49 protein-coding genes (1 of these 49 running past the window's edge) are annotated in these 57,671 nt (G+C 56.3%); 30 read left to right on the top strand and 19 right to left on the bottom strand.

Going from position 1 to position 57,671, the window contains the following annotated elements:
- On the top strand, positions 1-149 hold the 3' portion of the coding sequence (rpoB, locus tag KOE80_RS15490; RefSeq protein ID WP_226349467.1) for a DNA-directed RNA polymerase subunit beta. 3,964 nt of this gene lie to the left of the window's left edge; the window shows 149 of its 4,113 coding nt (coding positions 3,965-4,113); its start codon lies beyond the left edge, outside the window; it ends in the stop codon at positions 147-149.
- A complete protein-coding gene (gene rpoC / locus KOE80_RS15485; protein ID WP_035269553.1) occupies positions 149-4,411 on the top strand; it encodes a DNA-directed RNA polymerase subunit beta' in 4,263 nt (1,420 codons plus the stop codon). Before rpoB ends, rpoC begins: the two co-directional genes overlap by 1 nt.
- A 156-nt stretch (positions 4,412-4,567) precedes the next feature.
- Here the strand turns inward: rpoC and azu are convergent, their stop codons facing one another.
- The 6 genes from azu to KOE80_RS15455 form a co-directional block, all read right to left on the bottom strand.
- Positions 4,568-5,014 carry an azurin gene (gene azu / locus KOE80_RS15480; protein WP_035269554.1) on the bottom strand — a complete coding sequence of 149 codons (447 nt, stop codon included), beginning with the start codon at positions 5,012-5,014 and terminating at the stop codon, positions 4,568-4,570.
- Between the two features lie 256 nt (positions 5,015-5,270).
- Positions 5,271-5,906: a LysE family translocator gene (locus KOE80_RS15475; protein WP_083055333.1), complete on the bottom strand. Its 636-nt coding sequence runs from the start codon at positions 5,904-5,906 to the stop codon at positions 5,271-5,273.
- A 74-nt stretch (positions 5,907-5,980) separates the two neighbouring features.
- Entirely contained in the window at positions 5,981-6,775 is a 795-nt protein-coding gene (locus KOE80_RS15470; protein WP_035269558.1) for an AraC family transcriptional regulator, read from the bottom strand.
- Positions 6,765-8,732 (bottom strand): CHASE2 and HATPase_c domain-containing protein, encoded by a 1,968-nt coding sequence (locus KOE80_RS15465; RefSeq protein WP_226349466.1) that lies wholly within the window; start codon positions 8,730-8,732, stop codon positions 6,765-6,767. Before KOE80_RS15465 ends, KOE80_RS15470 begins: the two co-directional genes overlap by 11 nt.
- Positions 8,733-8,748: 16 nt before the next feature.
- Positions 8,749-9,843: a FecR domain-containing protein gene (locus KOE80_RS15460; protein ID WP_035269560.1), complete on the bottom strand. Its 1,095-nt coding sequence runs from the start codon at positions 9,841-9,843 to the stop codon at positions 8,749-8,751.
- A 5-nt stretch (positions 9,844-9,848) separates the two neighbouring features.
- The gene (locus KOE80_RS15455; RefSeq protein ID WP_009464199.1) at positions 9,849-10,553 is read right to left on the bottom strand and encodes a response regulator transcription factor; all 705 of its coding nucleotides are present in this window, start codon (positions 10,551-10,553) and stop codon (positions 9,849-9,851) included.
- 420 nt (positions 10,554-10,973) lie between these two features.
- Here KOE80_RS15455 and rpsL point away from each other — a divergent pair, with 420 nt between their 5' ends.
- From rpsL to rpsQ, 17 genes are all read left to right on the top strand, one after another.
- On the top strand, positions 10,974-11,345 hold the full coding sequence (gene rpsL / locus KOE80_RS15450; protein ID WP_003800872.1) for a 30S ribosomal protein S12: 372 nt from the start codon (positions 10,974-10,976) through the stop codon (positions 11,343-11,345).
- Positions 11,346-11,484: 139 nt separating this feature from the next.
- Positions 11,485-11,955, top strand: coding sequence for a 30S ribosomal protein S7 (gene rpsG / locus KOE80_RS15445; protein ID WP_035269562.1), 471 nt, complete (start codon positions 11,485-11,487; stop codon positions 11,953-11,955).
- Positions 11,956-11,972: 17 nt separating this feature from the next.
- Complete coding sequence (fusA, locus tag KOE80_RS15440; RefSeq protein ID WP_035269563.1) at positions 11,973-14,075, top strand: elongation factor G; 2,103 nt, start codon at positions 11,973-11,975, stop codon at positions 14,073-14,075.
- 77 nt (positions 14,076-14,152) lie between these two features.
- Positions 14,153-15,343, top strand: a complete 1,191-nt coding sequence (gene tuf / locus KOE80_RS15435; protein WP_009462422.1) for an elongation factor Tu — start codon at positions 14,153-14,155, stop codon at positions 15,341-15,343.
- Between the two features lie 146 nt (positions 15,344-15,489).
- Complete coding sequence (gene rpsJ, locus KOE80_RS15430) at positions 15,490-15,801, top strand: 30S ribosomal protein S10 (protein ID WP_003803053.1); 312 nt, start codon at positions 15,490-15,492, stop codon at positions 15,799-15,801.
- A 275-nt stretch (positions 15,802-16,076) separates the two neighbouring features.
- Entirely contained in the window at positions 16,077-18,011 is a 1,935-nt protein-coding gene (locus tag KOE80_RS20565; protein WP_226349465.1) for a glycine betaine ABC transporter substrate-binding protein, read from the top strand.
- Entirely contained in the window at positions 18,008-18,850 is an 843-nt protein-coding gene (locus tag KOE80_RS15420; RefSeq protein WP_042489264.1) for an ATP-binding cassette domain-containing protein, read from the top strand. The genes KOE80_RS20565 and KOE80_RS15420 overlap by 4 nt, the downstream gene beginning before the upstream one ends.
- Before the next feature lie 240 nt (positions 18,851-19,090).
- Complete coding sequence (rplC, locus tag KOE80_RS15415; RefSeq protein WP_003803046.1) at positions 19,091-19,765, top strand: 50S ribosomal protein L3; 675 nt, start codon at positions 19,091-19,093, stop codon at positions 19,763-19,765.
- Positions 19,766-19,768: 3 nt separating this feature from the next.
- Complete coding sequence (gene rplD, locus KOE80_RS15410) at positions 19,769-20,389, top strand: 50S ribosomal protein L4 (protein WP_009462425.1); 621 nt, start codon at positions 19,769-19,771, stop codon at positions 20,387-20,389.
- On the top strand, positions 20,386-20,682 hold the full coding sequence (rplW, locus tag KOE80_RS15405; protein WP_003803043.1) for a 50S ribosomal protein L23: 297 nt from the start codon (positions 20,386-20,388) through the stop codon (positions 20,680-20,682). Before rplD ends, rplW begins: the two co-directional genes overlap by 4 nt.
- A 1-nt stretch (position 20,683) precedes the next feature.
- Entirely contained in the window at positions 20,684-21,511 is an 828-nt protein-coding gene (rplB, locus tag KOE80_RS15400; protein ID WP_003803041.1) for a 50S ribosomal protein L2, read from the top strand.
- A 12-nt stretch (positions 21,512-21,523) separates the two neighbouring features.
- Positions 21,524-21,799, top strand: a complete 276-nt coding sequence (rpsS, locus tag KOE80_RS15395; protein ID WP_003803039.1) for a 30S ribosomal protein S19 — start codon at positions 21,524-21,526, stop codon at positions 21,797-21,799.
- A 3-nt stretch (positions 21,800-21,802) separates the two neighbouring features.
- Complete coding sequence (gene rplV / locus KOE80_RS15390; RefSeq protein WP_009462426.1) at positions 21,803-22,132, top strand: 50S ribosomal protein L22; 330 nt, start codon at positions 21,803-21,805, stop codon at positions 22,130-22,132.
- Between the two features lie 9 nt (positions 22,133-22,141).
- On the top strand, positions 22,142-22,915 hold the full coding sequence (rpsC, locus tag KOE80_RS15385) for a 30S ribosomal protein S3 (RefSeq protein WP_003803035.1): 774 nt from the start codon (positions 22,142-22,144) through the stop codon (positions 22,913-22,915).
- A gap of 3 nt (positions 22,916-22,918) precedes the next feature.
- A complete protein-coding gene (rplP, locus tag KOE80_RS15380) occupies positions 22,919-23,335 on the top strand; it encodes a 50S ribosomal protein L16 (RefSeq protein WP_003803033.1) in 417 nt (138 codons plus the stop codon).
- A gap of 9 nt (positions 23,336-23,344) precedes the next feature.
- Positions 23,345-23,536: a 50S ribosomal protein L29 gene (gene rpmC / locus KOE80_RS15375; RefSeq protein ID WP_003803032.1), complete on the top strand. Its 192-nt coding sequence runs from the start codon at positions 23,345-23,347 to the stop codon at positions 23,534-23,536.
- Position 23,537: 1 nt separating this feature from the next.
- Complete coding sequence (rpsQ, locus tag KOE80_RS15370; RefSeq protein WP_009462428.1) at positions 23,538-23,813, top strand: 30S ribosomal protein S17; 276 nt, start codon at positions 23,538-23,540, stop codon at positions 23,811-23,813.
- A gap of 361 nt (positions 23,814-24,174) precedes the next feature.
- Here rpsQ and KOE80_RS15365 read toward each other — a convergent pair whose 3' ends face one another.
- Complete coding sequence (locus KOE80_RS15365) at positions 24,175-25,143, bottom strand: AraC family transcriptional regulator (RefSeq protein ID WP_052159265.1); 969 nt, start codon at positions 25,141-25,143, stop codon at positions 24,175-24,177.
- 129 nt (positions 25,144-25,272) lie between these two features.
- Here KOE80_RS15365 and KOE80_RS15360 point away from each other — a divergent pair, with 129 nt between their 5' ends.
- The 5 genes from KOE80_RS15360 (at position 25,273) to KOE80_RS15340 (ending at position 29,749) form a co-directional block, all read left to right on the top strand.
- A complete protein-coding gene (locus tag KOE80_RS15360; RefSeq protein WP_226349464.1) occupies positions 25,273-25,833 on the top strand; it encodes a carboxymuconolactone decarboxylase family protein in 561 nt (186 codons plus the stop codon).
- On the top strand, positions 25,818-26,909 hold the full coding sequence (locus tag KOE80_RS15355; protein ID WP_088451690.1) for an acyl-CoA dehydrogenase family protein: 1,092 nt from the start codon (positions 25,818-25,820) through the stop codon (positions 26,907-26,909). The genes KOE80_RS15360 and KOE80_RS15355 overlap by 16 nt, the downstream gene beginning before the upstream one ends.
- A complete protein-coding gene (locus KOE80_RS15350; RefSeq protein ID WP_226349463.1) occupies positions 26,906-27,715 on the top strand; it encodes an ABC transporter ATP-binding protein in 810 nt (269 codons plus the stop codon). The genes KOE80_RS15355 and KOE80_RS15350 overlap by 4 nt, the downstream gene beginning before the upstream one ends.
- A 10-nt stretch (positions 27,716-27,725) precedes the next feature.
- The gene (locus KOE80_RS15345; RefSeq protein WP_115634628.1) at positions 27,726-28,922 is read left to right on the top strand and encodes an ABC transporter substrate-binding protein; all 1,197 of its coding nucleotides are present in this window, start codon (positions 27,726-27,728) and stop codon (positions 28,920-28,922) included.
- A gap of 77 nt (positions 28,923-28,999) precedes the next feature.
- Positions 29,000-29,749: an ABC transporter permease gene (locus KOE80_RS15340; protein ID WP_203145820.1), complete on the top strand. Its 750-nt coding sequence runs from the start codon at positions 29,000-29,002 to the stop codon at positions 29,747-29,749.
- Between the two features lie 322 nt (positions 29,750-30,071).
- On the opposite strand, the gene cysG is transcribed toward KOE80_RS15340, so the two are convergent.
- From cysG to KOE80_RS15280, 12 genes are all read right to left on the bottom strand, one after another.
- A complete protein-coding gene (gene cysG, locus KOE80_RS15335) occupies positions 30,072-31,526 on the bottom strand; it encodes a siroheme synthase CysG (RefSeq protein WP_226349462.1) in 1,455 nt (484 codons plus the stop codon).
- A 1-nt stretch (position 31,527) separates the two neighbouring features.
- Positions 31,528-33,237: an assimilatory sulfite reductase (NADPH) hemoprotein subunit gene (cysI, locus tag KOE80_RS15330; protein ID WP_226349461.1), complete on the bottom strand. Its 1,710-nt coding sequence runs from the start codon at positions 33,235-33,237 to the stop codon at positions 31,528-31,530.
- An 11-nt stretch (positions 33,238-33,248) separates the two neighbouring features.
- Positions 33,249-35,081 carry an assimilatory sulfite reductase (NADPH) flavoprotein subunit gene (locus KOE80_RS15325; protein WP_088451698.1) on the bottom strand — a complete coding sequence of 611 codons (1,833 nt, stop codon included), beginning with the start codon at positions 35,079-35,081 and terminating at the stop codon, positions 33,249-33,251.
- A 154-nt stretch (positions 35,082-35,235) separates the two neighbouring features.
- On the bottom strand, positions 35,236-36,900 hold the full coding sequence (locus KOE80_RS15320; protein WP_088451700.1) for an AMP-binding protein: 1,665 nt from the start codon (positions 36,898-36,900) through the stop codon (positions 35,236-35,238).
- A 23-nt stretch (positions 36,901-36,923) separates the two neighbouring features.
- On the bottom strand, positions 36,924-37,496 hold the full coding sequence (locus KOE80_RS15315) for a chalcone isomerase family protein (protein WP_226349460.1): 573 nt from the start codon (positions 37,494-37,496) through the stop codon (positions 36,924-36,926).
- 19 nt (positions 37,497-37,515) lie between these two features.
- Positions 37,516-38,034: a DUF4442 domain-containing protein gene (locus tag KOE80_RS15310; RefSeq protein WP_026484839.1), complete on the bottom strand. Its 519-nt coding sequence runs from the start codon at positions 38,032-38,034 to the stop codon at positions 37,516-37,518.
- Between the two features lie 9 nt (positions 38,035-38,043).
- A complete protein-coding gene (locus KOE80_RS15305; RefSeq protein ID WP_035269579.1) occupies positions 38,044-39,369 on the bottom strand; it encodes an OmpP1/FadL family transporter in 1,326 nt (441 codons plus the stop codon).
- A 125-nt stretch (positions 39,370-39,494) separates the two neighbouring features.
- Entirely contained in the window at positions 39,495-41,438 is a 1,944-nt protein-coding gene (locus KOE80_RS15300; protein WP_226349459.1) for a 3-hydroxyacyl-CoA dehydrogenase NAD-binding domain-containing protein, read from the bottom strand.
- A complete protein-coding gene (locus tag KOE80_RS15295; RefSeq protein ID WP_083055324.1) occupies positions 41,435-42,730 on the bottom strand; it encodes an acetyl-CoA C-acetyltransferase in 1,296 nt (431 codons plus the stop codon). The genes KOE80_RS15300 and KOE80_RS15295 overlap by 4 nt, the downstream gene beginning before the upstream one ends.
- Positions 42,727-45,072, bottom strand: a complete 2,346-nt coding sequence (locus tag KOE80_RS15290) for an acyl-CoA dehydrogenase (protein ID WP_226349458.1) — start codon at positions 45,070-45,072, stop codon at positions 42,727-42,729. Before KOE80_RS15290 ends, KOE80_RS15295 begins: the two co-directional genes overlap by 4 nt.
- Before the next feature lie 211 nt (positions 45,073-45,283).
- A complete protein-coding gene (locus tag KOE80_RS15285) occupies positions 45,284-45,937 on the bottom strand; it encodes a TetR/AcrR family transcriptional regulator (RefSeq protein WP_009462459.1) in 654 nt (217 codons plus the stop codon).
- A gap of 106 nt (positions 45,938-46,043) precedes the next feature.
- On the bottom strand, positions 46,044-47,471 hold the full coding sequence (locus KOE80_RS15280; protein ID WP_226349457.1) for an NAD-dependent succinate-semialdehyde dehydrogenase: 1,428 nt from the start codon (positions 47,469-47,471) through the stop codon (positions 46,044-46,046).
- An 849-nt stretch (positions 47,472-48,320) separates the two neighbouring features.
- Between KOE80_RS15280 and KOE80_RS15275 the strand changes: the two genes are divergently transcribed.
- The 6 genes from KOE80_RS15275 to KOE80_RS15250 all read left to right on the top strand — a co-directional run.
- Positions 48,321-49,838 (top strand): TolC family outer membrane protein, encoded by a 1,518-nt coding sequence (locus tag KOE80_RS15275; RefSeq protein WP_080747981.1) that lies wholly within the window; start codon positions 48,321-48,323, stop codon positions 49,836-49,838.
- A 43-nt stretch (positions 49,839-49,881) separates the two neighbouring features.
- Positions 49,882-50,103 (top strand): hypothetical protein, encoded by a 222-nt coding sequence (locus KOE80_RS15270; RefSeq protein WP_022983326.1) that lies wholly within the window; start codon positions 49,882-49,884, stop codon positions 50,101-50,103.
- Positions 50,087-52,270, top strand: coding sequence for a type I secretion system permease/ATPase (locus KOE80_RS15265; RefSeq protein ID WP_413228942.1), 2,184 nt, complete (start codon positions 50,087-50,089; stop codon positions 52,268-52,270). Before KOE80_RS15270 ends, KOE80_RS15265 begins: the two co-directional genes overlap by 17 nt.
- Before the next feature lie 71 nt (positions 52,271-52,341).
- Entirely contained in the window at positions 52,342-53,628 is a 1,287-nt protein-coding gene (locus KOE80_RS15260; protein WP_226349475.1) for an HlyD family type I secretion periplasmic adaptor subunit, read from the top strand.
- A gap of 109 nt (positions 53,629-53,737) precedes the next feature.
- On the top strand, positions 53,738-54,352 hold the full coding sequence (locus tag KOE80_RS15255) for a response regulator transcription factor (protein WP_042489187.1): 615 nt from the start codon (positions 53,738-53,740) through the stop codon (positions 54,350-54,352).
- Positions 54,353-54,527: 175 nt separating this feature from the next.
- A partial coding sequence (locus KOE80_RS15250; RefSeq protein WP_226349455.1) for a retention module-containing protein occupies positions 54,528-57,671 on the top strand: 3,144 nt, incomplete at its 3' end.

Here is a 57,671-nt window from a genome sequence, read left to right as displayed (position 1 = left end):
AATCCGACGACATCGCTGGCCGTACCAAGGTCTACGAGAACATTGTCAAGGGTGACCACGTGATCGACGCCGGTATGCCGGAGTCCTTTAACGTTCTGGTCAAGGAAATCCGTTCCTTGTCCCTGGACATGGATTTGGAGCGTAAATAATGAAAGCGCTACTCGATCTCTTTAAACAAGTCACTCAGGACGAGCAGTTCGATGCCATCAAGATCGGCATCGCCTCGCCCGAGAAGATCCGGTCCTGGTCTTTCGGAGAAGTCCGCAAGCCAGAGACCATCAACTATCGCACGTTCAAACCCGAGCGCGATGGCCTGTTTTGCGCCAAGATTTTTGGTCCCATCAAGGACTACGAATGTCTGTGCGGCAAGTACAAGCGCCTGAAACATCGTGGCGTCATCTGCGAGAAGTGTGGCGTTGAAGTCACCGTCTCCAAGGTGCGTCGCGAGCGCATGGGTCACATTGAACTGGCCTGCCCGGTTGCTCACATCTGGTTCCTGAAGAGCCTGCCATCCCGTCTGGGCATGGTGCTGGACATGACCCTGCGTGACATCGAGCGTGTGCTGTACTTTGAAGCCTGGTGCGTGATCGAACCTGGCATGACTCCGCTCAAGCGCGGTCAGATCATGTCCGACGACGATTTCCTGGCCAAGACCGAAGAATACGGTGACGACTTCCACGCCCTGATGGGTGCGGAAGCCGTGCGCGAACTGTTGCGCACGATTGACATCGATCGCGAAGTCGAGCGCCTGCGTGCCGAACTGAAAGCCACAGGTTCGGATGCCAAGATCAAGAAGATCTCCAAGCGTCTGAAAGTACTGGAAGGCTTCCAGAAATCCGGCATCAAGCCAGACTGGATGATCATGGAAGTGCTGCCCGTGCTGCCACCGGACCTGCGTCCGCTGGTACCGCTGGACGGCGGCCGCTTTGCGACTTCCGACCTGAACGATCTGTACCGCCGCGTTATCAACCGTAATAACCGTTTGAAGCGTCTGCTGGAACTGAAGGCACCGGACATCATCTTGCGCAACGAAAAACGTATGCTGCAAGAGTCCGTGGACTCCTTGCTGGATAACGGTCGTCGCGGTAAAGCCATGACCGGCGCCAACAAGCGTCAACTGAAGTCCCTGGCCGACATGATCAAGGGCAAGAGCGGTCGTTTCCGTCAGAACCTGCTGGGCAAGCGCGTGGACTACTCCGGTCGTTCCGTGATTGTGGTGGGTCCTCAGTTGAAGCTGCACCAGTGCGGTCTGCCCAAGCTGATGGCGTTGGAGCTGTTCAAGCCTTTCATCTTCAACCGTCTGGAATTGATGGGTCTGGCTACGACCATCAAGGCAGCCAAGAAGTTGGTGGAAAGCCAGGAACCGGTGGTGTGGGACATCCTCGAAGAGGTGATCCGCGAGCATCCCGTGATGCTGAACCGTGCGCCTACGCTGCACCGTTTGGGTATTCAGGCTTTTGAACCGGTCCTGATCGAAGGTAAAGCGATTCAGCTGCACCCCCTGGTGTGTGCCGCCTTTAACGCTGACTTTGACGGTGACCAGATGGCCGTTCACGTGCCGCTGTCGCTGGAAGCCCAGCTGGAAGCGCGTACTTTGATGCTGGCCTCCAACAACGTGCTGTTCCCCGCCAACGGCGAACCATCCATCGTTCCTTCCCAGGATATCGTGTTGGGTCTGTACTATGCGACCCGCGAACTGGTAAACGGCAAGGGCGAAGGCTTGTTCATGGCCGACGTGGCTGAAGTTCAGCGCGCCTACGACAACAAGGAAGTCGAGCTGCAAACTCGTCTGACCGTCCGTATCGAAGAATTCGAGAAGGGCGAAGACGGTGAGTGGGTCAAGACCATCAAGCGTTACGAAACGACTGCTGGCCGTGCCTTGCTGTCCGAAATTCTGCCCAAGGGCATGCCTTTCACCGCACTGAACCGTGCGTTGAAGAAGAAAGAAATTTCGCGTCTGATCAACCAGTCCTTCCGTCGCTGCGGCCTGCGTGCCACCGTGATTTTTGCCGACAAGTTGATGCAGTCCGGTTTCCGTCTGGCAACTCGTGGTGGTATTTCCATCGCCATGAATGACATGGTTGTGCCTGTCGTCAAGGAAAGCATCCTGGCTCAGGCTAGCAACGAAGTTAAAGAAATTGACAAGCAGTACTCCTCGGGTCTGGTGACCGCTCAGGAACGCTACAACAACGTAGTGGACATCTGGGGCAAAGCCGGTGACCGCGTGGGTAAGGCCATGATGGAGCAACTGGCTTCCGAGCCAGTGACCAACCGTTTTGGTGAAGAAGTACGTCAAGAGTCCTTCAACTCCATCTACATGATGGCGGACTCCGGTGCTCGTGGTTCGGCTGCACAGATTCGTCAGCTGGCTGGTATGCGTGGTCTGATGGCCAAGCCTGATGGCTCCATTATTGAAACGCCTATTACCGCGAACTTCCGTGAAGGTCTGAACGTACTGCAGTACTTTATTTCGACTCACGGTGCTCGTAAGGGTCTGGCCGATACGGCGTTGAAGACGGCTAACTCCGGTTACCTGACTCGTCGTCTGGTCGACGTGACTCAAGATCTGGTCATTACCGAAGACGATTGCGGTACCAAGGGCGGCTACACCATGAAAGCCATCCTGGATGGTGGTGAGGTTATCGAGCCCCTGCGCGATCTGATTCTGGGCCGTGTGGCCTCGACCGACATCGTCAACCCTGACAATCAGGAACTGGTTATCCCCGCCGGCACCTTGCTGAACGAGGACCTGGTCGACCTGATCGACAACCTGGGTATTGATGAAGTCAAGATCCGTACTCCGCTGACTTGCGAAACCCGTCACGGCTTGTGCGCAAGCTGCTACGGTCGCGATCTGGGCCGCGGTATGCTGGTTAACCGTGGTGAAGCCATCGGTGTTATCGCTGCTCAGTCCATCGGTGAACCGGGTACTCAGCTGACCATGCGTACGTTCCACATTGGTGGTGCGGCTTCGCGTGCAGCGCTGGCAAGCTCGGTGGAAACCAAGACGGCTGGTACGGTCGGTTTTGAAATTGGTCTGCGTTATGTGACCAACGCCAAGGGCGAACGCGTTGCGATCTCCCGTTCCGGTGAAATCGTTATTTTTGACGACAACCGTCGTGAACGTGAACGCCACAAAGTGCCTTACGGTGCCACCATTACGGTGGGCGATGGTGAGGCCATCAAGGCTGGCCAGCGTCTGGCAAGCTGGGATCCGCTGACCCGTCCTATCGTGTCCGAGTACACCGGTACCGTTCGCTTCGAGAACATCGAAGAAGGCGTGACCGTGGCTCGTCAGGTGGACGAAGTGACCGGTCTGTCGACTCTGGTTGTGATCACTCCCAAGACACGTGGTGGCAAGATCACCATGCGTCCTCAGATCAAGCTGCTGAACGAGCAAGGTCAGGAGATCAAGATCGCTGGTACCGATCACATGGTCAATATCTCCTTCCCGGTGGGCGCGCTGATTACCGTTCGCGACGGTCAGCAAGTGTCCGTGGGTGAGATTCTGGCGCGTATTCCTCAGGAATCGCAAAAGACTCGAGACATTACCGGTGGTCTGCCACGTGTGGCCGAACTGTTCGAAGCTCGTTCGCCCAAGGACGCCGGCCTGCTGGCCGAAGTTACGGGTACGGTTTCCTTCGGTAAGGACACCAAGGGCAAACAGCGTCTGGTCATTACCGACCTGGACGGCGTCAGCCACGAGTTCCTGATTCCGAAGGAAAAACAGGTTCTGGCTCACGACGGTCAAGTGGTGAACAAGGGCGAGATGATTGTGGACGGCCCAGCCGATCCGCACGACATCCTGCGCTTGAAGGGTATCGAGAAGCTGGCCAACTACATTGTTAACGAAGTGCAGGACGTTTACCGTCTGCAGGGTGTGAAGATCAACGACAAGCACATTGAAGTGATTGTTCGTCAGATGCTGCGCCGCGTGAACATTGTGGATGCCGGTGATACCAACTTCATCACGGGTGAACAGGTTGAACGCTCCGAATTGCTGAACGAGAACGATCGCGTTCTGGCCGAGAACGGTATTCCAGCTACGTACGAAAACGTGCTGTTGGGTATTACCAAGGCCTCGCTGTCGACCGACTCCTTCATCTCGGCGGCTTCCTTCCAGGAAACCACCCGCGTGTTGACCGAAGCGGCCATCATGGGCAAAACCGACGATCTGCGTGGTCTGAAAGAAAACGTGATCGTGGGTCGTCTGATTCCTGCTGGTACCGGTATGGCCTTCCATTCCGCCCGCAAGGAAAAAGAAGCCTTTGAAGTGGCAGAGCGCAAAGCAGCCCGTGAACTGGAAAACCCGTTTGCATCGGCTCCTGAGCCTTCGGAAGATCCGGTCTTTGTGTCCGGTGCCTCCGAGCCCGAGCAGCAACCTGCAGCCCCAGAGGGCGATCAGGAATAAGCAAGACTTAGTGGTTCCCCACCCTGCTTATCCAGGGTGGGCCGCTACCTTCAGGTAGTCGGTTAAAACCAGATAGTTCGAGCTAAAAAAAATCCCCACATGGCCAGGCCACGTGGGGATTTTTTATGGCCGTCTGGCGGCTACAAGCGGATGCACTTAGCTACCCAGCTTGATTTCGCCAGTCATGATGCTCCAGTGACCTGGGAAGGAGCAGAAGAATGCGTAGTCTTCGCCTTCTTTCAGCTTGGAGACGTCAAAGGTTACGGAGGTGCTTTCGCCACCGCCAACCACGTCAGTGTGAGCGATCACGCGTTCGTCACCGGCTTTAACGTAGTTGTTGTCCAGACCGGCTTTCATGCCATCGGTAGCAACAGCGCTTTCATCGGCTTTCTTCGAGATAACGACGTTGTGGCCCATGGCTGCTTTAGGCAGCTTGCCAGTGTGTTTCAGGTTGATTGTGAATTCCTTGCATGTCTTGTCAACAACGATGCTCTTGGTGTTGAACTGCATGGAGTCATTGCCTTCGATGGTAACGTCGCAAGCAGCAAAAGCAGGCACGCTGGCCAATCCAAGAACGGCTGTGAAAGCGATTTTGGCAAACATTCTAGTAACTCCTTGAAAACTGACAAAAAAAGGAACGGGACACGGGGGGTGTTGTTCCGGTCTTACAGCATAGACTGTAGCGCACTCAAGGTGCTTAACAAAACAAAGACCCGGACTATTTTACCGGCTTATATCGCCGCGTCCGAGACCGTAAATGATTTGTTTTCCCATCGTTTGATGTGGCTCTAACAGCCTCACTCTATCACCTTCAGGTAGCTTGACGGCGGTGCAGATCAGGTTTCACTTTTCGGGATGTTTAGTTTGTGACCAAGTGTTGAGCCATGTTGAAGAGGGCGGCAGCGGCAATCAGGCACAACAGCAGGCCACAGAGTTGTTCGATACGTGGCAAGTGCTTTTGTATACGCTGCTGCCAAAGCGGGTGCCCGATCAGAACGGTGATGAACAAGTCCCAGAGCAGAACAATTAAAAACATCCACAGACCCAGCAAGATGTGCAGGCCGGTGCCAGCGTGGCTGCTGGCCAGTACGGAGGCCAGGCTGGCGTAAAACAAGGCGTTCTTGGGATTCAGCAGCCCCGAGAGCAGGCCAAGCAGAGCATGATGCCACCAGCCACCTGTAGAGGCTTCAGAGGCCTTGATCCTTTGCCCAGCAGTGTGGTGGGCTACCTGCAGGAACGTCACGCCCAAGTACAGTAAATACAGTCCTCCAGCGCCCTGTAGCAGCACAAAGAGAGGGCTGCCAGTGCTTATCCGGGCAAAGCCCGTTAGTGCCAGGCTGATGTACAGGCCATTGGCCAGGGCGACACCGGCACACGCTCCGCTTGCGACCCAGCGTCCATGGGCCAGGGTGCTGCGGGCGATCAGGAAAAAATCGGGGCCGGGGGAAAGCAGGGCCAGGAAATGGGTGCTGGCGATCAGCAAGAACAAGGACACGGCGGTACGTCCAGGAGTAAAACTGCAGTGTGACCAGAAGCGTGGGTGCCGTATTGAATAAAAGTGCGCGCGCTTTAACTGCGGTACTGGCCCGGAGTGACACCGGTGTAGTGCTTGAAGACACGCTGAAAATGACTTTGGTCGGCAAAGCCCAGGCGATAGGCAATATCAGCCAGCTCGTCACCTTGGCGCAGGGCGTTTCGGGCCAAATTGATACGTTGGTTCAATTGCCAGCGCTGTGGAGTCAGGCCGGTATGGCGACGAAAGGCGCGAATCAGCTGGTAGCGGCTAAAGCCGGTTTCCTGGGCCAGTTCGTGCAGGGGGATAGTGGCTAATTGGCCTTCAACCCAGCGATCCAGGGTTTTCTGCAAGATGGGGCTAGGTGGGGGAGCGGGTGCCAAAGGCTGGGATTGGGCTGAGCCGTGGTGCAGCAAAAAGTCGATCAGGGCTGCTTCTTTACTCAGTAGAGGAGCGGCTGAAAACAAGAGCGAGTTCAAGTCACAGTAGGCTGCATAAAGCAGCGGCTCGTGACTAACGCGGATGGGCTCCTGGGCTTGAAGTCTGAACTCTGTACTTTCCTGCCAAAGCTGCTCCAGCCACCCCGCATCCAGATGCAGCATCTGATAGCTCCAGGACTGATCTGGCAAAGGATTGCAGGCATGGCTGCGGTGCGCAGGGACAAAGACCAGAGAGCCTGGTGCAAGCTGGACCGGGCCGCCGGGTGCGCCCGTAAAGACGCTGCCACCGCCATCAACGGCGCCAATCGAGTAGGTGGGGTGGCTGTGTTCCTGATAGCAGATCCGGCTGTTGCAGGCACGTCGGCTTTCTACATAGGGCAGGGCGGCATCGCGCCAGAATTCAGTCTTCATCGGAGATAGTAATCGTGGCCAGGGAGACGATAAAGGTACAGCCTTGCTCAGGCGTGCTGTCCAGGACAATATCCCCGCCGTGTTTGTTGATCACGGTTTTCACAAAGGCCAAACCTAAGCCGCTACCCGAAGGTGCACCTTCGGTATTTTCGTGGGCTCGATGATAAGGCTCAAAAATCGTCGCCTGATTTTCTGCCGGAATTCCCCAGCCCTGATCTTTGACGAATACCTGAACGCTGTTGTTGCCCAGCATAAGGTCTATATCAATCTGGTTGCCATCCGGTCCGTACTTGATGGCGTTTTGAATCAGGTTGGTAAAGGCGCGGCGCAGCATGGGCGCATTGCCGTTCACCCAGACCAGCGCCGAGTCGTTCAAGTTCAGGCTGATAGAGCGCTTGCTGGCGCTGGCCCAAGCGTCATCCAGACAGTCTGCCAGCAGATCAAACAGGTTCAGCGGGCTCAGTACCATTTCCATGGCTTCGGCCCGTGCCAGACTGATGAAGTTGTCCACCAGTTCCAGCGTTTGTTCGGCATAGCCTTCCATCTTGTGCAGAAACTGATCTGGCGGCAGCTTGCTGTCATCCTGACGTTGCAAGCTCGTTAGTGCCAGGATGGAGTTCTGGGGCGCCCGCATATCATGCGAAATGAAGCGCAAGGTTTCTTCACGCTTGGTCTGGGCCTGGCGCAATAGATTGATGGATTTATGCAGCTGGGTCAGACGATGAGGCAGGTTACGTGTACTTAAGCCCGATAGGCGCTCGTTCAAAGCAGTTCTGACATCGGGGTATTCCAGCTGCAGCTTGTTCAGTTCTTCGGTCACCTGATTCAGGGCAGCCTCCTGACTGCGCCAGTGCCATAGCGGGTAGGCCAACAGAACAGTGATCAGGCTGGCTAGTGGCGGAATCCACAGATTGAAGCCATGCATGGCGATCCAGTTCACCAGCAGGATCGCAAAGACCAGCCCGATCAGGCTCAGCAAGGTGGCGCGTGGCGACAGATAGATCAGAACCTGACATGCCAGCAGGACTGGCAGGCAACTGGCCAGCGCAATGAACCAGGCCGGTGGGGTGCGCACCCAATGATTGCTGCGTACGGCTTGCAAGGTATTGGCCAGGATCTCAACGCCCGACATGCTGCTCATGCCGGCTTTGGACAAAGGGGTAGGAAAGGTATCGCCCAGTCCACTGCCCCAGGCTCCCACCAGCACATACTTGTCCTTGAAGAAAGAGGGCGGAATATCGCCGTTCAGGACATTGAAGTAAGGCACGGTCCGAAAGTGACCGCTGCGGCCCAGAAAGGGAATGTGGGGAATGTCTTTCTGACTGGAGTCCAGAGCTTGCAGGGCCAGATCCACATCTCCGCCTGTCATCAACATGGCAATCGTGAAGTGCGGCAGCACACGGCCCAAGGGGGTCGTCTGCTGCAGGGCGACACGGCGCACTACCCCATCTGAATCAGGTTCGATATTGATGTAGCCCGACGCCTTGGCTGCCTGGCTGAGCACGGGAATGGCGGTATGCACGGCCTGCCGCTGAGTGTCATAGATCATTGGCAGCACAACGCGTCCGTGATGATGTATGGCCTCTGATAGAGCCAGGTCATCATCGGGGTAAGCCGGGTTGGGCTCCTGAAAAACCAGATCGATGCCGACAGCACGAGCCTGTTCAAGACGGCCTAGCAGTTGGGCATGGTTGATGCGTCGCCAGGGCCAAAAGCCCAGGTTGGCGATGCTGTAGTCGTCGATGGCGACAATGACAATATCCGGGGGCGCAGCCTGTGGAAGAGCGGCTGCCATGGTGAAGTCGTAAATCAGGTTGTTCAGCTTGCCCAGCGCGAAGTCGTCACGCAGGGAGCTGAACAATAAGGTCAGCAGCATCAGCAAGCCCGAAACCAGATGCCACTCTTTCCGAATCCGGTCAGAGAGTAGCTTGTTGTTTCTGGGGGCTGGGCTGCTCATGCCGTACGCCGTTTAGCTACTCGAACTGAGAGAGCAGGATTGGATCGCCAAAATTGCTGACCACGGCTTGACCATCCGAGCTGGTCAGGCTGGCTGCGCCTTCAAAGCTTTCGATTGTGTCCGGGCCCATCAGACCATGGCGGTCAATGGCACGAACGGTAACGTAGTACGTGCCGGGACGCGAGGCACCGAACTGAATATCCGTATCTGTCGTAATGTTACGCGACAGCAGCTTGGCACCTTGCGGGTCGGTAGAGGTCTGGACCAGATAGGCCTGGGCACCGGGCACGGCCTGAATCGTGCTGTTCCATTGGCCACCGCGACGCTCGGGCGTGGAGATCTGCGGAGCGGGCAACAAAGGCTCCAGCGCCATGATATTGCCATCTGTGCCTACAGCGGCCCCTTGATTCTGCTTCAGGGCAGTGGGGGTGCTGCGTTGCTGGGTTCCCAATTCTGCCCGGCCTTCCAGCACTTCGCTGTGAGCCATGCCTTGTTGAGTACGCACACGCAATTCGGTGCCACGTACACCGGTAATGCTGACAGGGGTGCGGACTTCAAAGCGACCTACGCCGGTTTTTTCCGGGGAAACGCGTGATTCCACGTCGCCATCGTCCAGAGCGATGATCGAGTCGGTCAGGCCGGTGCCTTCAAAGGCACGCATGCGAGCCACGCTCAAGGATGCCTGTGCGGGTACGCTCAGTTGGCTGCCGTCTTGCAACTCCAGCGTCAGGTAGCCATTGCTGCCTGTGCGGATCAGGTCGCCTTCTTGCAAATGAGTCGTTCCTGCACCCAGTGCTTGACCGTTCACAAGAATTTGGCCGGTCTGGTGAGTGATACGGGCGGGGGCGGGCACTTCCGGAATCATGCGAAATGGGATGTGCAGTTCTTTGCCAATAGGCAGACGGTAGGGATCGGCCACCGCGTTCAGTCGCTGAATTTCGGACCAGTTGCGGTCCTGGCGGGTGTAGGTCTGGGAGATGCCCAGCAAGGTGTCACCGGCCAGCACTTTATAGACAAAATTTTCGCCGCGGGCGCCAGAAGGTTGGGCTGACACGACGCCACCCCAAATCAGGCCGCAAACGAGAGGCGCGGCGATACGCAAAGTAATCATAGAAATCAGCTAGGGTCGGTCAAAAGTTCAAGGCGATAGCCCAGGGCGTAAGACGCCGTCAGGCGTACCCCGTTTTCGGGTCGCAACTGGAGTTTACGGCGTATGTTGGACAGGTGAGTGTCCAGCGTACGGGAGGTGGCCGGAATTTCCCGGTTCCAGACCGCGGAGCTTAAAACATCACGCGAGAACAGGCGGCCGGGGTTGCGAAACAGCAAAAGGGCCAATTCAAATTCTTTGGGCGCCAGAGTAACGGTTTCACCGTTCAGCACAATATGGCCTTGTTCAGGAAAGATATCGTAGCCTGCAAACGAAAAGCGGCTGTCCTGAGTGGCCGAGGTGCTCAGATCCAGACGGCGCACAGCGGCATTGACGCGCGCAACCAGCTCTCCCTTGCGTACGGGCTTATTAATATAGTCGTCGGCTCCGGCCTGCAAACCCGTGACCAGATCCTCTTCCTGGGTACGGCTGGTCAGGAATATGACGGGCAGGGCATGGCCCAGTGTGGTGCGAACCCAACGCAACACATCCAGGCCGCTGACGTCCGGCAGTTCCCAGTCCAGTAGCAATAAACCGAAATTATGTGGCTTGGCCAGAGCGGCCAGCAGGTCCTTTCCTTGATGAAAGGAGCGACATTCATAGCCAGCCTCGGTCAGGATCCGGGCAATCAGTTCAGCCTGGACGAGGTCGTCTTCCAGGGAAGCGATGATCATGGGTATTGTCCTTGTCGCAGAAGTGCAATAGCCCTGCAGTATAACGATATGTAGATAGCGAGTGACCAAGTGCTTCCATGCGTGTGCCGTGACAACGGGAAACTGCCGGATTGGTGTCCAAATCGTTGACCTATAAGGGTTTACTGTGGTAAATTTTAGAGCTTACTTTAAGGATCCTTTGCCGGTACACCTTGCAGTAATTTGATGGCAGCCCTGAATTTAGGGGCTGCGGGCACTTTTTTAGTGCTTGAAATCAAGCCCAAGCCATGTGCAAGACCGCTCTTTTTCGTGTTTTATGGGGAGTGGTATTGCGCAATGCCGCTTCCGGTCCAGGGTTTCAACACCCGCCAACTGGACGGCGTTTTTCAAAACATATACGTCAACCAGTACGTAAAGTACGTTATAGGATACGTAAAGGTCATGCCAACCATTAGCCAGCTCGTGCGTAAACCGCGCGAAGTCAGCCGCGTTAGCAGCAAGAGCCCTGCGCTCGAGAACTGCCCACAACGCCGCGGTGTTTGCACCCGTGTATACACCACGACCCCCAAGAAGCCTAACTCCGCTCTGCGTAAAGTCGCCAAAGTGCGTCTGACCAACGGCTTCGAAGTCATTTCTTACATCGGTGGTGAAGGCCACAACCTGCAAGAGCACTCGGTCGTTCTCGTCCGTGGTGGTCGTGTTAAAGACTTGCCAGGTGTGCGTTACCACATTGTTCGCGGTGCTCTTGACCTGCAAGGCGTCAAGGATCGTAAACAAGCCCGCTCCAAGTACGGCGCCAAGCGTCCCAAGTAATCCATGTATCCATCGATCAGTTCACTGATCTGGATCCGTGCAACCGTGGCCTGAGTGCCATGGTAGGTAAGTGGTCATTTGTCATGAATGACCGAGACCGCGAAAAGCGGTTCAACTGAATAGTCACAAGGAAATTAAAATGCCTCGCCGTCGCGAAGTACCCAAACGTGAAATCCTACCTGACCCAAAATTTGGCAGCGTTGAGCTGGCCAAATTCATGAACGTGGTCATGCTGTCCGGCAAGAAAGCTGTTGCCGAACGTATTGTTTATGGCGCGCTGGAACAAATTGCGCAGAAAACCGGCAAAGATCCGCTCGAAGTGTTTAATGCTGCCATCAATAATGTAAAACCTGTTGTTGAAGTCAAGAGCCGCCGTGTTGGTGGTGCTAACTACCAGGTTCCTGTCGAAGTGCGCCCTGTCCGTCGTCTGGCTCTGGCCATGCGCTGGATGCGCGAAGCCGCTAAAAAGCGCGGTGAAAAATCGATGGACTTGCGCCTGGCCGGCGAATTGTCCGATGCGGCCGAAGGCCGTGGCGGTGCAATGAAAAAGCGTGAAGACACGCACAAGATGGCCGATGCTAACAAAGCATTCAGCCATTTCCGTTGGTAATCTGAGGACATATAACCATGGCCCGCAAAACCCCCATTCAGCGCTACCGCAATATCGGTATCTCGGCTCACATCGACGCCGGGAAAACGACCACTACCGAGCGCATCCTGTTCTACACCGGTGTGAACCACAAGCTGGGCGAAACCCACGAAGGTTCGGCCACCATGGACTGGATGGAGCAAGAGCAAGAGCGCGGGATCACCATTACCTCGGCTGCTACCACTGCTTTCTGGCGTGGTATGGCGGGCAATTACCCAGAACACCGTATCAACATCATTGATACCCCCGGTCACGTTGACTTCACTATTGAAGTTGAGCGTTCCATGCGCGTGCTGGACGGCGCTTGCATGGTTTACTGCGCGGTGGGTGGTGTTCAGCCTCAGTCGGAAACCGTATGGCGTCAAGCCAACAAGTATGGCGTGCCTCGTCTGGCCTTCATCAACAAGATGGACCGTACTGGCGCTAACTTCTTCAAGGTTTACGACCAGCTCAAGCTGCGTCTGAAAGCCCACCCCGTGCCTGTCGTTATTCCGATCGGCGCTGAAGAAGAGTTCCAAGGCGTGGTTGACCTGATCAAGATGAAAGCAATCATCTGGGATCAAGCCAGCAACGGCGTGAAGTTTGAATACACCGACATTCCTGCCGAGCTGCAAGCTTCGGCCGAAGAATGGCGCGAAAAAATGGTCGAGTCGGCTGCTGAAGCCAGCGAAGACCTGATGAACAAGTACCTGGAAAACGGTGATCTCTCCGAAGAGGACATCAACCTGGGTCTGCGTACACGTACCATTGCCTGCGAAATTCAGCCAATGCTGTGCGGTACCGCGTTCAAGAACAAGGGTGTACAGCGCATGCTGGACGCCGTGATCGACTACCTGCCATCGCCTGTGGATATTCCACCTGTCGAAGGTACGGACGATGACGGTGAAGTCATTCATCGTAAAGCCAACGACGAAGAGCCTATGTCCGCTCTGGCGTTCAAGCTGATGACTGACCCCTTTGTTGGTCAATTGACTTTCGTACGCGTTTACTCGGGCGTTCTGCGTTCGGGCGACACGGTCTACAACCCTATCAAGGGCAAGAAAGAGCGTATCGGCCGTATCTTGCAGATGCACGCAAACAACCGTGCCGAGCTGAAAGAACTGGTTGCTGGTGACATCGCTTCCGTGGTGGGTCTGAAAGACGTGACCACAGGTGAAACCCTGTGTGACGCCGGTCAGCACATCATTCTGGAACGCATGGAGTTCCCGGAGCCCGTGATTTCGCAGGCTGTGGAACCAAAAACCAAGTCCGACCAGGAAAAAATGGGCGTGGCCTTGTCCCGTCTGGCTCAGGAAGATCCTTCTTTCCGCGTCAGCAGCGACGAAGAATCCGGCCAGACCATTATTTCCGGTATGGGCGAGCTGCACCTGGAAGTTCTGGTAGACCGCATGCGCCGTGAATTCGGCGTGGAAGCCAACGTGGGTAAACCACAAGTGGCTTACCGCGAAACCATCCGCAAGACTTGCGACGAAATCGAAGGTAAATTCGTCAAACAGTCCGGTGGTCGTGGTCAGTACGGTCACGTTGTCCTCAAGCTGGAGCCCCTGGAAGCAGGCGGTGGCTTTGAGTTCGTTGACGCCATCAAGGGCGGTGTGGTTCCTCGCGAATTCATTCCTGCCGTTGAAAAAGGTATCCGCGAAACCCTGTCCGCAGGTGTGGTCGCTGGCTACCCAGTGGTTGACGTCAAGGCTACGCTGTTCTTCGGTTCGTACCACGATGTGGACTCGAACGAAAACGCCTTCCGTATGGCCGCTTCGATGGCCTTCAAGGATGGTATGCGCAAGGCTGCCCCAGTTCTGCTGGAGCCGACCATGGCTGTAGAAGTTGAAACCCCTGAGGAATACGCCGGTACAGTGATGGGTGACTTGTCCTCCCGTCGCGGTATGGTTCAGGGTATGGACGATATGGTTGGTGGTGGTAAGGTCATCAAGGCCGAGGTTCCTCTGGCCGAGATGTTCGGTTACTCGACCAGCCTGCGTTCGCAAACACAAGGTCGCGCTACGTACACGATGGAATTCAAGCAATATGCTGAAGCTCCAAAGAACGTGGCTGACGAAGTGATCAGCGCTCGCGGTAAGTAATAGCAATATCAGCCCGCCCTATGGCGGGCTGCTCAACAATTTTTTTGTTTTCCTGTAAAACATAATTGGGATAAATCATGGCAAAAGGTAAGTTTGAACGGACTAAACCGCACGTCAACGTCGGTACTATCGGTCACGTTGACCACGGTAAAACCACTCTGACCGCTGCAATCTGCACGGTTCTGTCCAAGGCATACGGCGGCGAAGCACGCGATTACTCGCAGATCGACAACGCCCCTGAAGAAAAAGCACGTGGTATCACCATCAGCACGTCGCACGTTGAGTACGAAACGCCTAACCGTCACTACGCTCACGTTGACTGCCCCGGCCACGCTGACTACGTCAAGAACATGATTACCGGTGCTGCCCAGATGGACGGCGCTATTTTGGTTTGCTCGGCCGCTGACGGCCCAATGCCCCAGACTCGCGAGCACATCCTGCTGAGCCGTCAGGTTGGCGTTCCTTACATCATCGTGTTCCTGAACAAGGCCGACATGGTTGATGACGAAGAGCTGATCGAACTGGTTGAAATGGAAGTTCGCGAACTGTTGTCCAAGTACGACTTCCCTGGCGACGACACCCCGATCATCAAGGGTTCGGCCAAACTGGCTCTGGAAGGCGACGAAGGCCCACTGGGCAGCCAAGCCGTTCTGGCTCTGGCCGAAGCGCTGGACAGCTACATTCCTACGCCTGAGCGTGCCGTTGACGGTACCTTCCTGATGCCTGTTGAAGACGTGTTCTCGATCTCCGGCCGTGGTACGGTTGTGACCGGTCGTATTGAGCGCGGCATCATCAAAGTCGGCGAAGAAATCGAAATCGTGGGTATTAAAGACACGGTCAAGACCATTTGTACCGGCGTTGAAATGTTCCGCAAACTGCTGGACCAGGGCGAAGCTGGCGATAACGTCGGTCTGCTGCTGCGTGGTACCAAGCGTGAAGACGTGGAACGTGGTCAGGTTCTGGCCAAGCCCGGTTCGATCAAGCCACACACGGACTTCGACGCCGAGGTGTACATTCTGTCCAAAGAAGAAGGTGGTCGTCACACTCCTTTCTTCAAGGGCTACCGTCCTCAGTTCTACTTCCGTACGACTGACGTGACCGGCACCATCGAGCTGCCAGAAGACAAGGAAATGGTTCTGCCAGGCGACAACATTTCGATGAAAGTGTCCCTGATCGCTCCTATCGCCATGGAAGAAGGTCTGCGCTTCGCTATTCGCGAAGGCGGCCGTACCGTTGGCGCTGGCGTGGTTGCAAAAATCATCAAGTAATAAGCCTTGATCGCGGTGTGAAGGTGCAAACCTTCCCGCCGCGTCTTTGCTACCCCCAAAAGGGGTGCTTTTTAGTCAGCGTTTCTTCGAGTTATCGATAAACCCGGTCAAAAAGCCCCCACTTATATCGTTCTTTAGGATTACCCATGAAAAACCAGAAAATCCGCATCCGTCTGAAGGCTTACGATTACAAGTTGATCGATCAGTCTGCTGCTGAGATCGTAGAAACCGCCAAGCGCACCGGCGCTGTTGTTCGTGGTCCAGTACCACTGCCAACACGTATCCGTCGCTACGACATTCTGCGTTCGCCGCACGTCAACAAGACATCGCGCGATCAGTTTGAAATGCGTACCCACCAGCGCTTGATGGACATTGTCGATCCTACCGACAAGACCGTCGACGCTCTGATGCGTCTGGATTTGCCAGCCGGTGTTGACGTCGAAATCGCTCTGCAGTAATTCTGCCTAGCTGTTCGAGTTACATCGAAAGAAACGCCATGCAACTGCATGGCGTTTTTTTTTTCGTCTGCACGTTTCCTTCGGACGCTGCAGGGAGCAATGGCGACTGCCCGTTTATCCTGAACAGAACAAGAGCTTTGCTCTCAGGTGTTTCATGGCTAGTTCATCATGGTGTTGTGATTGGGAAAAAGCGGGTTTTGGTCTACTTTTTACGACCGGACACACTTTGCCAGGGCTACAAATGCGACGATGAGCAGGGTTGAAGGAGGACAAGAATGATAAATCGGAGACGAAAGCCGTTCCTGGCCCTGTGGTATTTCCTGGCGCTCTGGCTATGTCTGTGGGGAAGCAGTGCATCAGCGCAAGCGTGTGGGGACGACAAACCCATACGGCTGGCGGACCTGAGCTGGGAAAGCGCAGCATTTAGCACCGAGCTGTATCAGCAGATTCTGGAGAAGGCCTACGGTTGCAAGACCGAACGGGTTCCAGGCTCCTCGGCGGCTCTGGAAAGTGCGCTGGCACAAAATGATATTCAGGTGATTGGCGAGATCTGGTCAGGACGTACCGAGATCATTGAAAAGGCCATCGAGGCTGGTCAGGTCCAGGTGCTGGGCAATACTTTGAAGGGCGGAGCCGAGCAGGGCTGGTATGTGCCGGATTATGTCGTCGATGGTGACCCGGACAAGGGAATCAAGCCAACTGCTCCCGATCTACAGAAAGTGGAAGACCTAGGGCGCTACGCCACTGTTTTCAGCGACCCGGAGCAGCCGAATAAAGGCCGCTTCTATAACTGCCCCTCCGGTTGGGTATGTGAAACCTTCAATAGCCGCTTGTTCGATCTCTATGGGCTGGGCGAGCATTATCAAAACTTCCGGCCTGGCACAGGTGCGGCGCTGGACGCCGCAATCAGTGCTGCCTATGACAGGCGAGAACCCATCCTGTTCTACTACTGGCAGCCTGCTGGCCTTATGGCCAAATACTCCTTCAAGAAGCTGGCCAGTGCTCCTTTTAATGAAGGCTGCTGGGAGGCTGCAGTTTCCGGCAAGGGCAAGATCTGCCCGACGGACTTTATCCTGGCGCATATAGGCGTAGCGGCTTCTACTCCTTTCGTGGAGTCTTATCCCGAGCTGGTGGCTTTGTTTGAAAAGATCCAGCTGGAGCCCGAGCAGATGAACAAGATCATTTTGGGCATGACCGAAGGCGGGCAGAACGCCAGCACGCAGGTACAGAAGTTCCTGAAAGAAAACGAAGAGCAATGGCGTCAGTGGATGCCGGTGGCGCAGGCAGATCGCTTGCAGGCTGCCTTGGAGCCACAGGCGACAAAACCCGCAGCCACCGCGCAGTCCCGTTTCTTCCCGGAGTGGTCCGCTGCTGATTGGGTGAACCGTCAGTTGCTGGTTGCCGTACAGGATTGGGGAACAGGATTTCGCCAGATCAGCGCCTGGATTCTGACGCATGCCATCTTGCCGGTAGAGCGTGTCTTGCAGCAGGTGCCGGCCTGGGCGATTCTGGCCTTGACCGGTTTGTTGGCCTGGTGGGGGCAGCGACGTTTTCTGCCCGTCCTGCTCTATGTGGGTGGCTTGTATCTGATCGGAGCCATGGGTCTGTGGGACAAGCTGATGCAAACCTTCACTCTGGTGCTGGTAGCGACCGTCTTCTCCGTGCTGATCGGTGTTCCGGTTGGCATTCTGACTGCTCGCAGTCGCCTGCTAAGAAAAGTGCTGACGCCTGTGCTGGATGTGATGCAGACCATGCCCAGTTTTGTGTATCTGATTCCGGTGCTGATGCTGTTTGGCCTGGGCAAGGTGCCCGCTGTTCTGGCTACCGTGGTCTATGCCGTCCCTCCCTTGATTCGTCTGACCAGCCTGGGTCTGCGACAGGTGGACAAGCATGTGATGGAGGCGGCACAGGCCTATGGGGTCACGCGCTGGCAAATGCTGACCAAGGTCACCTTGCCCTTGGCGCGGCCCAGCATTATGGCGGGCATTAATCAAACCACCATGATGGCCTTGTCCATGGTGGTGGTTGCCTCCATGATTGGTGCTCAAGGTCTGGGTGAGGACGTATTGGCCGGCATTCAGACCCTGGATATAGGACGTGGCTTGCAGGCGGGGGTAGCGATTGTGATCCTGGCCATTGTCATTGACCGAATCTCTCAATCCTTTGGTCGCTCCCAGCGTCACCGCCGCAAGGTCAGGAGGCAAGCATGAATACCATTCCTACTTCGTCCGGCGAGCAGGCCTGCAAGATAGAGTTGCGAGATGTCTATAAAGTCTTTGGCAATCGGGCACCCGAAGCTGTGGAACTGTTAAAGCAGGGAGCCGACAAACAGGCCGTACAAAAGCAGACGGATTGCATCGTGGGCCTGGCTGGCGTGGATGCCTGCTTCCCCGCGCAACAGATATCCTGCGTCATGGGCTTGTCCGGTTCGGGCAAGTCCACCTTGGTGCGTCACATCAATCGCCTGATTGACCCCAGTGCCGGACAGGTGCTGGTGGACGGACAGGACATACTGCAACTGGACATGGCCAGCTTGCGACAATTCCGTCGCTATGGAATCAGCATGGTTTTTCAGGCCTTTGGTTTGCTGCCCCATTTAACGGTGGTGGAGAACGTTGCCTTTGGCCTGGAAGTGCGGGGTGACAAGCGTTCACAAGCCAGAGAGCAGGCTCGGCTATGGCTGGAGCGTGTGGGTCTGCAAGACTATGCGGATAACTACCCTGATGAATTGTCAGGCGGGATGCAGCAACGGGTTGGTCTGGCCCGAGCCTTGGCCGTTGATGCCGATATTCTGTTGATGGACGAGGCCTTCTCGGCCCTGGACCCCCTGATTCGCTACGAGATGCAGGACGAGCTGCTACGCCTGCAAAGCAGCCTGAACAAAACCATCATCTTTATTACTCACGATATTGATGAAGCATTGCGGCTTGGCCAACACATCGTGGTGCTGCGCGAGGGCAGGGTGGAACAAAGCGGTACTCCGGCTCAAATTCGTGATGAGCCGGTGAACGAATACGTGGCCCGTTTCGTCAATAAGGCACATCAATAGAAAATTGGCCATGAATCAATTTTCCTGATCGTGAACGCATGGCCACGACGGCCAAATTCGAAAAAACTGTTGTCAATCAAGCAGTTTAGGGCAGATTTTTGCAGTAAATCTTGCTTGGCTTTACAGCCACGTGCTATATTTACTAGCTTAGCCAAAAAGTTTTGGCTATGGTCGTCGCGCAAATCATTGCGTGTACTCTCAGTTAGCCCTGACCAATCGTAGTCAGGAATGGAGAAAACGATGTCGAACTCGACACCTACGCCTGCCGCGTGGCGGCTGGGCCTTGTTGGGCGTAAAGTTGGCATGACCCGTGTGTTTACAGAGGAAGGCGAGTCCATCCCTGTGACCGTTCTGGACGTGTCCAACAACCGCATCACCCAGGTCAAGACGCCCGCAGTTGACGGTTACGCTGCTGTACAGGTTGCCTTTGGCACCCGTCGTGCAACACGCGTTACCAAGCCCCAGGCAGGGCACTATGCAAAAGCTGGCGTTGAAGCTGGCAGCATCCTGAAAGAATTCCGCCTCGACCCCGCTGCTATCGCCGAGCTTTCCGCCGGTTCCGTAGTTGCTGTGGAAAGCATTTTCGAAGCGGGTCAGAAGGTTGACGTTACGGGCACCACGATTGGTAAAGGCTTTGCCGGTACCATCAAACGCCACAATTTTGGCGGCCAGCGTAACAGCCACGGTAACTCGCGCTCGCACCGCGTACCCGGTTCCATTGGTCAAGCCCAGGATCCAGGCCGTGTGTTCAAAGGTAAAAAAATGTCGGGCCATATGGGTGACGTTACCCGTACGGTTCAGAATCTTGACGTGATCCGCGTCGACGCCGAGCGTGGCTTGTTGCTGGTCCGGGGCGCTGTCCCAGGTCACAAGAATGCCAATATCGTTGTGCGCCCTGCTGTGAAAGGAGCCTAATCCATGGAACTGAAGCTCCTGAACGAACAAGGCCAAGCTGCATCCACATTGCAGGCCAACGAAACCGTTTTCGGTCGTGAATTCAACGAAGCACTGGTTCACCAGATCGTTGTTGCATACCAAGCCAATGCTCGCAGCGGTAACAGCAAGCAATTGACTCGTGCCGAAGTCAACCACAGCACCAAGAAGCCATGGCGCCAGAAAGGCACCGGCCGCGCTCGTGCTGGTATGACATCCTCGCCCGTGTGGCGTGGAGGCGGTCGTGCATTCCCCAACACCGGTGAAGAAAACTACGCACACAAGGTCAACAAGAAGATGTACCGCGCCGGTATCAGCGCGATTCTGTCTCAGTTGGTCCGTGACGAGCGTCTGTTGGTTGTTGATTCCTTCACTCTGGAAGCACCCAAGACCCGTCTGGCAGCCAACAAGCTGAAAGACCTGGGCCTGGAATCCGTGCTGATCATCACCGACGCGCTGGACGAGAACGTGTACCTGGCTACGCGTAACCTGCCTCACGTTGCTGTGGTTGAACCACGCTACGCCGACCCGCTGTCCCTGATCCACTACAAAAAAGTGTTGGTCACCAAAGCGGCTGTCGCTCAGTTTGAGGAGATGTTGGGATGAACGCCGAACGTCTATTGCAAGTAATTCTGGCTCCTGTCGTGACTGAAAAAGCCACGTACGTTGCCGAAAAAAATCAGCAAATCGCTTTCCGCGTCGCTCCTGATGCTACCAAGCCTGAAATCAAAGCTGCTATTGAACTGCTGTTCAAAGTAGAAGTTGAGTCGGTGCAGGTGCTCAATCAGAAGGGCAAGGAAAAGCGCTTTGGCCGTTTCATGGGTCGCCGCCGCAGTGTGCGCAAGGCATATGTCTCGCTCAAGCCCGGTCAGGAACTCGACTTTTCTGAGGTGAACTAATATGGCATTGGTAAAAGTAAAACCAACGTCGCCAGGTCGCCGTGGCATGATCAAAGTGGTTCACCCTGAACTGCACAAAGGCGCTCCTTACGCGGCTTTGCTGGAAAAGAAATCCAGCAGTGCTGGCCGTAACAACAACGGCCACATCACGGTTCGTCACCGTGGCGGCGGTCACAAGCAGCATTACCGTATTGTCGACTTCCGTCGCAACAAGGACGGTATTCCTGCGAAAGTAGAACGTCTGGAATACGACCCTAACCGCAGCGCTCACATCGCATTGGTGTGCTACGCAGACGGCGAGCGTCGTTACATCATCGCCCCTCGTGGTCTGGAAGTGGGTGCAACGGTTGTGTCTGGCGCGGAAGCTCCTATCCGTTCCGGCAACACTTTGCCTATCCGCAACATTCCTGTGGGTCAAACCATTCACTGCATCGAGATGCTGCCTGGTAAGGGTGCTCAAATCGCTCGTTCCGCTGGTGGTTCCGCTGTGTTGCTGGCTCGTGAAGGCACGTACGCTCAAGTGCGTCTGCGTTCCGGTGAAGTTCGCCGCATTCACATCGACTGCCGCGCCACGATTGGCGAAGTCAGCAACCACGATCACAGCCTGCGTCAAATCGGTAAAGCCGGTGCTGTTCGCTGGCGTGGTATTCGTCCTACCGTTCGCGGTGTGGCGATGAACCCAGTCGATCACCCGCACGGTGGTGGTGAAGGTCGTACGGGTGAAGGCCGTGAGCCAGTCAGCCCATGGGGTACTCCTGCCAAGGGCTACCGCACCCGTCGTAACAAGCGCACAGACAACATGATTGTTTCGCGCCGTAAGCGCAAGTAAGGGGCGAACACTATGTCACGTTCGATCAAAAAAGGCCCATTCGTTGATGCTCACCTGATCAAAAAGGTTGACGCAGCCGTTGTGGGTAACGACAAGCGACCAATCAAAACCTGGTCGCGCCGCTCTACCATCCTGCCCGAGTTCATTGGGCTGACGATTGCCGTTCACAATGGCCGTCAACACATTCCCGTTTACATCAACGAGAACATGGTTGGCCACAAGCTCGGCGAGTTCGCTTTGACCCGTACTTTCAAGGGTCACGCTGCGGACAAAAAGGCCCGGAGATAAGTGATGGAAACTACAGCAATTATTCGTGGAGTCCATATTTCGGCGCAAAAAGCACGTCTGGTTGCGGACATGGTCCGCGGCAAGTCCGTCGCTCACGCTCTGAATACGCTGACTTTCACTCCCAAGAAAGCCGCTGGCATCATCAAGAAAGCTCTGGAATCGGCTATTGCCAACGCTGAGCACAATGACGGCGCCGACATCGACGAACTGAAAGTCACCTCCATTTACGTGGACAAGGCTCAGTCGTTGAAGCGTTTTTCTGCACGAGCCAAAGGCCGCGGTAACCGTATTGAGAAGCAGACTTGCCACATTGTGGTCAAAGTCGGCGCTTAAGGAGTCACAATGGGACAGAAAATCCACCCAATTGGGTTCCGCCTGGCTGTTAACCGTAACTGGAGCTCGCGTTGGTACGCTGACGGTGCTGAGTTCGGTACGATGTTGGCTGACGACATCCGTGTGCGCGAATACCTGAAACGCAAGCTGAAAAGTGCGTCCGTTGGCCGTGTGGTCATCGAGCGTCCTGCCAAGAATGCTCGCATCACTATTTACTCGGCTCGTCCTGGTGTAGTGATCGGCAAGCGCGGCGAGGATATCGAAAGCCTGAAGGCTGACCTGCAGCGCCTGTTGGGCGTGCCAGTGCACGTTAACATCGAAGAAATTCGCAAACCTGAAACCGACGCTCAACTGATCGCCGACTCCATTGCTCAGCAATTGGAAAAGCGCATCATGTTCCGTCGTGCGATGAAGCGTTCCATGCAAAACGCCATGCGTCTGGGTGCCCAAGGCATCAAGATCATGAGCTCGGGTCGCTTGAACGGCATCGAAATCGCTCGTACCGAATGGTACCGCGAAGGCCGTGTGCCTCTGCACACCCTGCGCGCTAACATCGATTACGGTACTTCCGAAGCGCACACGACGTACGGGATCATCGGTATCAAGGTCTGGGTCTACAAGGGCGACATGCTGCCTAACGGCGAAATGCCTGTTGACACCGTAGCCCCTGAAGAGCGCCGCCCACGTCGTCCACGTGGTGACCGCCCTGAAAACCGCCGTCCAGGTGGTCGTGGCCGCGGTCCTCGTAAAGACGCTGCTCCTGCTGCGTCCGAAGGAGAATAAAACATGCTGCAACCTTCTCGCAGAAAGTATCGCAAAGAGCACAAAGGCCGTAACACCGGTCTGGCTACTCGCGGTGCGCAAGTTTCGTTTGGCGAATTTGGTCTGAAAGCCACTGACCGTGGCCGTCTGACTGCTCGCCAGATCGAAGCAGCACGTCGTGCAATTAACCGTCACATCAAACGTGGTGGCCGCATCTGGATCCGCATCTTCCCCGATAAGCCAATTTCGCAGAAACCTGCCGAAGTTCGTATGGGTAACGGTAAGGGTAATCCAGAGTTCTGGGTCGCTGAGATTCAACCAGGCAAGGTCCTGTACGAAATGGAAGGTGTTAGCGAAGAGCTGGCACGCGAAGCATTCCGTCTGGCCGCTGCCAAGCTGCCTATCTCGACGACGTTCGTAACGCGTCAGATCGGTGCTTAAGGAGACGTCATGAAAGCCAGCGAACTCCGTACTAAAGATGCCGCCGAGCTCCAAAAAGAGCTCGAGAGCCTGTTGAAAGCACAATTTAACCTGCGCATGCAGCGTGCTACTCAACAGCTTTCCAACACCAGCCAATTGGGCAAAGTACGTCGCGACATCGCTCGCGTCCGTACCGTCATGGCTGAGACCGCAGGAAAGTAAGATGAGCGAAACTCAAACTACCGCAAAACGTCAACGTACCCTGATCGGTCAAGTTGTCAGCAACAAGATGGACAAAACTGTCGTCGTTCTGGTTGAACGCCGCGTTAAACATCCCTTGTATGGCAAGATCATCGTCCGCTCCAATAAATACAAAGCGCACGACGAGACCAACCAGTACAACGAAGGCGATACCGTTGAGATTACCGAAGGCCGTCCTATCAGCCGCAGCAAGTCCTGGACTGTTGTGCGTCTGATCGAAGCAGCCCGCGTGATCTAAACGCTTGCTCAGATGTCCAGGCTTCGGCCTGGCTCTGGTAGGTCAAAAACCCCGATCTGTTTACAGATTGGGGTTTTTTTATGCTTGTCCACTTTGCTGTTGCTCATAGACAGGAGCAATGTTCGTATTTCGTCTTGTTGCCCGTCATGGCGCTTAAACCCGCAGCTGAACTGAATGATCAAGCTTGGGGCTTAGCGGCTTGTATGCGTAAGCCGGAAGCCTTCACAAAAAAGCGGGAACAGCTTGTTCTATTCTGTGCGGTGGCAACTATGGGGCGAGGGCTATATCGTGCCAGCTACCCTGCATACGTACTCGGGGTAGGACGACAATCTGGGGGGCAGAGTTGTAGCAGCTTGCTGACTTATGGACGCGCGTCTTGCTTGCGCCATTGCGCCGGGCTGAGACCCACACTGCGTCTGAACGCGGCGCTGAATGCGGCCGCAGAGCTATAACCGATACGCTCGGCAATCTGCTCCATGGTCAGACCTTGCTCCAGCTGACGCTTGGCCAGCTGCATACGTAGTTGCAACAGTACTTGGGCTGGCGCCATCCCGCACAGCAAGGTAAAGCGGCGGTGAAAGGCGGCACGAGACATATTCAGATAGGCGGCCATATCGTCCACCGACCAGGCTTTGGCAGGTTCACGTAGCAACTGCTCGATCAGGCTACCAAAGGCAGAGTCGCTGGCCAGATGAATCAAGCCGGCGGGCAGGGCACCTTCGGCCGGTGTCTGTCCGATTTGCTGGCGCAAGGTATAGAACAACAACAGCTCCACCAGCTTTTCCAGCAGGCTGGAGTTGGCTTGCGGCTGGCGTCGCATTTCGGCCTGGATCAAGTCCAGCAAAGGGCGTCCTGAATCTGCATCTGTCTGAGAACCATCAATCAACAAAACATCAGGCACGGTCGCCAGCAGCAATTCGCTCAAACCACGGCCCAGATCCAGAAAACCACAGAGCAAGCCCGTACTGTGTGGCACTTGTGGCTCCAGGCTCTGCATGGTTTGTCGCCGCATGGCCGCATTCCAGTCTGGCGGCGTGGGCGAGGAGCTTAAGCGATGGGGCACATCCCGCAAGAAGAACACCGCATCACCCGCCTGCAAGGCCAAGGCTTCCTGATGCTGAATATGCAGCCAGCACGGCCCATGCAAGACCACATGAAAGCCTGCGCGTTGGTGCCCGTGCAGGCTGCTTTCCCATTGATTGCAGTATTGCCCCAAGTGAAACAGGCTGGCAGAGATCTCCAGCCCGGACAAGAGCAGTTCCTCCACAGGGTGTCCTGTGTCTTTGGAGTCGACAGCGCAATGGCTGTCAGGAAAGGCAGAGTCGCTCATGCAGAAAATATGCTTATTTCTTTTCGTGGATATTTTTAATATGAATACCGCTATGTTCGCACATGGAGATAAGGCGCCAGTCAATCGACAATGAAACCTTCTCGGATTAACTAAGGAATTGTCGCCATCATGACTCGCTTAACTTTGCATAATGTGGACTCCGCACCAGAGGCGGTCAAACCAGCCCTTGAGAAAGCTGTGCGTGGTAGCGGCTTTTTGTCCAATTTGCTGGCTATTTTGGCTAATGCTCCTGTTGCCCTGCAAGCCTATCAGGATATGTCCGCCTTGAACGCCACCGCCAGCCTGTCGCTGGTCGAGCGTGAGGTCGTGCAACTGGTTGCCGGTACCACTCACGGTTGCCGCTTCTGCGTGGCCGGTCACACCGCCATTGCGACCAATAAAGCCAAGCTGGACCCGGAAATTCTGGCCGCTTTGCGTGCGCGTGGCTTTGACCAGATCAACGACGAGCGCCTGCAGGCTCTGGCTCTGTTCAGTCGCGCCGTGATTGATACCCGTGGTCAGGTGTCGGATCAGGCTCTGGCCGATTTCCGCGCTGCTGGTTACGGCGACCAGCAGGCTCTGGAAGTGATTACCGGTATTGGCTTGGCGACGATCTGCAACTTTGCCAATAATCTGGCTCGTACGCCGCTCAATAGCCAGCTGGAGGCCTACGCATGGGAAACGCCTTAAAGCGCGCTGAGCAGCCTGTGCTGGCCTCAGAGCGCCCTGTTTTGTCGCCTGGCTTGGCCCAGTGGCTGGAAGAGCATGCCCTGTCGCTGGATAGCGATGCATCTCAGGCGCAGGCCTTGTTGCCTCGCCTGGCGCAAGACGGTTTGTTGAGCCTGGGCCTGAAAGCGGATTTTTCCGACTTCGGTGATGCCGTTCAATCCATCGTGGAAGTGGCCGAGCATTCGCTGACGGCAGGTTTTGTCCTGTGGAGCCAGCGTACCTTTATTGAATACCTGCGTGACGTTCAGGACCCCGCCATGCGCGAGCGCTATTTGCCCGGTTTGCTGGATGGCAGTGTTGCGGGTGCGACGGGTCTGTCCAATGCCATCAAGTTTTTGGGTGGCATTGAAGAGCTGCAAGTGCGTGCCCAGCCTGAACAAGGACATTGGCAGTTTGAGGGCCGCTTGCCCTGGATTACCAATCTGCGTCCCGGCAACTGCCTGGTTGCCATTGTGGCCGCCATGCCTGAAGAGCAAGCCGGTATTTGGGTGGCAGAACTGGGTGATCCAGGCTTGGAGCGTTCCGCAGATCTGGATCTGGTCGGACTGCGTGGCAGCAATACCGCCGCTTTGAAGTTCAATGCTGTGCGTCTGGGACAAGAGCGTTTGCTGCATCCCGATGCAGGCCACTTTGTGCGCTCGGTACGCCCCCGTTTCATGGCGCTGCAATGCGGGATGACCATGGGCTTGGCACGTCGTTCCTTGAAGCAAGTGCTGGATGCGCCACGTTGCCAATGGGTACAGGAGCAGCCCGCCCGCCGTTTGCTGGATCGTGTGCAGGAATTGTCGGATGTGCTGGTTGATGCCGTACGTAAACCTGGCTCGGCCACGCCGCCTGATTTGTTCAAAGTCCGTATCGAGCTAAGTAGTTTGGCGTCGCAGGCTGTGGCCCTGGAAAGCTCCGCGATCGGCGGGGCGACCTATATGCAGGGCAAGCATCCGCAACTGCTGCGCCGTTATCGCGAAGCCATGCTGGTGCCTTTGATTTCACCCACGGTGGCGCAACTGAAAGCCGAACTTGGGCAGGATGCAGTATGAGTTCCGCCGCCCCCTCGCATACCGATTCTGAAGGGACCGGACTCTTGTCCGCTCGGGGGATCAATCTGGCCTACGGTGGCCAGACGATCTTGCAGAACCTGGACTTGAACGTGCGCGCGGGCGAGATCGTGGCGCTGCTGGGCCCCAGCGGAGTGGGTAAATCCTCTTTGTTGCGGGTACTGGCAGGCCTCCAAACGCCCACCCAGGGCGAGGTGTCCTTTCTGGGGCAGCCCGTGCGTGGGGTTCACCCCGCTTTGGCCATGGCGTTTCAAGAAGCCATTCTCTTGCCGTGGCTGAATGTGCAGGCCAATACTGGTTTTGGTCTGGGTTTTGCGCGCCAGCCTTCCGTATCCGCCGCCGAGCGCCGCCTGCGGGTTGAACAGGCGCTGCGTCAGGTTGGTTTGTATGAAAGCCGTCATCAGCGTCCTGGTGCCTTGTCGGGCGGTATGGCACAGCGTGTTGCCATTGCGCGTTGTCTGGCTCGACGCCCACAAGTCTTGTTGATGGACGAACCTTTTGGCGCCCTGGATGAAGTAACTCGTCGCCAGATGCAGGAGCTGATTCTGTCGATACGCGACCAGACTGGCTGCGCCATTGTGCTGGTCACTCACGATATTGATGAGGCCCTTTTGCTGGCGGACCGTGTCCTGCTGTTAGGTGGCCGTCCTGCCGGTTTGCAGCGTGAATGGAGCTGCCCGGCCCACCCCCGATCTCATCTGGATAACTGGCTTCAGGCCATACGCCTGGAAATTGTGGCCAGCCTGGAGCAAAGCCTCTCCCAGGCGGTTCACGCTGCTGTTTTGTAAGGTGCATTTCATGATTGAATCTCCTACGTCCCGTACCCGTCGCGACTTGCTGAAACTGGCGTCTTTGCTGACCGTTGCGGGTGCTGCGCCCTTGCTGGCCCAAGGGACTGCCCGTGCACAAAGTGAGTCAAATGCGCCTTTGCGTATCGGCTATTTGCCGATTACCGATGCCACCGCCATGTTGGTGGCGCATCACAATGGATATTTTGAAGAAGCGGGTATTGCGGTTGAAAAGCCCGTGATGGTGCGCAGTTGGGCTCAGTTGATCGAGGCTTTCATCTCCGGTCAGGTCAATCTGGTGCACTTGCTCTCTCCCATGACGGTGTGGGCGCGCTACGGCAGCAAAGTCCCTGCAAAAGTGGTGGCATGGAATCACATGAGTGGCTCTGCTATCACGGTGGCGCAGAACATCAGCTCGGCCGAGCAATTGGGCGGGCAGACGGTGGCGATTCCTTTCTGGTATTCGATTCACAACGTGGTGCTGCAGCATGTGCTCAAAGCACATGGCCTGACGCCTGTCGTGAAAAACGCCGGTGCGCTGGCACCCAATGAGGTCAATCTGGTGGTGATGGCGCCTGCTGATATGCCGCCGGCCTTGGCCTCGGGGCGAATTGCCGGTTTTACGGTGGCCGAACCTTTCAATGCCTTAGCCGAAACTCAGGGCATGGGCCGCATCTTGCGCTTTACTGGCGACGTCTGGCGCGATCACGCCTGTTGCGTGGCCTTCATGCACGAGCAGGATTTGCAGACTCGCCCCCAATGGTCGCAAGCCGTGGTGGATGGTCTGGTCAAGGCACAGATCTGGATACGCAGTCACCGCGCCGAGGCGGCCCAGATCCTGTCGCGTGAAGGCGGGAACCGCTATACCCCGCACACTCAAGAAAACCTGTTGAAAGTGCTGTCCCCGGACCCGGCGGATCGTGCGCAATACGTGAAGTCTGGCGTGATTCGTCATCCGGACTGGGACGACCAGCGTATCGATTTTCAACCTTATCCTTTCCCCAGCTACACCGAGTCCTTGGTGCAAATGCTGCAAGGGACCTTGATTCAGGGCGAGCGTGGTTTCCTGGAAGGGCTGTCTCCTGAACACGTAGCCAGCGATCTGGTGGATGACCGCTTTGTCCGTGCCGCGTTGGAAAAGCAGGGGGGCCTGGCGCAGTTTGGCTTGTCCGAGCAATACACCCGCAACGAGAGCATTGTTGTATGAGTTTGAGTGCGTCTGCTTCTTCTCCGTCATTGGCGCAGTCTGATCCGCGATCGGCTGCGTCTTTGCGACGCCCCAAAATGAATGCCTGGATTGCCAGCACCCTGTGGGGCTTGGGCGGTTTGTTGGCGGGAGTCGTGCTGTGGTACTTGGCCACAGCCTGGTCCAGCAGCCCTTTGATGCAGCAATTCGGACCAGCAGCTGCCTTTCATAGCCTGCTGGAGATACTGGGCTGGTCCGAGACCTGGATGCACGTAGGTGCCAGCTTGCAACGTATTTTTGTAGGGCTGGCGATCTCATTGGGTGTCGGCGTGCCCGCCGGTTTGCTGCTGGGCTTGTCAGCGCGAGCTCACGCCGCATTGACTCCCTTGTTCCAGTTCCTGCGCATGATCTCGCCCCTGTCCTGGATGCCTATTGCCGTCATGGCCTTTGGCATTGGGGATGCACCGATTTATTTTCTGTTGGGTGTGGCCGGTGTCTGGCCTGTCTTGCTGAATACAGCCTCGGGCGTACGGCATCTGAATCCGCGCTGGCTGATGCTGGGTCGCAGTCTGGCGGCCACCAAGCTGGAAACGCTGTTGTACTTGATTCTGCCCGGCATTGTAGGCTCGGTGCTGACGGGTAGCCGACTGGCAATCGGCGTCTTGTGGATTGTGCTGGTACCTTGCGAAATGCTGGGTGTGTCGGCCGGTTTGGGTTACCTGATTCTGGATACGCGCGACCGTATGGCGTATTCCGAACTGATGGCCGTAATTGTCTTGATTGGTCTGATTGGCTATCTGCTGGATAGCGCTTTGCGAGCCTTATTTGCGGCCTTGGGACAGCGCTAAATAATCAGCCCTTGGGCCGACAGGCGAAGAGCTTTGACTGTTTTGTATTTCCAGGAAAGACAAGTGACAGAGCATGCTCAGGCTATCTGCCGCTGCCAGTTTTGTTCTTGTAGGCGCTGGCAGTTTTACCTGGTGCTTAGTGGCTTTTCAGAAGCTGCAGAAAGATAAAAAAGGCCCTCAACATCTCAATGTTGAGGGCCTTTTTAGATTCAGTTTGAAGCGGTATTCAAGGATGCTAATCCCGCACTGACTGAAGCCTTAGTTGGTATGTATAGAAAAGTGATCTTGAGACGAGATTCTAGCTAGGCCTTGATCACTGCCTTCATGCAGCGACCAGGGTATTGTCCGCATCCTGCGTAATTGCTGTACGTGGACTGAGCTGGTCGATTAGCTCGCCATACCAGGACAAGGTACTGCCCAAGGTAGCTACCTGACCGATCACCAGAATGCAGGGGCTGGCAAACTGATGCTGCTGCGCATCCTGGGCAATGTTTTGCAGCGTGGACAGCAAGGTGCGCTGCTCAGGGCGCGAACCATTTTCAATCAAGGCGCAGGGCGTAGTGGCACTGCGGCCCCGTTGTACCAGCTCATGGCTAAAGCCCAGAATCTGCTGCAAACCCATGTAGACAGCAACCGTCTGGCTGGTATCCAGCAGCGGGTTCCAGTCCTCAATACCATGACCGCTTTTGCGGTGAGCCGTCACAAACTGCACGGACTGCGCGTGGTCACGATGGGTCAGAGGAATACCGCTATAAGCCGCACATGCGATGGCAGCCGTGATGCCGGGTACCACTTCAAATGCGATGCCATGCTCGGCCAGATATTCCAGTTCTTCACCGCCACGGCCAAAAATAAAGCCATCACCGCCTTTCAGGCGCACCACGGTTTGACCTGCTCGGGCGTGTTCAATCATCAACTGATGAATGCGGTTTTGGGTCTGGTGATGATCTTCGCCCAATTGCTTGCCTACAAAAATACGGTGGGCATCGCGACGAGCCAGCTCCATCACCTGATCGGATACAAGACGATCGTACAGAATCACATCAGCACGATTCAGTGCACGCAGGGCATGCAGGGTCAGCAGACCTGGATCGCCTGGACCGGCGCCCACCAGAATCACGCGGCCTTGTGTGGCGCGGGGTGACTCAGGCTGTTGCAGCGCGCTCTCCAGGCTCAAGCGGGCTTGCTCGGCTTGCTGACTGCGCAGGGCGGCACCTACCGGGCCATCCAGCAGCCAGTCGTAGAAACGGCGGCGCGCACCCAGCTCGGGGCGGGCGCGCCGAATGGCGCTGCGGTATTCCTGCGCCAGACGGCTGATCGCACCCAGGCTGTGGTCCAACATGGTTTCCAATTGCTCCCGTACTCGCCGTGCCAACATGGGGGCCGACCCTGCAGAGGAAATGGCAATAATCAGCGGTGAACGATCCACAATGGCAGGCACCTGAAAACTGGACAATTCGGGGTCGTCCACCACATTGACCAGAATGCGGGCTTCTTGTGCGTCCTGGGCAATGACCTGGTTCACGTCACGCTTGTCAGTGGCGGCAATAATCAGCCAGGCCCCTTGTAGATGCTGGGCCTGATAGCGCTCCCGAATCAGGGTAATGCGCCCTTGATTCGCCAGCTCTTCCAGACTGTCCACCACATAGGGGGCGACCAGCGTGACCTGGGCACCGGCGGCCAGGACCAGACGCACTTTGCGCTCGGCGATTTCTCCACCGCCGATCACCAGTACGGCGCGCTGCTTCAAGTTGGCGAATAAAGGAAAGAGGTTCATGTCAGGCCGGTTGCAAAACCAAAGGAATCAAGCGGCTTGAAGGCTCGGCAATGACGCCAGCGCGAACCAGAAAATCACCGAAGTGTTCGCCTTCCAGACGCTCGGCAGCGAAGCGGCCAAACAGCTCGTCCAGAATGCTCAGAATTTCAGGTTCGGCAATGTTTTGGAGATAGATCACGTTCAGGCGTTCGCCACTGAAGTTCGCGCCCAAGCGCAAGTCGTAACGGCCCAGAGCACGGCCAACCAGGGCGATTTCACCCAGGTAAGGACGGGCGCAGCCGTTGGGGCAACCGGAGATACGCAGCACAATGCGCTCATTACGCAACTGGTATTTGTCCAGCAAGGCTTCCAGCTTGGGCAGCAAGATGGGGGCGTAGCGTTCGCTCTCGGCCATGGCCAAACCGCAAGTGGGTAGAGAGACACAGGCAATCGTGCTGCTGCGTATGCCGCTTTGTGTCTGGTACACATCCAGTTTGTGATCAGCAACCAGCTTGTCGATCTTGGCCTTATCTTCTTCAGGTACATCGGCAATGATCAGGTTCTGGTTGCAGGTCAGACGGAATTGTCCCTGGTGAATCTTGGCAATTTCACGCATACCCGTCAGCCAGGGGCCAACTTCGGTATCCATGATGCGGCCCGAATCTATGCGCAGGCTCAGGTGCCAGCGGCCATTGCTGCCCTGGGTCCAGCCGAAGCGGTCGCCATTGTGGTCAAAGTGATAGGGGCGCGAAGGCTCCAGCGCTTGGCCACTGCGGTTTTGCACTTCTTCCAGAAACCAGTCGGCACCCAGCTTATCCACGGTGTATTTCAGGCGAGCATGACGGCGTTCGTCGCGGTTGCCATGGTCACGCTGTGTGGTGATAACGGCTTCGCAAACGGCCAGCAATTGCTCGGGGCGGACAAAGCCGATTACGCTGCCCAGTCGCGGGTAGGTGGTGTCGTCGCCATGAGTGGCACCCATGCCGCCGCCAATGGCGACGTTAAAGCCCAGCAACTGGTTGTTTTCAATAATCGCGATCAGGCCGATGTCCTGCGCAAATACGTCCACATCATTCAAGGGAGGCACGGCAATGCCGATCTTGAATTTGCGGGGCAGGTAAGTCTTGCCGTAAATCGGTTCAAAGTCTTCGCCGTCAATGGCGTCTTCGACTTTTTTGCCGTCCAGCCAGATCTCGGCATAGGCGCGGGTTTTGGGCAGGAAGGTTTCGGAAATCTTGTCAGCCCACTCTTGAACCAGACCATGCTGCTCGGACAGCAAGGGATTGGTGGCGCTGACCACCTGACGGTTCACGTCACCGCAAGTAGCCAATGTCGTGGACATGGCCTTGTTGATGGCTTGCAGTGTGGGCTTTAAAAAGGGCTTGCGCACGCCGTGCCATTGAAAGGTCTGACGGGTGGTGATGCGCAGGCCAAACTGGGCCCAGTCACAGGCGATCTGGTCAAAGGCCAGCCACTGGGCGGGCGTGACCACGCCACCAGGCAGGCGGGCGCGAATCATGAAGCTGAACGCCGGTTCCAGCTTTTGCTTGCGACGCTCTTCACGCTGATCGCGGTCGTCTTGCTGATAGCTGCCGTGAAATTTCAGCAGCTTGTTGTCGTCTTCGCTGATGGCGCCCGTGATTGGGTCTGCCAGACCCTCGGTAATGCCACCGCGCAGATAGCGGCTATCAATTTTTACTTGTTCGATAGCGGCGATTTTCTTTTCTGTCATGTCCTTGCTTCTCAGTAAACGTCGCGGGCGTAGCGGCCCTGCGCCGAGAGTTCTTCCAACCAGCTGCGAGCCTGGTCTGCGTCCAATCCACCTTCCTGGCGGGCAATTTCCTGCAGGGTCTGGTGTACGTCCTTGGCCATCTGATTGGCATCACCGCACACATAAATGTGGGCGCCGCCCTGAATCCAGGCATAGACCTCGGCTGCTTTTTCCAGCAAGCGGTGCTGGACGTAAACCTTGTTTTCCTGATCGCGCGAGAAGGCCAGATCCAGGTGTTGCAACTGACCGTCCTGCAAGGCGCGTTGCCATTCGGTCTGGTAGAGGAAATCGGAGTGAAAGTGCGGGTTGCCAAAGAACAGCCAGTTGCGACCTTCGCCACCCTGAACGCTGCGCTCCTGCACAAAGGCGCGGAAAGGAGCTACACCGGTGCCAGGACCAATCATGATTACGTCACGGCTGGTATCTTCAGGCAGGCGGAAGCGTGTATTGGGGTCGATAAAGACAGGCACGGTATCGCCTTCGTTCAGCCGGGCCAGATAGTCGGAGGCCACGCCCCAACGATCCTGCTCGTTGAATTGGTAATGCACATTGGCCACGGTCAGATGTACTTCTTCGTCCACCTCGGACTGGCTGGAGGCGATGGAGTACATGCGGGGTGCCAGAGGGCGCAAGGCTTGTACCAGCTCGGCAGCGCTCCAGGTGGCCGGGAAGCGTTCCAGTACGTCCAGCACTTGATGAGTTTTCAGTAGCTCTTGCAAGGTGCTCAAGCCCTCGGGGCCCACAGCTGTTTGCAGCACGGCATCGCTATTGCGCTTGGCCAGTTCCACCAGAAAAGGCTTGGTCAGTTGTGTCAGCTCGCGGTAATGGCTAAGCCACTCTTGCAGCGTGTGTGACTTGTCCTGAATGGTGACGGTCTCTTGCGGGTCCAGCTTCAACGTCTGGATAACTGCTTCGACCAGCTTGGCGTTTTGTGTAGGCCAGACACCCAATGCATCACCGGGTTGGTACTTCAGGCCACTGCCTTCCAGCGACAACTCGTAGTGATAGATGTTGCGGGTGCTGTCGCGGCCCGTAATGCTTTGGCTTTGCAGCACGGTGGCCTGGAATGGATTGTCGCGGGTGAAGCTGCTGCGGGTCTGGGTTTCCAGCACCGTAACGTTGCTGGATTGGGCGGCAGGAACGGCCGCAGCGGCGTGGGCCTGGTGATCCGTTTCCAGAAAACCAAAGGCTTTGTCCTGCCAGGGGGCGGCGACCGTATCAATATCCAGATCAGCCAGCCCTGCGTCCAGAATGCGTTCCGCACCCAGCGCCAGCAGACGTTGATCAATCTTTTCCGCGATCCCACAGAACAGGGGATAGCTGGAATCACCCAGACCCAGCACACCGAATTTCAGTGCGGGCAGCTTGGGGGCACGGGCACCGGACAGGAACTCGAAAAACGCGATGGAATCGTCTGGCGGATCGCCTTCACCCTGGGTGCTGATAATGACGTACAGCAGACGCTCTTCTTTCAGCTCGCGCGTGGGGTAACGGTCGGCGCGCAGCAGGCGCACGGGGATGCCGGCGGCTTCGCAGCGTTGGGCAAAGGCTTCGGCGACGCGTTGGGCATTGCCTGTCTGGCTGCCAAACACAATAGTGGCAGGTCGTTGGGCGGGCGCAGCGGCGGCGGGCACCAACGACAGTTCAGGAGAAACAGGCGCTTGAGCGGGAAGGCCGGTGTGGCGCACTTGCGCGACACCCGCGAGATAGCCGGACAGCCAGTTCAGGGACAGCGGATCGAGCTCGTCGGTAATTTGAGCAATCGCCGTGCGATTGGACTCCGAGAGGCGGGACAGGGCGTGCATTCTGACACTCGCTTATATAAATAGTTTGTCCCATTCTAAAGAGCGGTATCAGGGCTACGAACGATCCGATTCTTATTTGTTTATGAATACTCCGGTTAATGAAAAAGGGGCATAAGCCCCTTTCATCTTGGTCTAAGCGCGTGCGAAATACGTGTTATGGACGCAGCTCCCGACGCAGGATTTTGCCCACATTGGTGCGGGGCAGATCATCGCGGAATTCGACAATACGTGGGGCCTTGTAGCCGGTCAGCTCCTTGCGGCAAAAGGCAATCACGTCTTTTTCCGTCAGCTCGGGATTACGGCTGATGACATAGAGCTTGACGATTTCGCCTGCTTTTTCATCCGGTACACCGACGGCGGCGGCCTCGACAATATCCGGGTGCTGGGCGGCGACCGCTTCCACCTCATTGGGGTAGACGTTAAAGCCCGAGACCAGAATCATGTCTTTTTTGCGATCCAGCAGGAAGACATAACCTTGCTCGTCCATATAGCCAATATCGCCCGTGCGTAAAAAGCCGTCGCGATCAAAGACCTTGGCGGTTTCATCGGGACGTTGCCAGTAGCCGGGAGTAACTTGCGGCCCACGAATGCATAGCTCGCCCGTTTCGCCCAACGGCAGGTCGTTCTGGTTTTCGTCGCGTATGCGTATGTCGGTAGAAGGAACGGGCAGCCCGATTGAGCCGGTGAACTCTTTTTTATCCAGCGGATTGATCGTGGCTGCTGGTGAAGTTTCAGTCAGTCCATAAGCCTGGGCCAGGGGTTTGCCGGTCGCTTCCAGCCAGCGCTTGGCGACCACTTCCTGCACTGCCATACCGCCACCCAATGTAAAGCGCAGCGAGGAGAAATCCAGCTTGCGGAACTCGGCATTGTTCAGCATGGCATTAAAGAGCGTGTTCACCCCCGTAATGGCAGTAAAACGCAGCTTGGACATGTCCTTGATCATGGAGGGAATGTCGCGCGCGTTAATGATCAAGAGGTTCTCCGCACCCAGACGCAGAAACACCAGCAGGTTCGCGGTGAAAGCGAAGATATGGTAAAGCGGCAGGGCAGTAACAACGCAGTCGATCTGGCCTTCTTTCAAATAAGGGCGAATCCAGGACAGGGCCTGGCTCAGGTTTGAAACCAGATTGCCATGGGTCAGGATGGCTCCTTTTGCAACGCCCGTCGTGCCCCCGGTGTATTGCAGGCAGGCAATATCATCGTGGGTCAGCTTGACCGGGGCCGGTGCGCGGCCTCGGCCCTGAGCCAGTACGGCTTTGAAAGAGACGGAGCCAGGCAAGGACCAGGCAGGCACACCTTTTTTAATGTGGCGCACCACTTGATTGACCAGCCAGCCCTTGAGGCCGCCCAGACAATCCCCCACGCTGGTCACAATGACTCGCTTGATGGGTGTTTCGTGCAGGATTTCCTGCAGCACGTGGGCAAAGTTCTCCGCAATGATGATGGTTTCTGCGCCGCTGTCTTGCAGCTGATGGCGCAGTTCACGGGCCGTATACAGCGGGTTGGTATTGATAATGGTGGCCCCGCTGCGCAACACCCCATACAGACTGATGGGGTACTGCAGCATATTGGGCATCATCAGGGCGACACGGTCGCCTTTTTTCACGCCTTGGCTTTGCAGCCAGCTGGCCAGGGCCAAGGCATTGGTCGACAGTTCGCGATAGCTCATGCGTTTGCCCATGCTGATATAGGCAGTGCGCTGCGCGAAGTCGGTACAACTTTGTTCAAATACATCCAGCAAGGACGAGTACTGCTGGGCCTGATCTTCGATAGTGGCAGGAATACCGGCGGGGTAGTTCTGCAGCCAGACTTTATCCATGAAGCGCTCCGAGGCGTGTAGGTTCAAGACAATCCCAGCAGGGCCTTTTTGAGCGATTCTTGGGCAGGCTTCTTGCCTAGCCAGATTTTCAACAAAGCAGGGGTCAGATCAGGGTGAGAGAGCTCGCCCAGCGTCTTGTCGTTGAACAGGATCTTGACCTGAGGGGTGTGCATGTCCAGCACCACAACGTCGCCTTCCTTGGCTTCACCCACCTGGCGCATCAAGTCTTCAAATTGCTTGATGACCGGGTCCAGTTCTTGTTTTTCAGGATCAGTCAGGTTGCTGTGAATGCCGTCTTTCAGGGCATCGATCAGGGTTTGGGCATCCAGGTCGCGTTTGAGGACCAGTCGGATCTGATGCGGTCCGGGGGATTGAATAATGGCCTCGGCATCCTGGGAAAGCGAAGCGGTATACAGGGCGGCGACGTACACATCAAAAACAACTTTCTTGCGCAGGCCTGCCCCATTCAGTTTCAGGCTTTGCTGCTCGACGGTGACCGTGTCTGGCACGGTGACATTCGCAACAGTAGCGGCCTGGGCGGCGGGTAGCCCCAGGGACAGACTTAAAATCAGGGCGGCACAGCGGGGGGTAAACATGAAGCGGTCCTCCGGCAAATTAGCGTGATTGTGATTTCTGCTTGTAGAAGTGGGCGTCGGCGATATAGATGGTGCGTTCCACCGTGGTGTAGATCTGGCCTTCGGGGTCCTGGATCTGCACGGTAAACGTGGCTTCAGCCTCGTGGTATTGGTCTAGCTGTCCTCGTATTGCGTCCAGTTCATCTGGATTGATTTGAAAATTGGCGTACAGAGTTTGGTAGCCGGGGCGGCGGTACTGAATCTCTGCATTCTTGTCCCAGACAATCACATGGCGTTGCAGCCCAGCCAGAAGCATGGTGGCGTGCACGCCGTCTGTAATGGCAAACAGGGAGCCGCCAAATAAAGAGCCATTGATGTTGCGAGTGCGGCGACGCAATGGCAGGCGTACGACGATGTGTTGCAAGTTCGCTGAAACTTTGTGGACTCGCCCGCCGGTTGCCCGGAAGGCGGGGTGCCAGTTAAAGCCCAGCTGCAAAAAGCGCGCACGCCATGTGGGGGGGAGGCGTGCGAGCAGCTCCATGCGGCGACTGCGGGCCATAGTGCATCCTTAGAAGCGATAGCTGAACTGCACGCCCAGGATGTCGCCACTGTTTTTGTAGGTACCGCGTGTCAAACCACGACCTTTCAGATCCGTGTTGTTGTTCATGTCGGTATTTTTCAGGAACAAGTGGGTGTAGCCGATATCCCAGGTGGCGTTCTTGCTGGCACGATACTGAGCACCCAGGGACACCCAGTAACGATCGCTGTCAGGCAGAGCGGTTGGGCGGTAGTTCTTGTCGCGAACGGGGGATTGGTCCCAAGCAATACCACCCTTGAAGGTCCACTGCTCGTTGTAGTGGTAGTTCGCACCCAGGGCGACGCGCCATGCGTCCTTGAACTTCAGTTCCAGACCGGAATCCTTGGCACCGGGGCCGCTGTTTTCAATGGTCAGACGCGGGATGCTGCTCCAGCCTGTCCAGGACACATCGGCCAGCAATTGCCAGCGCGAGTTCAGGTCGTGCACCAAGCTGACAATGGCGGTGTCAGGCAGCTTGATGGTGGCTTCTGCGTCCCAATTGATGTTGGGGGCAGGAATGCCAGCCGGCACGTTGCGGTTGCGCAGCTTGGTGTCGCCATCAGCCGTGATCTTGATTTGCGAGCGATAGGAAACGCCCAAACGAGTGCTGGGGGTAATTTGGTACAGCAAACCGGCATTCCAGCCCCAGGCGTCGCCCTTCATCTTCACGCGGGTGTCCATGTCCAGTGGACCCAAAGCCGGGTGATAACCAACCGGGGTAGCCAGACGGTAGTCCGCATCAATGTGCAGCCAGTTCACACCCACACCGAAGGACAACTGATCATTGACTTTGTAAGCCACCGACGGGTTGACGTTGACGGTTTCAATGGCGAATTTCTCGGAGTGGTAGCGTCCAATCCAGCCTTCGTCGTATTCAGTTGTCAGACCAAAGGGCACACCAATACCCAAACCGATCCACCATTTCGGCGAGAGTTGATGGGACAGATAAATATTGGGTACAGGAGCGACTTTACCGGCATCGCCACCTGATCCACCCGTTGCAGGTCGGCTGGCCCCACCTGTCAATGCCAAGGGATCCGTACTGCCTTTATCCGAAAATTTGAAGGTGGGTTTAATGACGTTGATACCAGCCGAGAAGTTGGTCTCGGGCAGCAGAGTCATGCCAGCTGGGTTGAAGTAGATCGTGCTGGCATTTTCACCAATGGCGGCCGAGCCTGCGTAGGCATTGCCCAGGCCGCTCGCATTTTGTTCGAGCAAGTTAAAACCAGCCGCATGGGCTTGACCCATTCCCATGCTCATTCCCAGAGGAATCAGCAAGGCGGGGATGGTACGCAAAGCTACAACCGTCTTTTTCATGTCTCTTCTCCAAGGTATAGGTGCGACGTCTGACAGAGGCTTATGACAAGTTTTAAAACACCTGTTTGTTTTCTATGGTGCATGACCTAGGCCAATCGGCGTATAGGTATTTGTGCCAATCCGAACTAATTGCGTTGTTTTTGTGTTGCTTTGTAATGCAGAGGGCCCCCTCTGAATGGCGCAAAGCCGGTACCGAAAATCACGCCTGCATCGGCCAGATCGTCGTTCTCCACAACACCGATGCGAACCTGGTGTTCGGTCTGTTCGATAAGTGGTTTGATCAAGCGATCTGCCAGACCGCTTGGGACTGTTCCCGCAGGGGATTTCTGGGCTTTGCCGTCTTTCCAGGTGTAGAAACCCTGGCCGGTTTTGCGACCCAGTTCCTGACGGTCCAGATGGGTTTTCAGGCAGGCTGGCATGGCCGCCTGCTGGCTTAATTGGGCACCTGCATCACGGGCAATATCCAGGCCCACGGTGTCGGCCAATTCAAGCGGGCCCATAGGCATGCCGAACTGCAGCATGGCTTTGTCCACGGTGGCCGGGTCCAGCCCCTCGTCCACGCAGCGCATGGCTTCCAGCATGTAAGGAGCCAGCACGGCATTGACCAGAAAGCCGGGGCTGTCTTTAACGGGCAGGGGCAGCTTGCCAATCTGGTTCACAAAGGCGTAGGCAACGCTGCGCACTTCCGGGGCCAGCAACTCGCTTTCCACCACTTCAACCAAGGGCATGCGAGAGACCGGGTTAAAGAAGTGAATGCCTACCAGCCGTTCCGGATTGATCAGGTTCAGGCTGAGCTCGGACAAGGGCAGGCTGGAGGTGTTGGTCGCCAGTACGGCACCGGGTTTTAGCAGAGGCTCAATGGTGGTGTACAGGCTACGTTTGGCATCGGCGTTCTCGAAGATCGCTTCCAGGACCAGATCTGCCGAGGGGATGCCGTGGCCGTCCGGGTCCGGGATTAATCGATCCAGTGCGGCTTGTACCAGCCTGCGGTCTTTGAGTCGGCGCTGGAACAGCTTGGCGGCACGACCCTGAGCCTGGGCGATACGTTTGCGGTCCTGATCCTGCAAGGTCACACGCATGCCTTTCAGTGCACATACGGCAGCAATATCACCTCCCATGACACCGGCGCCAACCACATGGATATGGCTGACTTCTTGCGTCGATGAGTGCTTGCCCACGCTTTTCAGGCGCTCTTGCAGATGGAATACACGCAGCAGATTAGCCGCGGTGTTGGAACGGGTGATTTGCTCGATCAGCTCGGGAGCTTTCAACGCGTTGCCGTTGTGTTTTTCCCAGATCTCCAAAATGGCACGAGGGGCCTGATAGTGCTGATACGGATCGCGCTTTTCCAACTGCTTCCGCACTTGGCCAGCCACCAGGGGGCGCAGCAGCTTGGTATTCATCAGGCGTGGCAAACCTTTGGCACGACGTGGTTTCTTGCCACTGAGCACCTGCTTGACGGCGGCTTGCTTGGCCAGACGGACAGGGACGCAAGCATCGACCATACCTAGACGGGCGGCCTTGCGGGCATCCACGCTTTTGCCGCTCAGCATCAAGTCCATGGCGGCGGCAGGGCCTATATATTCAGGCAGGCGCAACATGCCGCCCCAACCGGGGAAAATACCCAGCATCACTTCAGGTAGAGCCAGGCGTGTATCGTCCTGATCTACGGCCAGGCAATAACGGCATGCCAGGGCCAGCTCCAGACCACCGCCCAGGCAGTGGCCCTGCACCAGCGCCAACGTGGGGTAGCTCTGCTTGGCTAGCTTGTTGAAGACGGTCCAGCCGCGTGTGACCAGTGCCAAGCCCTTTTCAGGGTTGTTGTTGTGTTCCGAAAACTCGTCAATGTCCGCACCGGCTACAAAACCGGCAGCTTTGCCGGAGTAAATGATCAGTGCTTTAGGAGGATGGCTGCCCAGGTAATCCAGTGCCTGGTTCAGCTCCTGCAGAACGGCTGCCGAGAGTCTATTGACCGAGCTGCCCACGCAATCGATTTTCAGCCAGGCAATTTGCTGATCGTCCGTGTACAGCGTGAAGTTTTGCAAATCCAGGGTAGCGACGGGCATCATGATTCAGCTCCTTGCAGCGATTCGATCAGCATGGCACCGCCTTGTCCGCCGCCAATACAAATAGCGGCCATGCCCAGACGCAAGTTGCGACGACGCAGGGCATTTAAGCAATGCAGCACAATTCGGGCTCCGGAGGCACCCACCGGGTGGCCGATCGCAATGGCGCCACCGTCCACATTGAGCTTGTCCATATCCAGCAGACCCAAAGCATCACGACCCAGATACTTTTGGCACCACTCCTGGTTGTCCCATGCAGCACGACATGCTAGTACCTGTGCTGCAAAAGCCTCGTTGATTTCCCACAAATCCGGGCCATTTAGGGCCAGACGGTTGCGCTCCAAAATAGGCGTCGCGGCGAAAACAGGGCCCAGGCCCATGGTGGCCGGGTCCAGGCCAGCCCATTGCGCATCTACAATGCGGCCAATGGGTTTGAGCTGATGTTCCTTGACGGCGGCTTCGCTGGCCAGAATCAGCAGGGCAGCGCCATCGGTCACTTGGGAGCTGTTGCCGGCCGTGATATTGCCCCAAGGCGGATCAAAGACTGGGCGCAGCTTGGCCAGCTTCTCGGGCGTGGAGTCTTCGCGTACGCCATCATCTTGCGGGTAGTTATTACCGCGCGTGTCGCTTAACGGCACGATTTCTTCAAAAGCGTTTTCTTGTTGAGCACGCAAAGCCAGACGGTGACTGCGGGCCGCAAACTCGTCCATATCCTGACGGCTGATACCAAACTCGTGCGCCAGAATTTCAGCGGTCTGCCCCATGGACAGGCCAACGACGGGATCAGTCAGCCCTTTAAGCAGGCCGATGACTGGTTTCAGGTAGGACAGACGCAGACTGCGCAGCGCTTTCAGGCGTGCGCCCAGGCTACGCGCTTTGCCCCAGGTGGCCAGCCAGCGCACCATGTCGTCGCTGAACAGGATGGGGGCGTGAGACAGCGCATCTACGCCACCGGCCAGCACCAGATCCGAGCGGCCGGTTTGAATGGCCTGTACGCCCGAGTCCAGTGCCTGCATACCCGAGGCGCAGTTACGCATCACGGTCCAGCCCGGCACTTTGTGACCTGTGCCCAGACGCAGACCCAGAACCCGGCCGATATTGGTTTCATCGGGCGAGGGGGCGGCGCAACCCAAGATGACCTCGCTTAGCTGCGGGGCCTCAAAGGGTTGGCGCAGCAACAGCTCGCGACCCGTTTGCACGGCCAGATCTCCAGCAGAGAAGGGGCCGGGCGCATTGCGCGCTTTCAGAAACGGGCTGCGTGCGCCGTCAATAATATAGACCGGTTGAAAACTCATACTTGGCTCCCACTGGCGGCTTCAGCGGCAGGATTTTCCCGACGCAAATCGAAGGGGAAATCATCAACGGCAATAACCCGATCGCGCACGATGTCGCGGGCCTGGATTTGCTCGTATTCCTGAGCCGTGATGCCACCGGCCTGAAAGACGGCTTCGGCCAGATCGCGTACGTTGGCTTTGGGGTTGTCCTGCAATTGACCGCTTTTCTCGAACTGACGGATTTTGGCGTCAATATCGCGGGTGTTCAGCGAAGCCAGCAGGGCCGCTTCAATCGCACCGACGGGTTCCATATCGTCGTCAGGCAAGTAGGTGTCGTAAGTCAGGCGATCTCGAGTGGCACCGGGCTTGGTCAACAGTTTGGCAACAGTGTGGTCCAGCTTGTCATCAGGGCCCAGACGGCGCAGACCCAGAGGGAAGACCAGGAAGCGCAGCACGGCCGCCAAAGGACGGTTCGGGAAGTTCTCCAGTACTTTGTCCAGCGCATGTTGAGCGCGCATCAAGGCGTCTTGAGCCGCCCAGTGAGCCAGAGGTGCATCTTCCTGTTGACGGCCTTCGTCCTGGTAACGCTTGAGCACGGCGCTTAGCATGTACAGCTCGGACAGCACATCCCCCAGACGCGAGGACAGGCGCTCACGCATTTTCAGGGAACCACCCAGAACCAGCATGGAGGCATCGGCCAGCAGGGAGAAAGCAGCACTGTAACGGCTGGCCTGGCTGTAGTAGGTGTGCATGGCCTTGGAGGTGCCGGTAGGGCCACTTAGCAAGCGCCAGCCACCCAGGCCCAGCCAGAAGGAGCGGCCTGTATTGGCCAGTGTGTAGCGGATGTGTGCCCAGAAAGCCTGGTCAAATTTACGCAAACCGGCTTCGCGGTCAGGGTTCAGTGCAGCTGTCATCTCTTCCAGAATGAAAGGATGGCAACGAATCGCGCCTTGGCCAAAGATGATCAGGCTGCGCGTCAGAATATTGGCGCCTTCCACCGTAATGCCGACGGGAATTTGCTGGTAAGCCCGGCCCAGGAAGTTGGAGGGGCCAAGGCAAATGCCTTTACCACCAATCACATCCATACCGTCGTTCACCACAATGCGACCACGCTCGGTGACGTGGTATTTGACGATGGCCGAGACGACAGAAGGTTTCTCGCCCAGGTCCACGGCAGCAGCCGTCATGGTGCGGGCGGCATCCATCGCATAGGTATGGCCGGCAATGCGAGCCAGTGCTTCTTCCACACCTTCAAATTTACTGATGGCGCTGCGGAACTGGGTACGCACGGCGGAGTAACCACCCACGGCGCGGCTGGTCAGTTTGGCCATGCCCGTAAAGGAGGAGGGCAGGGAGATGGAGCGGCCAGCAGCCAGACATTCCATCAACATGCGCCAGCCCTGGCCAGCCATGTCGGGACCACCAATAATGAATTCCAGCGGCATGAACACGTCTTTGCCGCGGGTGGGGCCGTTCATGAACATGGCATTCAGGGGGAAGTGACGGCGACCGGTATCAACGCCGGGGTGGTCGCTTGGAACCAGGGCGCAGGTAATGCCAATGTCTTTTTCGCCACCCAGCAAACCGTCCGGGTCATATAGGCGGAAGGCCAGACCCAACAAGGTGCAAACCGGAGCCAGGGTGATGTAGCGTTTGTCCCAGGTGACGCGCATGCCCAGCACTTCCTGACCTTCCCATTCGCCCTTGCAGACAATCCCTACGTCAGGAATGGAGGCGGCGTCCGAACCGGCCCAAGGGCTGGTCAGTGCGAAAGCGGGGATGTCACGGCCATCAGCCAAGCGGGGCAGATAGTGTTGTTTCTGCTCGTCGGTACCGTAGTGCAGCAGCAGTTCTGCCGGGCCCAGCGAGTTGGGCACCATGACCGAGACGGACAAGGCCGAGTTACGGGTGGAGAGCTTGGCGACAACCGCCGAGTGCGCTTGCGCCGAAAAACCGCGACCGCCGTATTCCTTGGGAATAATCAGGCTGAAGAAGCGGTTTTCTTTCAGGTAGTTCCAGACCTCGGCAGGCATGTCGAAGTCTTCCTGGCTGACTTGCCAGTCGTCAATCATGGCGCAAGCCACATTGACTTCATTGTCCATGAACTGGCGCTCTTCATCGGTGAGCCGGTAGGCCGGATAAGAGCTCAGGGTATTCCAGTTGGGTTTGCCGCGAAACAGCTCACTTTCCCACCAGACCGTACCTGCTTCCAGCGCATCGCGCTCGGTTTGGGACATGGCAGGCAGAACGCTGGAAAAGGCGCGGTAGATTGGGCGGCTTAGCCACTTGGTGCGTAGATTCCGGTTTTTGAGAACGTAGACGCAGCCAAGCACTAGCACTATCAATAGCAAGGTCACAAACATAGCAACTCCGGACTAGCTTAGAAAAAAAAGAAGAAGGCCCCCACGCTGCGCCTTCGGCTTGTTGCCCCCGAGGGGGCACTTTTTACCGGGGGCGCCGAGTCTTGGGAGCGGCCCGGCGGTAAAACCCCCTCATGCTGCACCTTCGACTTGCTGCCCCTAAGAGAGGGGCGCGGTTCACCGTGGTGTAGCTTGGTGGTCAGGGCCGTTCAGCTCAGGTGCTGGCGGGTAAAGGAGCTCGTAATCCACCCAGCAGGAAACTCATCAAGCGCTGTTGCAGTTGTTGCTCACTTTCCGGGCTGTCGCTAAGGGGTAATTGCAAAGCCCGACGCAGTGATTGGGTGCCCATCAAGGCATAAGAGGTGGCACCCAGCATGAAATGGAATCGCCAGATGATTTCTTCTTCAGGCACGGTAGGCAGAGCTTCATGCAAAGCCTGCTTGAAGGGCAGGAAGATGGCGACTTGTTCGTCCCAACAGATGGACTGAATGAAATCCTGCGGCGCCGGGCGGTCCTGCCCCGGCAAAGGAATAAACGAGCGTGGGGCGCCGTTGCCTGAACCTGCCAAGCGTATCAGTGGGCCAAAAAAGGCATCCACCACCTGGGATGCTTTCAACGGACCTTCACCGGCTTGCTGACGATAAAACGCCAGTTTTTCCAGGCGCTCTTGATTGATGCTGTTCAGGCGGCGCTGGAACACGGCCTGTGTTAGTCCGTCTTTACTGCCAAAGTGATAATTGACAGCCGACAGGTTCACCTTGGCTTGCGCCGTAATCTGGCGCATGGAGGTATTTTCGTGGCCATACAGCGCGAAAAGATGTTCGGCTGCATCGAGAATGGCGGACTGTGTCCGATCAGAGCGTTTCACCGTTATTTCCTAATTTCAAACGAGTGTTTGAATAATGTAACGGGAATGCGCAGTTAGTACAGTAGGGGTTCACCCTAGCCCCGCAAAGCGGGGCCAGGAGCCAGTCTTAGATCTGGGTCACAAATTTGGTGACTAAGTATCCGTCAAAGGTTTCGGTACCGCCTTCGCTGCCAATGCCGCTGTCCTTGACGCCGCCAAACGGAGTCTCGGGCAGGGAACTGCCGAAGTGATTGATATTGACCATACCGGATTCCAGTTCGGTACCCAGTCGATGCGCGTCTTGCAAGGATTGTGTAAAGGCATAGGCCGACAAACCGTAGGGCAGGCTGTTGGCACGGGCGATGGCATCGTCCAGATCGCTGTAGCGCGTCAAGGGGGCGATGGGGCCAAATGGCTCCTCGGTCATGACCAGTGCATCGTCGGGCAAATCCGTCAGCACTGTGGGCGAGAAAAAGAAACCATCGCGCTTGATCTGTTCTCCTCCCAGCAACACTTTGCCACCCAGAGAGCGGGCGTTGTCGACAAACTTTTGCATCATGGGCAGGCGGCGCTCGTGAGCCAAGGGCCCCATTTGCGTATCCGGGTCCAGACCATCGCCCACTTTTACATTGGCCAGCTCTTCGGTGAAGCGGTCCACAAATGCAGTGTAGATGTCGTCGTGGATATAAAAACGCGTGGGCGAAATGCACACCTGACCAGCATTGCGAATTTTGAAACGAGCCAGCTGACGAGCAGCGCGGGCTACATCGGCATCAGGCAGGACCAGCACAGGCGAGTGACCGCCCAATTCCATGGTGATGCGTTTCATATGGGCACCGGCCAGTGCAGCCAGTTGCTTGCCTACAGGAACAGACCCGGTAAAGGAGACTTTACGCACGATGGGCGAGCGGATCAGGTAGTCCGACACCTCCTGTGGCACACCCCAGACAATATTCAGTACACCCGGAGGCAGGCCCGCATCATGAAAGGCTTGGGCAATAGCCATGACCGCACTGGGGGAGTCCTCGGGGCCTTTCAGAATAATCGTGCACCCAGCACCGATAGCCGCGCAGATCTTGCGAATGGCCTGGTTGTAGGGAAAGTTCCAGGGCGTAAAGGCGGCGCAGACCCCGATGGGCTCGCGCAGAACCATTTGCTGCACTTTGGGGTTGCGGGCGGGGATGACGCGGCCATAAATACGGCGGCACTCTTCGGCGTGCCAATCCGCATGGTCCGCGCAGGACATGATTTCGCCTACCGCCTCGGCCAAGGGCTTGCCTTGGTCCAGTGTCAGATTGCGGCCAATTTCCTGGGCGCGTTCACGCGACAGTTCCGCGACCTTGCGCAGGATCGCGCTGCGATCCATGGGCGAGCTGTGACGCCAGCTTTTGAACGCGTCCTGGGCGGCGTTCAGAGCCGCGTCCAGATCCGCCTGGGATGCCAGCGGCAGTTGGCCCAAGGTGCTGCCATTGGCAGGATTGATGACGGCCTGGGTCTGGCGACCTTGTCCATCCAGAAATTGACCATTGATATACAGGGCCAGGTGTTGATACATGAGCGGCCTCCAAGTTGTCTGTGTTGCTAACTAAATACGTACCGTTCGATGGTATCGGGCGAGCAGAAACGGGACAAGCGTGGGCGGCGGATATTGCAGCAACGGATTGTTCAGAGAAGCTACAAACGGGCGCGAAACAGGGAGCCCTTCAAGAAACCGTTATAAGTTTTTGATTTCATATCTATTTTTGAAGGCCTGACAAAGAGATGAAAACTGACATCAAGCTGCAATAAGAAATCGTTACAAGTGCAGCATTCTTAATGTGAGCGATTGTTATATTTTTAACGATGAAAATATTTTTATCGCCTGGTGATAACCTGGTTTTATCTTGATGTAACCTAAATGCTTATTAAGGTGAAAGTTTTTTGTAGATTATTACCAACGATCGCGCCACGTGGGATAAGCGCAACAGTTATTGCTTAAGCGCCTAATCGCCCGAAATCGTTTAATTTCAGTGTATTGTTGCCTTTTTTATCACGGGCTATTTATCATTTTTAACATTGTCGTCCACGAAGCCCCTTGTAATCTAAGATACAATTTGTCCCGTGATCTACGTGATGAGTTTCACTATGCGTCACGTAAAAAGTCACAATCAGACACAAGGTTATGCTCCAAGAATACAGGTCAGAAGCCTGTAGCTCCGCCTTGTCTTGCCCCGGTCCATTATGAACATACTGCTGCGGCTGGCGATGTACTTACCAGTCTTAGATGTAAAGCCCATGTGCAATACATAGGTGTTGGGCCCTCGGGTGGTGTTTCTTTCGCTTTGTTTGAGCGACACACCGAACCCATTCTTCTTTCATTTTTGTACTTAAATTTGATCTGGCAATGCGTTGCAACGCTGACGTAATGACGTCTGTTGCGAACGCGGCACAGGATCTTACGGAGGCCGACGTGCGTGGTAAGAAAACTCTAACGGTAAGTGCGCTGCTGACAGCGCTACTGCTGGCGCAACCAGCGCTTGCCCAGCAGGAAAACAGCTTGAGCTTCAAGGACAGTATTGAGCGGGCAATTATGTCCAATCCTGAACTTGGCGCTCGCTTCCAGGATTTCCAGTCTGCGCTTGAAGGTCAGAACGTTGGCCGTGGCGCCTTGTTGCCCGAGGTCAATGCACAGGGTTGGGTTGGCAAAGAGTGGCGTGGCAGCACCTCCGGTGCTCCGTCTACCGACTGGTCCCGCAGCGGCTACAGCCTGCAACTGCGTCAGTTGATTTTTGATGGTTTCTCCTCGATCAACCAGGTTCGTCAGTTGGGTTACGAAAAACTGGCCACCTACTACGAGCTGCTGGCTTCGGTAGATTCTCTGGCTCTGGAAGCGGCCAACGCGCACATTGATGTGCTGCGTTACCGCGAAATGGAAAAGCTGGCCCGTGAAAACTACGGCATGCACATGAACATCCTGAGCCAGATTCAGGAACGTTCGGCATCCGGCGTGGGCCGTGGTGTGGACCTGGAACAGGCTTATGGCCGCCAGTCCCTGGCTCAAAGCAACATGATGACCGAGGCCGGCAACCTGAACGACGTGCTGCAACGCTACCGTCGCATTGTGGGTGTGGCTGCTCCTGAAGTCATGCAAGCGGCCCCTAGCCTGAGCGAGTCGATTCCTGCCAATACCACCGACTTCTTGCCATCCTTGCGCACCAGCCCCGTGATTCTGGCCAAGCAGGCTTTGTATCAAGCTGCTGAGTCGGGCAAACACGTGGCTCAAGGCCGCATGTCGCCTACTTTGGAATTCCGTGCTGCGACAGGCAAGGATAAGAATGATCCTCCCGGTTCCGCATACCGTAACTCGCAAAGTAGCAACGTGCAGTTGATGCTGTCGTACAACCTGTTCCGTGGTGGTGCCGATGCTGCTCGCATCCGTCAAACCACAGCTCAACAGTACGCTGCCCGCGACGTGCGCGATTACACCTGCCGCAACGTACAGCAGGATCTGGCCGTGGCCTGGAACAACATCGAGCGCCTGCGTGCTCAGTTGCCATTCCTGAAACAACACGAACTGGCTACGTCCAAGGTTCGCGTTGCTTACATGCAGCAGTTCCAGATCGGTCAGCGCTCCTTGCTGGACTTGCTGGATACGGAAAACGAACTGTTTGATGCGCGTCGCGCTCTGGCCAATGCCACTTACGACCTGCAACAAGCCGAATACCGTTGGTTGACCTTGTCGCACCGTCTGGTGTCGGCAGTTGGCCTGTCCCAGCCTTACTCGGAGCAGCCTGAAGAAGCCGCCAAGCTGGACTTCCCCGAAGAGGCATTCAAGGCATGTATGACGCCTGTTCCAGATACCAGCAACCTGACCCCGGTTTCTGTTGATTACCGCGACGGTATGGCTCCGCCAGTCCTGCGCGAGAAACCAGCCGGGCTGTAAGTAGCTGCTTCTTGGCGTTATTGGATAGTGAAGGGAGGCACGTATGAGTCAGAACGAAGATGACTACAAACAAGAGCTCTCAGTCTCGGATGCCAGTTTTATCCGAGTGCTGGAGGATTTGATTGACGCACTGGTTGCTAACGGTGTGCTTCGTATGACTGATCTGCCTCCCCAGGCCTTGGCCAAATTGAACGAGCGCAAACGTACCCGTCAACGCCTGCGGGATTCGCTGGATTTGATTAATGACGATGAACCACTCATCTGACAGCACGACACAAGCAAGCGGGCAATACAGTATCCCGCCTCATCTGACGCATGATGATCCTCTTCTGACCTGCCTGGCAGAGATTACCCGTATCCACGGTAATCCTTGCACGCCGCAGCACTTGTCTGCAGGCTTGCCTTTGCAGCGTGGGCGTTTGACGCCTGCCTTGCTCAGTCGAGCGGCCGCGCGTGGTCATTGCACGGCCCGAGTATGGCGTCGCGCCTTTACCGAACTCGACACCAATCTGTTCCCGGTTATTTTGTTGCTGAACAATAACCGGGCATGTGTGTTGCTGGGGCTGGAAGAAGAACGTGCCCGGGTGCATTTCCCGGAAAGTGGTAGCCCCAGCGAAATCAGCCTGGAAGATCTGCAAGCGCAGTACTCCGGGCTGTTGGCCGTGGTGCAGCCGGATTTCCGCGTCGAAGCGCGTGCCAAAGATGGTGTGGCCCCCATGAAGGGCAAACACTGGTTCTGGACAGCCGTAGTGCAAAACTGGCGTCTGTATCGCGACGCCATTGGCGCTGCCTTGCTGATCAACCTGTTTGCGCTGGCCATTCCGCTCTACACCATGAACGTGTACGACCGGGTGGTTCCCAACAAAGCGATTGAAACCCTGTGGGTGCTGTCGATTGGGATTGGGCTGGTGCTGGTCATGAACATGGTGCTCTCGAGTGTGCGAGCCTATGTAGTTGATGCTGCCAGCAAACGGGTGGATATTCAGTTGTCCGCGCGGATTATGGAGCGGGTGCTGGACTTGCGCATGGAGAACCGACCGCCATCGGTGGGCTCTTTTGCTGCCAATCTGCGCTCCTTTGAATCGGTGCGCGACTTTATCGCTTCGGCCAGTTTGACGACACTGGTCGATTTGCCATTTGTGCTGCTGTTTTTGGCTGTGCTGGCCTGGATCTCGCCCTGGATGCTGATCCCGCCCGTTGTGGCCATTGTGATCATTCTGGGTATTTCCTGGTTTGCTCAGGCACGTATGGAACGCCTGACCAAACAGACCTTCCAGGCTGCTGCCCAGCGTAACGCCGGCCTGGTCGAATCCCTGGCTGGCATGGAAACCTTGAAAGTCCTGAATGCGCAAAGCAATGCGCAGCGCGACTGGGAACAGTCCACCGAGTACCTGGCTCGTCAGGGTGCGCGCATCAAGATGACTTCCACCCTGACCGTGAACACGGTGCAGATGCTGCAGCAGATGGTCACTATCAGTGTGGTGATTATCGGGGTGTACCTGGTTCAGGAAACCAAATTGTCCATGGGGGGCATTATTGCTTCCTCCATGATTTCAGGCCGTTGCCTGGCTCCTTTGGGGCAGGTGGCTGGCTTGATGATGCAGTATCAGAATGCCCGTACCTCCCTGGGTTCGGTGGATTCGTACATGAATATGCCGGTAGAGCATCCTGAAGAGCGTCACTTTGTGCCACGCCCTTATCTGGAAGGCTCTATCGAGTTCCGCAACGTTAGTTTCAGCTATCCCGGCACTAATCAGAACGTGCTGGATAAGGTCAGTTTTTCTTTGAAGGCTGGCGAGAAGATAGGGATTATCGGCCGTATTGGCTCCGGCAAAACCACCTTGTCCAAGCTGATCCTGGGTCTGTACAAACCGACGGGCGGCACCGTTGTGCTGGACGGAATTGATAGCCAGCAGATTGACCCGGCAGACGTGCGTCGCTCCATGGGCTATGTCTCGCAGGACCCCACGCTGTTCTATGGCACTTTGAAACACAATTTGCTGATGGGCACGCCTTACGCAACTGACGATCAAATGTTGGCAGCGGCTCGTCAGGCCGGGGTGGATGATTTCGCACGACGCCATCCTGATGGCTACGACATGATGATTGGCGAACGCGGCGAATCCCTCTCGGGTGGTCAGCGTCAGGCTATCGCTGTGGCTCGTGCCTTGATCGGTAACCCGTCCATTCTGTTGCTGGATGAACCCAGCAGCAATATGGATAACCAGAGCGAATCGGCCCTGCGTCGCAGCCTGCATAAAGAATGTGAGGGCAAGACAGTTGTGCTGGTGACCCACCGCACCGCCTTGCTGGAGCTGGTGGATCGCCTGATCGTGATGGATATGGGGCGTATTGTGGCGGATGGTCCTAAGGATCAGGTCATTGCCGCCTTGCGTAGTGGGCAGATTGGTAAGGCCCGGAGTGCAGCATGAAAATAAAGAACCTGACCAATTGGGTGCGTGCGCAACTCCAGGACACCAATTCCCCACCTCCTGGTAGCAATATGCTCAAAAACGCATCGTGGACGGCTCGTTACCAAGATGTACGGGGTTCCACGCTGCTGATCTGGTTGACCTTGCTGGCCATCAGCCTGCTGATTGTCTGGGCCAGTTTTGCCAGCATTGATGAAGTGGTGCGTGGCGAGGGCAAGGTTGTGCCATCTCGCCAGGTCCAGATTGTGCAAAGTCTGGACGGTGGTGTGGTGGAAGAAATTCTGGTCCGCCCTGGCCAGTCCGTGGAAGCGGGTGAAGTCTTGCTGCGTATTGATCCAACCCGTGCCTCGTCCTCTCTGGGCGAGAACGAAGCAGAATCCTTGTCCTTGAAGGCCAAGGCTGCTCGTCTGGAAGCCATTGCCGCAGATCAGCCTTTTGATATGCCTGTTGAGGTTCTGGAAAAAGCCCCCGACTTGGCGGAAATGGAACGTCGTGTCTGGCAGGCTCGTACTGAAGAGCTGCGCTCCAATATTTCGGTGGCCCAGGAGCAGTTGAACCAGCGCCAGCAAGAACTGCGTGAAACTCAGGCTAATCGTGATCAGGCGGCATCCAGCTGCGGCTTGACCTCGCAAGAACTGCAAATGACCCGTCCTTTGCTCAAGAGCGGGGCAGTGTCTGAAGTGGATTTGCTGCGCTTGCAACGTGATGTGGCTCGTTACTGTGGTGAGCAAAAAGCCGCCTCGGCGCAGATCAGCCGTATTCAGGCCTCCATTCAGGAAGCTCAGAACCGTATTGGCGAAGTGGAAATTATCTTCCGCAACCAGGCTCGCACAGAGTTGTCCGAAACACGTGCCAAATTGGCCTCTCTGGAACAAGGTCAGCGTGCCTTGGCCGATCGTGTGCGTCTGGCTGAAGTGCGTTCGCCGGTGCGCGGCACGATCAAAACCTTGGCTGCCAACACCGTGGGCGGTGTACTGCAACCGGGCAAGGATATTTTGGAAATTGTGCCCACTGATGACACCTTGTTGTTAGAGGTGCGCATCAATCCACGCGATATTGGTTTTCTGCATTCCGGCCAGGCGGCCGAGGTCAAATTCACCGCCTATGACTTCGCTGTCTATGGCGGCTTGCCCGGCGTGCTGGAGCAAACCAGTGCGGACACCATTACCGATGAAAAAGGCAATTCATTCTATATAGCGAAAGTACGTACTGATACGGTGTATGTCGGTGACGACAAGCGTCCAATTCTGCCTGGCATGATGGCCGAAGTGCACATCCTGACAGGTAAGCGAACGGTGATGCAGTACTTACTTAAACCTATTCTCAGGGCCAGGTCCAACGCCTTTACGGAGCGTTAAAACAGATTGGTCCGTACGGGGGAGTAGCGCTGACGATAGAGGTGTAACACCCGAGTCAGCCCAAGAGCTGATGGCTTATAGCTCGTGTTACCAGTAAGGGAAAAGCGGTATGCGACAAGTAAATTCGGTTTTATTTCTGACGGCCGATGAGGCGTTGTGGCAGCATTGGCGCCATTTGGATTCCGTGACCTGGCTGCCTGCCAGAGGGCAGGGCATGGACGATTTATTGCGTTGGAAACAACAGCAGCGTGATCTGGTGGTCATTGATAGTGCTTTGGCTTTGTGGAACCACCCTCAGTGGAGCCAGGCAGTACAAGGCATGAAGGTCATTATTGCCAGCCCACGCCCATTGGATACCGAAGGTCAGGCGGTCCTGGCTTTGGGAGCCCGTGGTTACGTTCACGCCTACAGTTCCTCAGCCCTGCTGGTGCAGGTTTTGGATCATGTGGCCAGCGGTCAAATCTGGGTTGGGGAGTCCTTGCTGAGCCGTTTGCTCAGCGATGTCACTCGTCGGCTGGAACCTAAAGCTGGCTGGGAACGCACATTGACCAGCCGTGAAGTCGAGGTCGCGCAACGCGCCTCGCTAGGCCACTCCAATCAGCTGATTGCCAACGACTTGGGAATCACTGAAAGAACGGTTCGCGCCCATCTTCAGGCGGTTTTTGAGAAGCTGGATGTAACAGATCGTTTGATGTTGGCGCTAAAAGTACACGGCATAGCGTAAGGCATTGCTCGCCGTCTCGTTAGCATTGTTAAGTTAAGTCAATAACAATAAATAAAACAGCGAACTGGCGGCGACGCCAATATCGAGTAGCGGGTCAAATCGCTATTCTCTGATCAAAGAAAGCCAATTTCTGACTGCTGCGCGGCAGCAGTCTTTTTTTAGGAATCAGACAGTCATGGCACTGGATACTGTTTTAGTGACCCGAGTTGAAGGTACGGCATGGATTCGTACCAGCGATGGCTCCAAAGTAGCTGTCAAGGAAGGGATGCGCGTCCCCGTTAACGCTGAAATCATTACCGAGACTGGCGCCAGCGTCGAACTCGAAATCCCAGGCAGCCCGCCTATGACGATTTCCGACAACCGGGAGTTCCTGGTTAGCGGCGATATCGCAGAAGTTGATGTGGACCCGGTGGCCGCCGCCCTGGCCAACCCGGACGATCCAGCCATTACGGCTGTGTTAGCTGCTTTGGAAGCAGGCGATGACCCCTTCGCGCAGTTGGATCCTACTGCTGCCGTATTGACCGGTGGTGGCGAAGGCGGTGGCAGTAGCTTCACCCGTCTGGTCAGCATTGTGGAAACCACGCGCCCACTGGCGCTGGAATACCCGCGTCCTGGCGTGCCTGACGTTGAAAACGTGCGTTTGGGTGGCTATTCCGGTAGTGATGTAGATCCAACATTGGTGACTGGGACAAGCACAATCACGTTGGAGACCCCGGAGCGAGTTACTGAAGGCGATTCCTATGAGATCGTTGCCCGTGTAGATAGGCCAGTAACAGGGCAAGACCTGATTATCACCTTGACCAATGGCAGCACCATTACCATTCCTGTAGGCGAAACAGAAGGCCGTGTCATTGTCGACAATCCGTACCCGGATGATGTTTATGAGCAGGGCGATCGTCCGGAGATTATCGGTATCGATAGCACAACCGGCGGTAATTACGAGAACCTGGATACCAGCAGTACGTCTGGCAGTGACATTGTTGACGACGACGATGCCACGACTATTACGTTGGAAGGCCCTGAAACCGTAACGGAAGGTGATGAGATTACCATCACGGCTACCGTAGATAATCCACCGCAAGGCAGTGACCTTGTGATAAAGCTTACCAACGGCCAGGAAATTGTCATTAAAGACGGTGAGACCACCGGTTTCGTTACCTATCCCGCGCGTCCAGATGACAGTACGGTACAAGGCAACATTCCAGAAGAAGTGGGTATTGAAAGCAGCACCGGCGGCAACTACGAAAAAGTTGAACATGGCGGCCCTGTCACTACGACTGTTGAGGATAACGATACGCCGTCGATTACAGTGACTGACACGCTGATCAGCGAAGGCGGTACGGGCAGCTTCAATGTGAATTTTGGCAAGCCGGTTGACAATGTCACCACAGTCACGTTGAAGCTGGAGCACGGCAAGACCGATGACAGTGATGTGGATTCCCGCGTGCCACCGGTGGTGACCGTTGGCGGAAATACGGTACCCGTGACTGACAATGGCGACGGCACGTTCAGCTTTGAACTGCCCCCGAATACGGTTGATGGCGTGATTGTCACCGTGCAGACCGGAGACGATGATGTTTTTGAAGGCGAAGAAGACTTTACGCTGATCGTTACCCAGGAAGGGGAAACGGCCAATGGCACTAAGCTGCCTGAAGGGATCCGGGGAGAGGGTACGGGTACGATTGTTGATGATGGTCGAGTAATCCCGGTGGATCCGACGAATCCGGAAGGCCCCGGTACGCCTGCGGACGACGACCGCCCGACCCTGGTTGTGGAAGGCGGCGGTCGCGTGCCCGAAGGCGCCACAGCCGAATTCACCGTGAAACTGGTGGGTGATATCAAGGAACCCAAGCCAGTCGAGTTGCAGCTTGATCTGCTGACAGGCGGTACGAACACCGCCGAGCCCGAAGACCTGGGCGAGATGGTTGTCACGTATGTCGATGGCAATGGCGATACACAAGCGCTGACTGTTGTCGGCGGCAAAGTTACGCTGCCTGCCGGTGTCACCGAAATCAAGGTCAGCGTGCCGACGGTTGCCGACAATGAGCACGAAGGCGAAGAAAGCTTCCAACTGAAGGTCACTGATACCAACAAGGCAACGACCAACGGCGAAGCGACCGGCGATGCGGCTATCTTCGACAAGCCTCTGATCGATGTGCCGGACGAAAACGATGGGGAAGACCCCAACAATCCCGGACAGCCTGATGTTGTGCCTGGCCATGTTTCCATTGCCGAAGATGCGACGGCTCCGGTTGTGGGCAAGTTCACGGTCGATGCGCCGGCGGGCCTGCAGGCGCTGGTGGTTGGCGGAAAGACGGTATCACTGGGAGAACTGGAAGGCCTGGGGAACACGCCTGTCACAATTCCGACGGACAAGGGCGAACTCAAGCTGGTTAGCTATGATCCGGCGACGGGTACGATTGCTTATGAGTACACAGTAAACGGCGCGCAAGATCACGAGGATGGTGACGATTCGGTCGTCGATGTGTTCGACATCAAGGCGATTGATGAGCTCGGCCAAGAAAGCACTGGCGAGTTGGGTGTGCATATTACGGATACGGAGCCGCAGGCCAAGGCAGATGAGAGCGCGATCACGGAAGATGCGGCTGCGCCGATCACGGGTGATGTGCTGGTCAATGATGTGCGTGGCGCCGATGCGATTGCCTCGGTGGTGTTTGACGGCACGACGGCGAAGTACGGGTCGTTCACGGTGGATGCCGAAGGCAAGTGGAGCTACACGCTGGACAACAGCCTGGGCGCGGTGCAGGAACTGAACGATGGCGATACGCTGACGGAGACGTTCGAGTACACGATCACGGATGCCGATGGCGATACCTCGACGGCGACGCTGACGATCACGATCAACGGTCAGACGGATGGTCCTCCGGTGGTGACGCCGGAAGATGGTGATGGAGATGTCTCTGAGGGCCACAACAGTGTGGTGGAGAACACTGGCGCGACGGTCGATGGCACGGTGAGCGTGTCTGCGGAAGCGGGCATTGCCACGGTGACGATCAACGGCGTGGACATTACGGGTGCGAGTGCCGCGAGCCCGGTGACGCTGCCGGATACGGGCAAGGGCGTGCTGGTGGTGACGGGTTACGATGCCGCCACGGGCGTGATCAGCTACAGCTACACCGAAGGCAACAAGGTGCATGCGCACAACGAAGCCAACGACAACATCAGCGACAGCTTCACGGTGGAAGTGACGGATGTGGCTGGCGTATCGAGCAGCAACGACCTGGTGATCCAGATTCTGGATACGGAGCCGGTAGCCGAAGACGATGTGGCGCAGGTCACGGAAGATGCGGTAGCGCCG

It is taken from the genome of Alcaligenes sp. 13f, from assembly GCF_020496585.1.
Lineage (GTDB): Bacteria > Pseudomonadota > Gammaproteobacteria > Burkholderiales > Burkholderiaceae_B > Alcaligenes > Alcaligenes phenolicus.
Note: the sequence above shows the minus strand (reverse complement) of the source record. Positions and strands in the feature narration are given on the sequence as shown.

Coding starts and splice junctions, on each gene's coding strand:
- rpoC (WP_035269553.1), top strand. CDS start 149: ATGAAAGCGCTACTCGATCTCTTTAAACAAGTCACTCAGGACGAGCAG.
- azu (WP_035269554.1), bottom strand. CDS start 5,014: ATGTTTGCCAAAATCGCTTTCACAGCCGTTCTTGGATTGGCCAGCGTG.
- KOE80_RS15470 (WP_035269558.1), bottom strand. CDS start 6,775: ATGAAGACTGAATTCTGGCGCGATGCCGCCCTGCCCTATGTAGAAAGC.
- KOE80_RS15465 (WP_226349466.1), bottom strand. CDS start 8,732: ATGAGCAGCCCAGCCCCCAGAAACAACAAGCTACTCTCTGACCGGATT.
- KOE80_RS15460 (WP_035269560.1), bottom strand. CDS start 9,843: ATGATTACTTTGCGTATCGCCGCGCCTCTCGTTTGCGGCCTGATTTGG.
- KOE80_RS15455 (WP_009464199.1), bottom strand. CDS start 10,553: ATGATCATCGCTTCCCTGGAAGACGACCTCGTCCAGGCTGAACTGATT.
- rpsL (WP_003800872.1), top strand. CDS start 10,974: ATGCCAACCATTAGCCAGCTCGTGCGTAAACCGCGCGAAGTCAGCCGC.
- rpsG (WP_035269562.1), top strand. CDS start 11,485: ATGCCTCGCCGTCGCGAAGTACCCAAACGTGAAATCCTACCTGACCCA.
- fusA (WP_035269563.1), top strand. CDS start 11,973: ATGGCCCGCAAAACCCCCATTCAGCGCTACCGCAATATCGGTATCTCG.
- tuf (WP_009462422.1), top strand. CDS start 14,153: ATGGCAAAAGGTAAGTTTGAACGGACTAAACCGCACGTCAACGTCGGT.
- rpsJ (WP_003803053.1), top strand. CDS start 15,490: ATGAAAAACCAGAAAATCCGCATCCGTCTGAAGGCTTACGATTACAAG.
- KOE80_RS20565 (WP_226349465.1), top strand. CDS start 16,077: ATGATAAATCGGAGACGAAAGCCGTTCCTGGCCCTGTGGTATTTCCTG.
- KOE80_RS15420 (WP_042489264.1), top strand. CDS start 18,008: ATGAATACCATTCCTACTTCGTCCGGCGAGCAGGCCTGCAAGATAGAG.
- rplC (WP_003803046.1), top strand. CDS start 19,091: ATGTCGAACTCGACACCTACGCCTGCCGCGTGGCGGCTGGGCCTTGTT.
- rplD (WP_009462425.1), top strand. CDS start 19,769: ATGGAACTGAAGCTCCTGAACGAACAAGGCCAAGCTGCATCCACATTG.
- rplW (WP_003803043.1), top strand. CDS start 20,386: ATGAACGCCGAACGTCTATTGCAAGTAATTCTGGCTCCTGTCGTGACT.
- rplB (WP_003803041.1), top strand. CDS start 20,684: ATGGCATTGGTAAAAGTAAAACCAACGTCGCCAGGTCGCCGTGGCATG.
- rpsS (WP_003803039.1), top strand. CDS start 21,524: ATGTCACGTTCGATCAAAAAAGGCCCATTCGTTGATGCTCACCTGATC.
- rplV (WP_009462426.1), top strand. CDS start 21,803: ATGGAAACTACAGCAATTATTCGTGGAGTCCATATTTCGGCGCAAAAA.
- rpsC (WP_003803035.1), top strand. CDS start 22,142: ATGGGACAGAAAATCCACCCAATTGGGTTCCGCCTGGCTGTTAACCGT.
- rplP (WP_003803033.1), top strand. CDS start 22,919: ATGCTGCAACCTTCTCGCAGAAAGTATCGCAAAGAGCACAAAGGCCGT.
- rpmC (WP_003803032.1), top strand. CDS start 23,345: ATGAAAGCCAGCGAACTCCGTACTAAAGATGCCGCCGAGCTCCAAAAA.
- rpsQ (WP_009462428.1), top strand. CDS start 23,538: ATGAGCGAAACTCAAACTACCGCAAAACGTCAACGTACCCTGATCGGT.
- KOE80_RS15365 (WP_052159265.1), bottom strand. CDS start 25,143: ATGAGCGACTCTGCCTTTCCTGACAGCCATTGCGCTGTCGACTCCAAA.
- KOE80_RS15360 (WP_226349464.1), top strand. CDS start 25,273: ATGACTCGCTTAACTTTGCATAATGTGGACTCCGCACCAGAGGCGGTC.
- KOE80_RS15355 (WP_088451690.1), top strand. CDS start 25,818: ATGGGAAACGCCTTAAAGCGCGCTGAGCAGCCTGTGCTGGCCTCAGAG.
- KOE80_RS15350 (WP_226349463.1), top strand. CDS start 26,906: ATGAGTTCCGCCGCCCCCTCGCATACCGATTCTGAAGGGACCGGACTC.
- KOE80_RS15345 (WP_115634628.1), top strand. CDS start 27,726: ATGATTGAATCTCCTACGTCCCGTACCCGTCGCGACTTGCTGAAACTG.
- KOE80_RS15340 (WP_203145820.1), top strand. CDS start 29,000: ATGAATGCCTGGATTGCCAGCACCCTGTGGGGCTTGGGCGGTTTGTTG.
- cysG (WP_226349462.1), bottom strand. CDS start 31,526: ATGAACCTCTTTCCTTTATTCGCCAACTTGAAGCAGCGCGCCGTACTG.
- cysI (WP_226349461.1), bottom strand. CDS start 33,237: ATGACAGAAAAGAAAATCGCCGCTATCGAACAAGTAAAAATTGATAGC.
- KOE80_RS15325 (WP_088451698.1), bottom strand. CDS start 35,081: ATGCACGCCCTGTCCCGCCTCTCGGAGTCCAATCGCACGGCGATTGCT.
- KOE80_RS15320 (WP_088451700.1), bottom strand. CDS start 36,900: ATGGATAAAGTCTGGCTGCAGAACTACCCCGCCGGTATTCCTGCCACT.
- KOE80_RS15315 (WP_226349460.1), bottom strand. CDS start 37,496: ATGTTTACCCCCCGCTGTGCCGCCCTGATTTTAAGTCTGTCCCTGGGG.
- KOE80_RS15310 (WP_026484839.1), bottom strand. CDS start 38,034: ATGGCCCGCAGTCGCCGCATGGAGCTGCTCGCACGCCTCCCCCCCACA.
- KOE80_RS15305 (WP_035269579.1), bottom strand. CDS start 39,369: ATGAAAAAGACGGTTGTAGCTTTGCGTACCATCCCCGCCTTGCTGATT.
- KOE80_RS15300 (WP_226349459.1), bottom strand. CDS start 41,438: ATGATGCCCGTCGCTACCCTGGATTTGCAAAACTTCACGCTGTACACG.
- KOE80_RS15295 (WP_083055324.1), bottom strand. CDS start 42,730: ATGAGTTTTCAACCGGTCTATATTATTGACGGCGCACGCAGCCCGTTT.
- KOE80_RS15290 (WP_226349458.1), bottom strand. CDS start 45,072: ATGTTTGTGACCTTGCTATTGATAGTGCTAGTGCTTGGCTGCGTCTAC.
- KOE80_RS15280 (WP_226349457.1), bottom strand. CDS start 47,471: ATGTATCAACACCTGGCCCTGTATATCAATGGTCAATTTCTGGATGGA.
- KOE80_RS15275 (WP_080747981.1), top strand. CDS start 48,321: ATGACGTCTGTTGCGAACGCGGCACAGGATCTTACGGAGGCCGACGTG.
- KOE80_RS15270 (WP_022983326.1), top strand. CDS start 49,882: ATGAGTCAGAACGAAGATGACTACAAACAAGAGCTCTCAGTCTCGGAT.
- KOE80_RS15265 (WP_413228942.1), top strand. CDS start 50,087: ATGAACCACTCATCTGACAGCACGACACAAGCAAGCGGGCAATACAGT.
- KOE80_RS15260 (WP_226349475.1), top strand. CDS start 52,342: ATGCTCAAAAACGCATCGTGGACGGCTCGTTACCAAGATGTACGGGGT.
- KOE80_RS15255 (WP_042489187.1), top strand. CDS start 53,738: ATGCGACAAGTAAATTCGGTTTTATTTCTGACGGCCGATGAGGCGTTG.